General features: G+C 50.5%; 44 protein-coding genes (1 of these 44 only partly in view). 26 read left to right on the top strand and 18 right to left on the bottom strand.

Going from position 1 to position 57671, the window contains the following annotated elements; all coding sequences use genetic code 11:
- Both JJD41_RS21880 and JJD41_RS21875 read left to right on the top strand, forming a co-directional pair.
- Nucleotides 1-4269: the 3' portion of a PAS domain-containing protein gene (locus tag JJD41_RS21880; protein ID WP_200669600.1), read on the top strand. 912 nt of this gene lie to the left of the window's left edge; only the last 4269 of its 5181 coding nucleotides appear in the window; its start codon lies beyond the left edge, outside the window; its stop codon occupies nucleotides 4267-4269.
- Nucleotides 4270-4345: 76 nt separating this feature from the next.
- Nucleotides 4346-4813 (top strand): ribosomal maturation YjgA family protein, encoded by a 468-nt coding sequence (locus JJD41_RS21875; protein WP_200669599.1) that lies wholly within the window; start codon nucleotides 4346-4348, stop codon nucleotides 4811-4813.
- On the opposite strand, the gene purU is transcribed toward JJD41_RS21875, so the two are convergent.
- From purU to JJD41_RS21855, 4 genes are all read right to left on the bottom strand, one after another.
- Complete coding sequence (gene purU, locus JJD41_RS21870; RefSeq protein WP_200669598.1) at nucleotides 4810-5664, bottom strand: formyltetrahydrofolate deformylase; 855 nt, start codon at nucleotides 5662-5664, stop codon at nucleotides 4810-4812. The genes JJD41_RS21875 and purU overlap by 4 nt on opposite strands.
- A gap of 436 nt (nucleotides 5665-6100) precedes the next feature.
- On the bottom strand, nucleotides 6101-7891 hold the full coding sequence (aspS, locus tag JJD41_RS21865; RefSeq protein ID WP_200669597.1) for an aspartate--tRNA ligase: 1791 nt from the start codon (nucleotides 7889-7891) through the stop codon (nucleotides 6101-6103).
- Between the two features lie 261 nt (nucleotides 7892-8152).
- A complete protein-coding gene (locus JJD41_RS21860; RefSeq protein WP_200669596.1) occupies nucleotides 8153-8560 on the bottom strand; it encodes a hypothetical protein in 408 nt (135 codons plus the stop codon).
- Nucleotides 8561-8625: 65 nt separating this feature from the next.
- Nucleotides 8626-9501: a M48 family metalloprotease gene (locus JJD41_RS21855; RefSeq protein WP_200669595.1), complete on the bottom strand. Its 876-nt coding sequence runs from the start codon at nucleotides 9499-9501 to the stop codon at nucleotides 8626-8628.
- 814 nt (nucleotides 9502-10315) lie between these two features.
- Between JJD41_RS21855 and JJD41_RS21850 the strand changes: the two genes are divergently transcribed.
- The 8 genes from JJD41_RS21850 (at nucleotide 10316) to JJD41_RS21815 (ending at nucleotide 21700) form a co-directional block, all read left to right on the top strand.
- Nucleotides 10316-12157 (top strand): ABC transporter ATP-binding protein, encoded by a 1842-nt coding sequence (locus JJD41_RS21850; RefSeq protein WP_200669594.1) that lies wholly within the window; start codon nucleotides 10316-10318, stop codon nucleotides 12155-12157.
- A 184-nt stretch (nucleotides 12158-12341) separates the two neighbouring features.
- The gene (locus JJD41_RS21845) at nucleotides 12342-13625 is read left to right on the top strand and encodes a glycosyltransferase family 4 protein (protein WP_200669593.1); all 1284 of its coding nucleotides are present in this window, start codon (nucleotides 12342-12344) and stop codon (nucleotides 13623-13625) included.
- A 176-nt stretch (nucleotides 13626-13801) separates the two neighbouring features.
- Nucleotides 13802-14119 (top strand): hypothetical protein, encoded by a 318-nt coding sequence (locus JJD41_RS21840; protein WP_234489056.1) that lies wholly within the window; start codon nucleotides 13802-13804, stop codon nucleotides 14117-14119.
- 1077 nt (nucleotides 14120-15196) lie between these two features.
- Nucleotides 15197-16441 (top strand): glycosyltransferase family 4 protein, encoded by a 1245-nt coding sequence (locus JJD41_RS21835; RefSeq protein ID WP_200669592.1) that lies wholly within the window; start codon nucleotides 15197-15199, stop codon nucleotides 16439-16441.
- Nucleotides 16441-17352: a PIG-L deacetylase family protein gene (locus JJD41_RS21830; protein ID WP_200669591.1), complete on the top strand. Its 912-nt coding sequence runs from the start codon at nucleotides 16441-16443 to the stop codon at nucleotides 17350-17352. Before JJD41_RS21835 ends, JJD41_RS21830 begins: the two co-directional genes overlap by 1 nt.
- A complete protein-coding gene (locus JJD41_RS21825) occupies nucleotides 17295-19538 on the top strand; it encodes a nucleotide-binding protein (RefSeq protein WP_234489055.1) in 2244 nt (747 codons plus the stop codon). Before JJD41_RS21830 ends, JJD41_RS21825 begins: the two co-directional genes overlap by 58 nt.
- Complete coding sequence (locus tag JJD41_RS21820; protein WP_200669590.1) at nucleotides 19535-20380, top strand: FkbM family methyltransferase; 846 nt, start codon at nucleotides 19535-19537, stop codon at nucleotides 20378-20380. The genes JJD41_RS21825 and JJD41_RS21820 overlap by 4 nt, the downstream gene beginning before the upstream one ends.
- Nucleotides 20381-20656: 276 nt before the next feature.
- Nucleotides 20657-21700 carry a glycosyltransferase family 2 protein gene (locus JJD41_RS21815; protein ID WP_200669589.1) on the top strand — a complete coding sequence of 348 codons (1044 nt, stop codon included), beginning with the start codon at nucleotides 20657-20659 and terminating at the stop codon, nucleotides 21698-21700.
- A gap of 78 nt (nucleotides 21701-21778) precedes the next feature.
- Here the strand turns inward: JJD41_RS21815 and JJD41_RS21810 are convergent, their stop codons facing one another.
- Nucleotides 21779-22903 (bottom strand): glycosyltransferase, encoded by a 1125-nt coding sequence (locus tag JJD41_RS21810; protein WP_200669588.1) that lies wholly within the window; start codon nucleotides 22901-22903, stop codon nucleotides 21779-21781.
- Nucleotides 22904-23333: 430 nt separating this feature from the next.
- On the opposite strand from JJD41_RS21810, the gene JJD41_RS21805 reads away from it, so the two are divergent.
- The 8 genes from JJD41_RS21805 to JJD41_RS21770 all read left to right on the top strand — a co-directional run bounded on the left by JJD41_RS21805 (nucleotide 23334) and on the right by JJD41_RS21770 (nucleotide 32883).
- Nucleotides 23334-24194 carry a class I SAM-dependent methyltransferase gene (locus JJD41_RS21805; RefSeq protein ID WP_370583923.1) on the top strand — a complete coding sequence of 287 codons (861 nt, stop codon included), beginning with the start codon at nucleotides 23334-23336 and terminating at the stop codon, nucleotides 24192-24194.
- 65 nt (nucleotides 24195-24259) lie between these two features.
- Entirely contained in the window at nucleotides 24260-25477 is a 1218-nt protein-coding gene (locus JJD41_RS21800; RefSeq protein WP_234489054.1) for a glycosyltransferase, read from the top strand.
- Nucleotides 25478-25686: 209 nt separating this feature from the next.
- Nucleotides 25687-26295: a class I SAM-dependent methyltransferase gene (locus JJD41_RS21795; RefSeq protein WP_200669587.1), complete on the top strand. Its 609-nt coding sequence runs from the start codon at nucleotides 25687-25689 to the stop codon at nucleotides 26293-26295.
- Nucleotides 26296-26323: 28 nt separating this feature from the next.
- A complete protein-coding gene (locus JJD41_RS21790) occupies nucleotides 26324-27460 on the top strand; it encodes a glycosyltransferase family 4 protein (protein WP_200669586.1) in 1137 nt (378 codons plus the stop codon).
- Entirely contained in the window at nucleotides 27447-27602 is a 156-nt protein-coding gene (locus JJD41_RS21785; RefSeq protein ID WP_200669585.1) for a hypothetical protein, read from the top strand. Before JJD41_RS21790 ends, JJD41_RS21785 begins: the two co-directional genes overlap by 14 nt.
- Nucleotides 27599-28849, top strand: a complete 1251-nt coding sequence (locus JJD41_RS21780) for a glycosyltransferase family 4 protein (RefSeq protein ID WP_200669584.1) — start codon at nucleotides 27599-27601, stop codon at nucleotides 28847-28849. The genes JJD41_RS21785 and JJD41_RS21780 overlap by 4 nt, the downstream gene beginning before the upstream one ends.
- A gap of 867 nt (nucleotides 28850-29716) precedes the next feature.
- Nucleotides 29717-30901, top strand: coding sequence for a WecB/TagA/CpsF family glycosyltransferase (locus tag JJD41_RS21775; protein WP_370583921.1), 1185 nt, complete (start codon nucleotides 29717-29719; stop codon nucleotides 30899-30901).
- 8 nt (nucleotides 30902-30909) lie between these two features.
- Entirely contained in the window at nucleotides 30910-32883 is a 1974-nt protein-coding gene (locus JJD41_RS21770) for a glycosyl hydrolase family 28-related protein (protein ID WP_200669583.1), read from the top strand.
- A gap of 7 nt (nucleotides 32884-32890) precedes the next feature.
- Here the strand turns inward: JJD41_RS21770 and JJD41_RS21765 are convergent, their stop codons facing one another.
- The 9 genes from JJD41_RS21765 to JJD41_RS21725 form a co-directional block, all read right to left on the bottom strand.
- Nucleotides 32891-34303 carry a hypothetical protein gene (locus tag JJD41_RS21765; RefSeq protein WP_200669582.1) on the bottom strand — a complete coding sequence of 471 codons (1413 nt, stop codon included), beginning with the start codon at nucleotides 34301-34303 and terminating at the stop codon, nucleotides 32891-32893.
- An 89-nt stretch (nucleotides 34304-34392) separates the two neighbouring features.
- On the bottom strand, nucleotides 34393-35556 hold the full coding sequence (locus tag JJD41_RS21760) for a glycosyltransferase (protein ID WP_200669581.1): 1164 nt from the start codon (nucleotides 35554-35556) through the stop codon (nucleotides 34393-34395).
- Between the two features lie 224 nt (nucleotides 35557-35780).
- Nucleotides 35781-37112, bottom strand: coding sequence for a glucose-6-phosphate dehydrogenase assembly protein OpcA (gene opcA, locus JJD41_RS21755; protein WP_200669580.1), 1332 nt, complete (start codon nucleotides 37110-37112; stop codon nucleotides 35781-35783).
- 56 nt (nucleotides 37113-37168) lie between these two features.
- On the bottom strand, nucleotides 37169-38698 hold the full coding sequence (zwf, locus tag JJD41_RS21750; RefSeq protein WP_200669579.1) for a glucose-6-phosphate dehydrogenase: 1530 nt from the start codon (nucleotides 38696-38698) through the stop codon (nucleotides 37169-37171).
- Between the two features lie 130 nt (nucleotides 38699-38828).
- The gene (gene tal / locus JJD41_RS21745) at nucleotides 38829-39971 is read right to left on the bottom strand and encodes a transaldolase (RefSeq protein ID WP_168570545.1); all 1143 of its coding nucleotides are present in this window, start codon (nucleotides 39969-39971) and stop codon (nucleotides 38829-38831) included.
- Nucleotides 39972-40100: 129 nt separating this feature from the next.
- Nucleotides 40101-41165, bottom strand: a complete 1065-nt coding sequence (gene fbp, locus JJD41_RS21740) for a class 1 fructose-bisphosphatase (protein ID WP_200669578.1) — start codon at nucleotides 41163-41165, stop codon at nucleotides 40101-40103.
- Between the two features lie 425 nt (nucleotides 41166-41590).
- Nucleotides 41591-41806 (bottom strand): helix-turn-helix domain-containing protein, encoded by a 216-nt coding sequence (locus JJD41_RS21735; protein WP_200669577.1) that lies wholly within the window; start codon nucleotides 41804-41806, stop codon nucleotides 41591-41593.
- A gap of 525 nt (nucleotides 41807-42331) precedes the next feature.
- Entirely contained in the window at nucleotides 42332-42610 is a 279-nt protein-coding gene (locus tag JJD41_RS21730) for an RNA recognition motif domain-containing protein (protein ID WP_200669576.1), read from the bottom strand.
- 302 nt (nucleotides 42611-42912) lie between these two features.
- On the bottom strand, nucleotides 42913-43947 hold the full coding sequence (locus tag JJD41_RS21725) for a diguanylate cyclase (RefSeq protein WP_200669575.1): 1035 nt from the start codon (nucleotides 43945-43947) through the stop codon (nucleotides 42913-42915).
- Between the two features lie 204 nt (nucleotides 43948-44151).
- On the opposite strand from JJD41_RS21725, the gene JJD41_RS21720 reads away from it, so the two are divergent.
- Entirely contained in the window at nucleotides 44152-44301 is a 150-nt protein-coding gene (locus JJD41_RS21720; RefSeq protein ID WP_200669574.1) for a hypothetical protein, read from the top strand.
- 160 nt (nucleotides 44302-44461) lie between these two features.
- On the opposite strand, the gene JJD41_RS21715 is transcribed toward JJD41_RS21720, so the two are convergent.
- The 3 genes from JJD41_RS21715 to JJD41_RS21705 form a co-directional block, all read right to left on the bottom strand.
- The gene (locus tag JJD41_RS21715; RefSeq protein WP_168570540.1) at nucleotides 44462-44689 is read right to left on the bottom strand and encodes a hypothetical protein; all 228 of its coding nucleotides are present in this window, start codon (nucleotides 44687-44689) and stop codon (nucleotides 44462-44464) included.
- Nucleotides 44690-44715: 26 nt separating this feature from the next.
- A complete protein-coding gene (hrcA, locus tag JJD41_RS21710; protein WP_200669573.1) occupies nucleotides 44716-45795 on the bottom strand; it encodes a heat-inducible transcriptional repressor HrcA in 1080 nt (359 codons plus the stop codon).
- Between the two features lie 214 nt (nucleotides 45796-46009).
- Entirely contained in the window at nucleotides 46010-46369 is a 360-nt protein-coding gene (locus JJD41_RS21705; protein WP_200669572.1) for a rhodanese-like domain-containing protein, read from the bottom strand.
- Between the two features lie 375 nt (nucleotides 46370-46744).
- On the opposite strand from JJD41_RS21705, the gene JJD41_RS21700 reads away from it, so the two are divergent.
- The 5 genes from JJD41_RS21700 (at nucleotide 46745) to JJD41_RS21680 (ending at nucleotide 51358) form a co-directional block, all read left to right on the top strand.
- On the top strand, nucleotides 46745-48547 hold the full coding sequence (locus JJD41_RS21700; RefSeq protein WP_200669571.1) for a DUF3352 domain-containing protein: 1803 nt from the start codon (nucleotides 46745-46747) through the stop codon (nucleotides 48545-48547).
- Between the two features lie 104 nt (nucleotides 48548-48651).
- The gene (locus JJD41_RS21695; protein ID WP_168570537.1) at nucleotides 48652-49308 is read left to right on the top strand and encodes an ATP-dependent Clp protease proteolytic subunit; all 657 of its coding nucleotides are present in this window, start codon (nucleotides 48652-48654) and stop codon (nucleotides 49306-49308) included.
- 60 nt (nucleotides 49309-49368) lie between these two features.
- Nucleotides 49369-49965 carry an ATP-dependent Clp protease proteolytic subunit gene (locus JJD41_RS21690; RefSeq protein ID WP_168570536.1) on the top strand — a complete coding sequence of 199 codons (597 nt, stop codon included), beginning with the start codon at nucleotides 49369-49371 and terminating at the stop codon, nucleotides 49963-49965.
- A gap of 284 nt (nucleotides 49966-50249) precedes the next feature.
- Complete coding sequence (locus JJD41_RS21685; protein ID WP_200669570.1) at nucleotides 50250-50876, top strand: J domain-containing protein; 627 nt, start codon at nucleotides 50250-50252, stop codon at nucleotides 50874-50876.
- A 143-nt stretch (nucleotides 50877-51019) separates the two neighbouring features.
- The gene (locus JJD41_RS21680) at nucleotides 51020-51358 is read left to right on the top strand and encodes an antibiotic biosynthesis monooxygenase (RefSeq protein WP_200669569.1); all 339 of its coding nucleotides are present in this window, start codon (nucleotides 51020-51022) and stop codon (nucleotides 51356-51358) included.
- A 20-nt stretch (nucleotides 51359-51378) separates the two neighbouring features.
- On the opposite strand, the gene JJD41_RS21675 is transcribed toward JJD41_RS21680, so the two are convergent.
- Nucleotides 51379-51756, bottom strand: coding sequence for a hypothetical protein (locus JJD41_RS21675; protein ID WP_200669568.1), 378 nt, complete (start codon nucleotides 51754-51756; stop codon nucleotides 51379-51381).
- 387 nt (nucleotides 51757-52143) lie between these two features.
- Between JJD41_RS21675 and JJD41_RS21670 the strand changes: the two genes are divergently transcribed.
- Both JJD41_RS21670 and JJD41_RS21665 read left to right on the top strand, forming a co-directional pair.
- On the top strand, nucleotides 52144-53454 hold the full coding sequence (locus JJD41_RS21670) for an AAA-like domain-containing protein (protein ID WP_200669567.1): 1311 nt from the start codon (nucleotides 52144-52146) through the stop codon (nucleotides 53452-53454).
- 417 nt (nucleotides 53455-53871) lie between these two features.
- Nucleotides 53872-57381, top strand: coding sequence for a WD40 domain-containing protein (locus JJD41_RS21665; protein WP_200669566.1), 3510 nt, complete (start codon nucleotides 53872-53874; stop codon nucleotides 57379-57381).
- Nucleotides 57382-57671 lie beyond the last annotated feature (290 nt).

The raw sequence follows: 57671 nt of genomic DNA, 5'->3' as shown, positions 1-57671 counted from the left end.
GCCGACCTCCAGTTTGCCGCTTCCCAAATTACCGAAACTGCCGCCCGGGTTCTCGGGGTCGCGCGAGCCAGTATCTGGCTTTACGATCGCGATGGAGAGGCGATCGTCTGCGAGGATCTCTACGAACTCGACAGCGATCGACATTCCCGGGGATCGGTGTTGTCGGCGCGGGACTATCCGGCGTATTTCCAATCCCTCGCAGCCAATCGAGCGATCCTCGCCCGCCGCGCGTGCACCGACCCGCGCACCCGGGAGTTGAGCGAAGATTATCTACTTCCCCTGGGGATTACGGCGATGCTGGACGTGCCGATTCGATGCGGCGATCGCCCGCACGGGGTTTTGTGCTTGGAACATATCGGCACGACGGAACGCAATTGGAGCATTAGCGAGGAAAACTTCGCCCAATATTTAGGCTACGCGATCGCCCTGACCCTGGAAACCAACGATCGCGCCCGGGTCGAAACCGCCCTCAATCGCAGCCAAACGCGCTTTGAAAAAGTCGCCGACAGCATCCCGGGGGCGATTTACCAATTGCGGCGATCGCCCGACGGCGAGCTGTCCTTTCTCTATATCTCCTCCGGATGTCGGGAACTGTGGGAAGTCGAACCCGAGGCGATCCTCGCCGATCCCGAGGTCTGGTTCGGCCAAATTCATCCCGAGGATCGCGATCTCGTCGAACGGGCGATCGCCGCCTCTGCCGCCCATTTAGAGCTGTGGCAGTCCGAATGGCGCACGATCGCCCCGTCGGGAGAACTCAAATGGCTCAAAACCGCATCGAAGCCCGATCTCGAAGCGGATGGCAGCGCGATTTGGTCGGGAGTGGCGATCGATATTACCGAACTCAAAGCGACCGAAATCGCCTTAAGCGACAGCGAAGCGCGCTATCGGGCGTTTGTGGAAACGATCCCCGACATGTTATTCCGCCAAAGTGCCGACGGGACTTTTCTGGACTTCAAAGCCCCCAATCTCGAAAATCTGGCGGTTCCCCCCAGTGCCTTTTTGGGCAAAAAAACCCGGGAAGTGCTGCCCCCCGCGATTGCCGAAACCGTCGAGGGATATATTGCTTTGGCCCTAGCAACGGGACGAATTTATAGTTTCGAGTACCAACTCCCCAACCCAGACGGGACCTTAGGAGATTTTGAAGCGCGGATCGCGCCGATTGACGAGACCGAAATTCTCGGGATCGTGCGCGATATCGGCGATCGCAAACGAGCCGAACGACAAGTGGCAGAAGCGTTGAAAGCCACCGAACGAACCAAACGGCTGCTACGACAGGCGATCGATACGACCCCAGATTGGATTTTTGCTAAAGATCGGGACTTTCGCTATCTGTTGGTCAACCAAAGTTACGCGACGGCGTTGGGAAAAACCCCGGAAGAAATGCTCGGTCACGACGATCTGGAACTGGGATTCCCTCCCGAGCAAGTCTTCGGCGATCGCGATCGCGGTATTCGCGGCTTCCGTCAGGACGATCGCGCCGTTCTCGCCGGAGAGAGGATCTACAATTCTTACGATCCGGCGACCGACGGTGACGGTAAAATGCGCTTGTTTGAAACTCAGAAATTGCCGTTAGTTGACGAAGACGGTCAGATCGTCGCCATTATCGGTTTTGCTCACGACTACACCGAGCGCCAACAGGCAGAAGTGGCGTTGCGTCACAGCCAAAAGCAACTCCAAGAAGCCCAACGGATCGCCCAAATCGGCAGTTGGGAGTTGGATGTCGCCACCGGGGAGATCGTCGCTTCGGAACAACTGTACCGGATCTTAGGACGAAGCCCCGACGAGGCGATCGCCTCCGTTGACGACTGGTTCCAGGCGATCGACCCCGACGACCGCGACGCTTACCGCGATGCCCTCGAAACGGCGATTTCCCGTCCGAGTGTTTGCGATCTCGACTTGCGGGTGATGCGTGCAGATGGCACTTGGCGCTACGCTAACGCTCGCATCGAATCGAGTGCGGATCCCGACGGTACGATCGCGCAAGTGTTCGGTACGCTTCTCGATATTACGGACCGCAAACGGGCCGAAGCCTTAAACCAGCGTCTGTTGGGGATTCTCGAAGCGACCCCCGATTTTATCGGAACCACGACCCTTTCCGGACAAATCACCTATATCAACCGAGGCGGTCGGCAGATGATCGGCTTGAGTCGCGATCGCGAACTCGGGGATTTCTCTGTCGGCGACGTACACCCGACCCATATCAGTCAACTGATGGTCGAAGTCGCCATTCCTACGGCGATCGAACGGGGGATCTGGCACGGTGAAACTCAACTCCTGCACGCCGACGGTCACTTAATCCCCGTGTCGCAAGTGGCGATCGCTCATTACAACGACAACGGGGAGGTCGAATATTTATCGACGATCTGCCGCGATATTTCCGAGGTCAAAGCGGTGGAAATGACCTTGCGAGAACAAGAGCAGTTTTTACGCAGTATTTATGAAGGGGTCGATATCGGTATTTCGATCGTCGATATCGAACGGGACGAATCGCCGACGGGCTACCGTTTCCGCTATGTCGGTCACAATCCGACCTGGCAGCGACTGGCACCGATCGCCCCCGAGGGAACCGTCGGCGAGGCGACCTCGGAGTTGCTACCCCCCAATGCGGCTGAAATTCTCGGCGATCGTTATCGCCAATGTGTAGAAACTGGGGAGGCGCTTCGTTTCGAGCAACCCTTTAATTTCGATCGCGTCGCCACCTGGTGGGAAATCGCCATTACCCCCCTTCGCGACGGCGAAGGTCGGATTTGGCGGGCGATCGTAACCACTACGAATATCACCGAACGCAAACAATCGGAATTAGCCTTACAAGAAAGCGAAGCCCAATATCGAGAACTGGCGTATCGGGAAGAACTGCTCAACCGTCTGGCGACCCAAATTCGCAATTCTTTAGATTTACAAACTATTGTCGCTACGGCGGTCAGCGAAATTCGCAATTTGTTAGAGAGCGATCGCTGCATGTTCTGGCGCTACTATCGCGACGGCGAACGACCGTTTTGGGAGTTAGTCAACGAAGCGAAAAGCCCCCAGTTAGCCAGTAGCAGCGCCTATTACAGCCAGGAAAAATTGGGATCGTTCGGGGAGATGTTACTACAATTCAAACCGATTCAAATTGACGACATCGATCGCGAACCCGACCCCACCTTGCGCGCCTTGATGATGGCAACTCGACATCAATCGAGTTTGCTGTTACCGATGCGAACGGAATTGGACGAAATCTTCGCGGTGATTTGCACTCAAGATCTCTCCAAACGTACTTGGGAAAAAGACGAGGTGGAATTGTTACAGGCAGTGTGTAATTCCCTGGCGATCGCCATCGATCAAGCGTCATTATATACGCAATCGCGCGAGTCGGCGCGATTGGCGACGGCGAAGAGTTTGGAATTAGAACAAACCTTAACCGAGTTGCGACAAACTCAAGCAAATTTAATTCAAGTGGAAAAAATGTCGTCTCTCGGTCAGTTAGTGGCGGGAGTTGCCCACGAAATTAACAATCCGGTAAATTTTATTTATGGGAATTTGATTCATACGGAAGAATACACGGCGGATTTATGTTCGGTTTTGGCATTGTACCGCGAGCATTATCCGGATCCGACTCCGGAGATCGAAGCGGAGATCGAAGCGGTGGAATTGGACTATTTAATCGAAGATCTTCCCAAAACGATCGCCTCGATGAAATCCGGGGCCGAACGAATTCGCAAAATTGTCCAGTCTCTGCGGACTTTTTCTCGCTTGGACGAAGCGGATATGAAGCGAGTTCGGATTCAGGACAATCTCGACAGCACTTTGATGTTATTGCAACATCGCTTGCAAGGCAATTCCCATCGCCAGGCGATCGAAGTGGTCAAAGAGTACGGTGATTTGCCGGAAATTGAATGTTATCCGGGACAACTGAATCAAGTTTTTATGAATATTTTGAATAATGCCCTCGAAGCGATCGAAGAGCGCGATCGCAGCTCTAATTCCGGACAAAATTCCCCAGAATCGGGACAAATTCTCATTGCCACGCGATCGCTGGCTAATTCAATTGAAATTCGGATTGCCGATAATGGAATCGGCATGAGTGAAACGACGATCGCCAAAATTTTCGATCCGTTTTATACCACCAAACCCGTCGGTTTTGGAACGGGCTTGGGATTGGCGATCGCCTATAAAATTGTAGTAGACAAACATGGGGGGAATTTACGCTGTACGTCTCAAATCGGTCGCGGAACTGAGTTTGTTTTAGAAATTCCTCTGACCCAAACGCGATCGGCGATCGCCTCTTGATGTTAAGGGGATTTTGAGGGTTTATTTTAGAGCTATTGATTCGATTTTCCGGTTATTTCAGAGTAAAATACAATTAATGAGTTCTCTATTTTCTCCCCGTCATCCCAATTTTAAATATCGCCTATTTCTCGCCCTTTCCCTCCTGGCGATCGTCCCGTTAGGACTGGCGTTAAAGTTTTATCCCGGTCCGGGACGCGAATGGGTTAACAATAGTTTTGGTGGCGTTCCTTATAACATTTTTTGGATGTTATTACTGGCCTTTTTAGTGCCGAAGTTGTCGCCTAAATGGAATGCTTGGATCGTGTTTGTCGTGATTTGTGCTGTAGAATTTCTACAGTTATGGCATCCGCCCTTTTTAGAGGCGATTCGAGCGACGTTAATGGGTCGGTTGGTATTGGGAACATTTTTTACTTGGTCGGACTTTCCCTATTACGCGATCGGCTGTTTGGCGGGCTGGTGGTGGTTGCGTTTTTTACAACATCAAGCCTTACGCAGCCACTTAAATCGGGCGATCGCGTCGGAAGAGTCCGAAGGCAATCATTAACCGAAAACGACGGTGCGATCGCCGTAAACTAAAACCCGATTTTGCAGGTGCGATCGCACGGCCCTCGCTAACACGATCCGTTCTAAATCTTTCCCTTTCCGAATCAAATCGGCGATTTCATCTCGGTGAGAAACCCTCACCACATCTTGTTCGATAATCGGTCCTGCGTCTAACTCGTCGGTGACGTAATGGGCCGTCGCCCCAATAATTTTCACCCCGCGTTTGTAGGCTTGATGGTAGGGTTTTGCGCCGACAAATGCAGGTAAAAAGGAGTGGTGAATATTGATAATATTCGGGAAGCGCGTGATAAAGTTATGGCGCAAAATCTGCATGTATTTTGCTAAAACAACGATATCGATCTGGTAGTCTCGCAATAATTGCAACTGTTTTTCTTCTTGTTCGGCTTTGTTGTCCGGGGTAATCGGTAAGTAGTGAAAATCGGCACCAAATTGAAGCGCAATCTCTTTTAAGTCTTCGTGATTGCTAATAATTAAGGGAATTTCTGCCGTAAATTCTTTGGCTTTTTGTCGCCAGAGTAAATCGAGCAAACAGTGATCTTGACGGCTGACCCAAATCGACAAGCGGCGCACGGTATCGGAAAAATGCAGTTGCCAATTCGCTTGTAAAGATCCGGCGAGTTGTTCGCAAGCGGGGGCGATTTCTTCTCGGGATAAATCAAAGCCTTCTAATTGCCATTCGAGGCGCGTGAGGAAGATTTTTCGGGTAAAATCGGTGTGGTGATCGGCGTGAACGATATTGCCACCGTGAGAATAAATAAAATTAGCAATTTCGGCGACTAATCCCCGGCGATCGGGGCAAGAAAGTAATAAGGTTGCGGTGGGTGAGGTCATTGGAATTTTAGATTTTAGATGTTGGATTTTAGATTATATCATTGGGGTATTTCACTTGATTTTTTGAAATATCTAGCAGTTTTTACAGCATTTTCCTCTGCTATGCAAGACATTTAGATCCCCCTCGCCAGGTAGGGGTTTGGTTACCAAACCCCTACTTTCCTCGTTCCCCCCGAAATCCCCCCAACCCCCCTTTGAAAGGGGGGCGAAGGGGGGATAGGGGGATAGGCACTGTACTTCATCAGACGCCCGAGTGCTGTAATACTGTTTTTCAAAAATTTTCAAAAATAATGAGAGAGATCGAGGGTTTAGAAAATGGTATAAAGCAAGGAAATTCTCGATTGATTGATGATTTTATATAAATCGACCCGAGGCGATCGCCTCGGGTCGAAAGTCGTCAACTCGAACGATAAAAAATCAAATCACGACAGTACCATTAGTCTTTTTTCGGCTTGTAGGTAGAGGCGACGTGGAGTTCTTTAAGTTGGGGTTGCTCCACCTTCGCCGGGGCGCCCGTGAGTAAACAACGGGCTTGTTGGGTTTTTGGAAAGGCCATGACATCGCGGATCGATTCTTCTGAGGCGAGGAGCATCACGAGACGGTCTAAACCGTAGGCGATACCGCCGTGAGGGGGGGTTCCGTAGTCAAAGGCATCGAGTAAGAAGCCGAATTTACTGCGGGCTTCTTCTTCGCTCAAACCGATTGCCTCGAACACTTTTTCCTGGATTTCGCGTTGGTAAATCCGCAAGCTGCCGCCGCCGATTTCCAAGCCGTTATACACCATGTCATAGGCCAAAGCCCGGGCATTTTTGAGGTCGTCGAGGTCTTCCGGGTTGGGGGCGGTGAAGGGGTGGTGCAGGGCTTCGAGCCGTTTTTCGTCGGCGTTCCACTCGAACATCGGGAAGTCGGTGACCCAGAGTAAGTTAATTTTACTCTCGTCGATGAGGCCGAGTTGACGGGCGACGACTTGGCGGAGGCGATCGAGGGTTTTATTGACGGTGGCGGTGTCTCCGGCGCCGAAGAGTAATAGATGTCCCGGTTGGGCGTCGGTGCGCGCGAGCAGTTCTTGTTTTTGTTCGGGGGTGAGGTTGTCGGCGATCGCCCCGATCGTGTCGATTTTACCGCCTTCGCGCACGCGAATGTAGGCGAGTCCCTTAGCTCCGGCTTCGGCAGCTTCTTTGAATAAGTCGCCGCCGGGTTTGATGCGGACGTTGGAGATCGCGTCGTTTCCGCCGGGGATCGGCAGGACTTTGACGATCCCACCTTGGGCGACGGCGCCGGAGAAGACTTTAAAACCGGAGTCTTTCACCAAGTCGGAGACATCGACCAATTCCAAGCCGTAGCGGGTGTCCGGGCGATCGGTTCCGTAGCGGTCGATCGCCTCGGCGTAGGTGAGGCGGGGGAACGGACGGGGCAAGTCGATCCCGCGAACGGCTTTGAAGATATGACACATCAGGGCTTCGTTAACGTCGAGCATCTGCTCGATTTCGACGAAACTCATTTCGATGTCGAGTTGGGTAAATTCCGGCTGGCGATCGGCCCGCAGGTCTTCGTCGCGGAAGCAGCGTGCGATCTGGTAGTAGCGATCGCACCCGGCGACCATCAGCAGTTGTTTGAACAGTTGCGGCGACTGGGGTAAGGCGAACCACTCGCCGGGGTTGACCCGAGAGGGAACCAGATAATCGCGGGCGCCTTCGGGAGTCGAACGGGTCAGCATCGGGGTTTCGACTTCGATAAAGTCCCATTCGTCTTCGAGGAAGCGACGCATCGCTTTGATCGTTTCGTGGCGAATCCGCAGGTTGCGGCTCATCCGTTCCCGGCGTAGGTCTAAATAACGGTATTTGAGGCGTAATTCTTCGCGAACGGCTTCGGTGTCGGCGTTAGCCACCGGAAACGGCAGTTTTTTGTAAATACCATTGAGTAGTTCGACGCGATCGGCGTAAATTTCCACTTCCCCCGTGGGCAGTTTGGGGTTGAGCGAATCCTCGGGACGCCGGGAGATCCGTCCGGTAATTTTGACGACGTATTCGTTACGCATTTTTTCGCAATCGGCGTAAGAATCCGGGGTGCGTTCGGGGTCGCTGACGACTTGGACGATGCCGGAGCGATCGCGCAAATCCAAGAAAATCACGCCACCATGATCGCGACGACGGTCTACCCATCCACAAAGGGTGACAGTTTCTCCAATATGCTCGGGTCGGAGGTGGCCGCAGTAGTAAGTTCGCATGGTGGTCGATAGAAAATTCAGACTGAGTGGATTGACAAGTCAACGAGGTTGAGGTGTTGCCCGTGGGGGTCGCGTTCGCACGACGAGCCGGACAAACTTCTCAATTATCCGGCATGAGGGGGCATCCTGAGTAGATCTCCGTAAGATTGTGCGAAATCACAGGGAAAGGAGATGGTAACACAAAACAAACCGGGGTCAGAGACGTAGATGCTCTGACCCCGGTTTTGGCAATTGAGGCGACCGGAGATCCCGGCGCGGGTTTTATTGCTTTTTGGAGGGATTGACGATCGAATTCCAGGCATCGGTGGCCATTTGACTGAGGCGATCGCCTAAATCCTTGATTTCTTTTTCGATCGCTTCCCAATTCTGGCGTGCGTCCATTTCCATCAGTTTGACGGTGTAGGCGATGCGATCGGGATCGAGGACTTTATCTTTTTCAATCGCTTCTCGCGCCTGTCCCACGGCTTTGAGATAGGCATCGGTGGTAAACTGGCTGGCTCCTTGGATTTCCGCTTGAGCGCGTTTTTTAATCGCTTCAAACAGCGCCATCGTCTCTTTTTTCACCTGTTCGGTGGCATCCGGCATCTGTTCGTTAACCAGTTTGGCCGTCTCGGGGCTGACTTCGACTAAGGCGCTTTCCTTGGGCACGTTATTGGCTTCGTCTGTCATGTTTGTTGCTCCTGAATGGGTTTTTAAAGTTTGAAAACTCGGGAATGATGGGGGCTACAGTGGCTTTAACTGCGAATGAAGTTACCCACGTCGGCCCCGGGTAAATCTCCTTCTAACTTTAGCAACCGTTCGACCCGGGCTTCGGTAGACGGGTGGGTTGAGAAGAGATTGGCTAAAAATTGGCGCGTGGAGAATCCATTGGCGATCAATAGGGGCTCGAAGGCGGGATTCCCTTGAATCGGAATGGTTTCAGCGCTGCTGCTCAACCGTTCCAAGGCGCGGGCTAAGGCCCTGGGGTTTCCGGTCAGTCGGGCCGACCCCGCATCGGCGGCAAATTCGCGAGTTCGCGAAATCCCCAATTGAATCACGGTGGCGGCGATCGGCGCCAGGAAGAGGGTTAGAATCAAGCCGAGAGGATTGGGGCCGTCGTCGTCGCCACCCATGGGGAAGAACCAAAAGGCCATTTGGGCGATAAAGGAAATAGCCCCGGCAATGGTGGCGGCGACGGCTTGAGTGAGGGTGTCGCGGTTGAGAATGTGGCTCAGTTCGTGGGCGATGACGGCTTCGAGTTCGTCCCTGGGGAGGAGGTTGAGAATGCCTTCGGTGACGGCGACGGCGGCATGTTCGGGGTCGCGTCCGGTGGCGAAGGCGTTGGCGGACGGACTCGGGACGATGTAGAGGGCGGGCATCGGGATTCCGGCGCGATCGCTCAGCCGCCGCACCATGTGGTAGAGTTCGGGGGCTTGGTTGAGGGTCGCGGGTTGGGCGCGGTACGCCGCCAGGGCGATGCGATCGGAATAGTACCACGAGCCGATATTGGTGACGGCGGCTAGGGTGACTCCGATTAAGGCTCCCGTAGAACCACCGATGAGCAGGTAGCTTACACTGATGAGTAAGCCACTGAGCAGACCTAGAAGGGCAACGGTTTTAAATTGATTCATAGTCTACCCACCTCGTTAAATTCGCTAGAATAGGAAGGTTTACGAGAAAATACGGAAGAAAATTAGGGGCGATCGCCTCCGATCGCGTTTTCCTCAAGTGTTTTCCTCAAGTGCTTTCCATTGTATCGAGTGCCTTGGAGGTCGGCAGGCAGAAAACGCCCCCACTCAGGTACGGTTTCACTCACTGCCGGAATGGGATCGGGGCGATCGGCTATTTTTTGTTAGCCCTTAACAGTATGGGTTGAGGAGTATGGGTTGAGGTTTTGCATCGATCGCCCCTGGAATCGACAACCCAGCTAGAATTCGGCGTTTAATCATGCAAGAATTCATTACAGCAATTCGCGCTGTCATGAGGTACAAGAGGCAAAGATCCCCCCAACCCCCCTAAATCCCCCTTAATAAGGGGGATTTAGGGGGATCGAAATGTACCGCCCAACAGCGAAAACTGCTGTATTTTTCACAAAATAACAGTCTTGCCACAATTAAATCTTAAATAGCACAATAACTGTCACATATATATATCTGTCGAGAAATTGTCAACAAAACACAATCCTCCGAAACCGTTATGAGTCAATCTCCTGGCAACCAACACCCATTGCCATTGACAAAAGATTAAAGCTTAAGATAAAACTCAATAAAATACTCACAGTCTCGACACCTTCGATCCGACGATCGCCTCGCGATCGACAAATGTATTTAATTTTGAATTCTTGTTCGCAAAAAACATTTGTATTTCATGATGTTTTTTAAAACAATTGAGTCACTCAACTGACAAGCTTTTTACCTTCTTCAAAAACTAGTTACCAGTAGAATAATGATATCTTACTTACGAAAATGCCTCTTCGTCCTAGGCGACAAAAAGAAATACTTAGTTCCCCTGACTTTTTCTTTTCTATTTGTTTCTTTGATGGAAGCTTTCGGGATTGGCTTAATCGGGCCATTTTTATCCCTTGCGACCCAACCGGAGATCGTTCAAACCAATTCATTTTTAAATAATTTATACGCTCGGTCTGGATTACCTTCCGAAAGTCAGTTTATCGCCTGTCTCGGAATATTTATTATCCTGATTTTTATCTTCAAGTCGATTATTAGTTGGAACGCACAAACCTATGTCTTTATTTTTAGCTTCCAACTCAAAGGCGAGTTAGCGAATAAGTTAATGAACGCCTATTTAAACGCACCATACACCTTTCACCTATCTAGGAATAGTGCAACTCTAATCCAGAGCATTACCAACTATACCTATACTTTCGGTCATGCTATTTTAATCCCCCTGCTCAATTCTATTGCCAACGTCATTGTCATTTTATCTTTAACCCTTTTGTTATGTGCCACTAACTTAATGGCCATTGTTGCGATTTTAGCGCTTCTTCTTCCTTGCTGGTTGCTGTTTGCTTATTCAAAAAACAAATTAAGCTACTGGGGACAAGAAGTTCATGAAGCGAACGAATCGATGATTAGAATCATCAATCATGGATTGGGAGGAATCAAAGAAACAAAAGTTATTGGATGCAGTTCTTACTTTGAAAACCAACTCAAAACCCAAACGGATAAATATGAAAAAGCGAGCGGCTCCTTTTTTGGCTTTAAACTATTACCCCGGATTATTGTTGAAACTTTTTTAGTTATTTTTCTGGTTGGGTTTATCTCTCTGTTTTTATTGCTAGATCAAGACGTCCAGCAATTGACTGCCATTTTAAGTATTTTTGCAGTGGCTTCCATTCGTTTAATTCCGGCTATCAGCAACTTGATGGGCGCAATTAGTACCCTAAGAAATTCGGATTATGTCCTTAAAAAACTTTATTTAGATTTAAAAGAATTGGAGGCTTCTGAAGAGAATTTAAAAGAGATTTACGGAAAACATTCAGATAAATTTGAAGCCGTCTCGAAGCAAAAAGGATTAGTTCTGGCCGATCTTCCAGAGTCGATCGAACCTCTGGAGATAAAAGATAGCATCGAAATCGAAGATATCTTTTATCATTATCCCAACATTTCAGAATCTGCGATCGCTGGAATTTCCTTTGAAATTAAAAAAGGCGAATCGATCGCATTAATCGGCAAATCCGGCGCGGGTAAAACAACGTTAGTCGATATTATTTTAGGGCTACTGATTCCTCAAGACGGAGATATAAAAGTCGATCGCCACTCGATCTATGAAAACTTGGCAAATTGGCGTCAATCGATTGGATATATCCCACAATCAATTTTTCTCATTGACGATACATTAGCCAGAAACATTGCTTTTGGAGTGAGTGACGATCGCATCGACGAACATCGATTGCAACAAGCTATAGATGCAGCTCAATTGCGCGAGTTAGTTGACGAACTCCCAGAAGGATTGCAAACGGAAGTGGGGGAAAGAGGAGTCCGCTTATCAGGCGGTCAGCGTCAGCGTGTGGGGATTGCTAGAGCGCTTTATCACGAACGAGAAGTTTTAGTTTTAGATGAGGCGACGGCAGCATTAGACAATGAAACGGAAAGTTTAATTTCTGAGGCAATTAACGCACTCAGTGGCACGAAAACCATGATTATTATCGCCCATCGTCTGACCACGGTTAAAGACTGCGATCGCATTTATACCTTAGAAAAAGGTAAAATTGTCAAATGTGGCACCTATGAAGAGGTGGTTCTCGGTGAAGAAAGCCACTCAGATTAGGTGACTCTCTTTCTTTTTTAAAATGCATAGGTGTCAATAGATGGGTAGGTGTTACTGGGTCTCGCCGAAGGTGTCATTTGAAAAATCAAAGAGCATTGGCATACATCAATCGAAACAGCTCATTAATATTCACTTAGTAATTCCTAACTGGTTTAAATAAAGATCGATAAGATGACACAATAATATGAACCACTTAAAATCTCCTCTCAATGTCGTTCACTTGAGTACCTTTGATATTTCCGGGGGGGCTGCTCGTGCCGCCTATCGAGTCCATCAAGGATTAAAAAAATTTGGGGTTAATTCCCAAATGTTGGTTCGGGTAAAGTCCAGCCAAGACCCCAAGGTTTTAGCTCCTAAAACAGGGTTTGGAAAAGTTTTTTCGCGTTTCAGGGCTAATTTAAACTCCTTTCCTTTAAAATTTTACTCTGGTCTTAATTACAATAGTTTTTCTCCTCAGTGGTGTCCGGATGGAATTGACGAGCGAGTGGCAACCATCGCTCCAGATATAGTTTGCTTGCATTGGGTCGGCAATGGATATTTACAGTTAGAAACATTAGCTAAGTTAAAGAAACCCCTCATTTGGACGCTGATGGATATGTGGCCATTTACTGGGGGATGTTATTACAGTGGGGATTGCGATCGCTATCGGGTCAATTGTGGTGCTTGTCCATTTTTAAACTCTCAAAAAGAGTCGGATTTATCCCGTTGGATTTGGAATCGAAAAGCCAAGGTCTGGAAAGAGTTAAATTTAACGGTTGTTGCTCCCAGTCAGTGGTTGGCTCAATGCGCGCGATCGAGTTCTTTATTGCGAGATTGCCGCGTTGAAGTCATTCCCTTCGCTCTCGATACTCAAACTTATAAACCGATCGATCGTCATACTGCCCGTCAAATTTTAAACCTTCCCCAAGATAAAGATTTAATCTTATTCGGAGCTATTCAGGCGACCAAAGATCCGCGCAAAGGATTTTCTCTACTTCAAGAAGCCTTACAACAATTATCTCATTCCCAGTGGCAAGATCGGAGTGAATTAGTCATTTTTGGATCGTCTCAACCGGAGCAACCTATCGATCTGGGCTTGAAAACGAATTATTTAGGTCATTTACATGACGATATTTCTTTAAGCATTGCTTATGCAGCAGCCGACGTGGCGATCGTTCCTTCCAAAGAGGAAGCATTCGGACAAACAGCTTCGGAATCTTTAGCCTGTGGAACCCCCGTAGTGACCTTTAATGCTACGGGCTTAAAAGATATTGTCGATCATCAACAAAATGGCTATCTCGTTAAACCCTTTGACAGCGAAGATCTCGCCCGAGGGATCGCTTGGGTTCTCGACGATCGCGATCGCCATCGCCAGTTAAAAATAGCCGCTAGAGCAAAGGCAGAACGAGAATTTTCTTTAGAATTACAAGCCTCTCGCTATGTCGATCTATTTACGGAAATTTTAGAACGAAACACGACCGAAAACTAATGGATCTCGCCCCTTAAAGAACGTCATTGATATCGATCGCGCCACACTCCCGGGATTCGCACGAGGGCAATAAGTGTATCTAAGCACTCTATACAAAAATTTGGTTCGAGAGACCCAACCTTGTCAGATCAAACCACCTCCGTCTCTCAACCTTCCCCCACCTCCGAAGCGAACCGATGTTGCAACCGATCTTCGCGACCTGCGAACCGCGTGCCAAAATCCTTTCGGGAGAATTGGCATTTGAATTATTCGCCGCCGACTTGCGCGCCGTCGTCGAAGGGAAAGCCCCTCACGTTTATCAAGACCCTCATACTTTCTTTGCCAATACCTTCGCTACTGAGGGGATCAAAACCCTGATTCGCGAAGTATTTGGCCGTTTGAGCCGCCAGGGGATCGGTTCCCGGGCAATTCGCTTAGAAACCAGCTTTGGCGGCGGTAAAACCCACGATTTGATTGCCTTGTGGCATATTTGCAAGCAAGGGCGCCGGATCTAAGGGACACGCCAGCTTCACCTGACCGAAGCGGGCAGAGCGGTTCATCGTCTTCCACCAGACGACGAATAACATACAAGGGACAGAGCATTGCCGTGTCCTTCCGACAATTTGGCAAGTTGACAAGGTCGAACTCAGATCCACCGAATTTAGGACGATCGCAGTGAATTCGTCTCAAATATTGCTCCAATGGGCAGAAATTCAGTGAAATCACGTAGCACGTTGACTGACACGCCCTCGGTCAAAGCTAGATCGCTGTCGAGGCTTCAATCTCCGTCAGGTCTGTATCTTTTGCCAGAAGAACTTTACAGCCTCTACAGACGGGCTGGCGACGGGGGCGATCGCCTCCCGATCGCTTTTGTAAAGATTGTGTAAATCCACCGCGAAAGCTCTTGCAATTTCCAACCGATTAATGGCATACTCTCAGTAGATTTTCGGAAATCTCATAATAAAACTCATTTAATTTATTCCACCCAGATCGATTGATGCCCTATCGGTCACCCAAGAGATTCGCGGCTTCGAGATTGATTCCTTGAGGCGAGTGCAGTCTTTCTGGGGAGGTCGAGGCGATCGGATCTTCAGGGAAAATGCATCTTTAATAATAAATCGTCGAAGGAAAAATGTTGGCTTTTTTGCCGCCATCGAGTCTGTAGCAATTTTCTATTGATTCAGCTCTCGATCGCTCTTTGGAATTCCCTTGAAAAAGGGATTCATACTTGCCTTTCTAGGGCGCCAGTGTCAGCCTATCTATGGCGATGGCGATGGCGATCGAGATTCTGGATCTAGGTTTTCTCAACCCAATCAATTACGAAAAAATCTCTCTAAATTCCCTTGTTACAGGGGAGTTCGGGAGATGTAAGCTCTATTTCGCTCAATTGAACTCAATTGAGGCGAAATAGCTTAAGCGATCGGCACAATTAAAACAATTTTAAAGCGTTGTCGATCGTGGAGTGCGATCGTGGCTCGGGCTTTTTATGGTCTTGTTTGACGGATTAATTGTTTCGCGCAATTAGTTCCGCTCCACCTGTGACTTTTGATTGGCTTTTGATTCCTTTTTTTAACAATTGGAGGATAACTCCATTGAAAATAGCTTTTATTAACCAACCGTGGAGTGTGGTCACTCCTCCGGTTCAAAATGCAGATTCAGTGGCGACCTGGACTTATGAAGTATCCAGTCGTCTGAGCAAAGATGGCGCGATCGTCAGCTATTGTAAACGTCACAAATCGCAAGTAAAATGTGAAACGTATCGAGGGATTGAATATCGCCGAATCTCTCTAATTCCCGATCGCATCTTCCTGAAGATCTTGCGGGAACTTTCAAAAATTGTGCTGATTTCTCCCTCTCCTTTATTTAATTCTACGCTTTACCATTTTTGGTATATTTTGGCGATCGCCTTAGATCTGCGACGACAACACTGCGATCTCGTTCATATTCACAATTTGTCTCATTTCGTTCCCATCGTTCGGACGTTCAATCCGAAGATTAAAATTATTTTACACATGCATTGCGAGTGGCTCACTCAGTTACAAGCGACGACGATCGCTCGCCGCCTCCGAAAAACCGATGCCATCCTCGGATGTAGCGAACACGTCACCGACAAAGTACGCCAAAAATTCCCCGCTTTTGCGTCTCGATGTCATACGGTTTTTAATGGAGTCGATCTCGACCACTTTCGCCCCCCAGAAAAACCGCGCGATCGCCTCCCTAAAACCTTAATATTTGTCGGGCGAATTTCACCGGAGAAAGGCGTACACGTCCTTTTAGAAGCTTTCCGTAAAGTGGTCGAACACGATCGACAAGTTACCCTTCAAATCGTCGGTCCTAAAGGATCTACTCCCCGGGAGTTTATTGTCGATTTGAGTGACGATCCCGAAGTCCAAAAGTTAAACATATTTTATGAGAAAAATTATGCAACTTATTTAGATAGTCTCATTACTGAAAAAATAGCCGATCGCGTTTCTTTTCCCGGGTCGGTTCCCCACTCTCACTTAGCTGAATTTTACCGGGAAAGCGATATTCTCATCAATCCTTCACTCACGGAAGCTTTCGGGATGAGTTTAATCGAAGCAATGGCTACAGAACTTCCCGCGATCGTGACGTGGGTCGGAGGAATGCCAGAAGTGATTGAAGAAGGGAAAACGGGTTTATTTTGTCACGCTGGCGATCCCGATTCTCTGGCGGCAGCGATTCTGAAGTTACTGGAAGACGATCGCCTCCGAACCTCCATGGGTAAGGCGGGACGAGAACGAGTTCTCAAGTTATTTTCTTGGGATCGCGTCAGCGAACGGGTTTGGAATGTTTATCAAAATCTCCAACAAAAATAATGACTAATTCATTCCAATTTAAATGGTCATTAAAAACTCTAGCACGCCAATTTAATCAGTCCTTGATGAATCGGAGTGTCAGCCCGTATTTAGCTGCCCGATTAAACCATTCGGCGATCGTTTTTGCGCCCCATCAAGACGATAAAACCCTCGGCTGTGGGGGAACGATCGCCCGTAAAAAACAAGCGCAAGCCGAGCTAGGAATCGTATTCATGACCGATGGGGCGCGATCGCACTCTAAATTTATCGCCGAAGCAGAACTGAAAGCCATTCGCAAACAAGAAGCCCTCGCTGCTACTGCAATTCTTGGCGTTCCCGAACGAGATGTTTTCTTTCTCGACATTCGAGATGGAACCTTACACAATTGTCGAGAACTGGCGGGCGATCGGGTTAAAGAAATTTTAGGCGATCGCCGACCGCACGAAATTTTTATTCCCTACTCCGGCGATACACCCCCCGACCATTACGCGACTCATCAAATCGTGCGAAAAGCACTCGAAGATCTGGATTTAAATGCGGCGATTTACGAATATCCCATTTGGTTCTGGCGTCATTGGCCGTGGACGAGTTTCGTGGGCAACCGACAAGAGAAATTAGAGGTTTTAAGCAGTACCTGGAAAGCCCAGTTTGGCTTGAAACTAGCGCGAGAATTCCGACATGCGATCGATATTAGTGATGTTTTAGAAACGAAAAAAAAGGCATTAAATTGCTATCGCTCTCAAATGGTGCGTTTGACCTGCGATCGTTGGCCGATTTTGGCCGATGTTTCTAACGGTGAATTTTTAGAATGTTTTTTGCAAAATCGAGAGTTTTTCTATCTACACCCCTCACCGCGATCGCCTCAAAATCGACAATGGCGATTCGGACACAAAGCTATTCGCTCCCCGGCCATGCAAGGGGTGAAATTTTAACTCAAAACCGAGTCAAAACCGTGTTAAATCTACTCAAGTCCCAACCCTCGCAGCCTACTCCAACGCCAACCCTCGGCCAGATCGGCGATCGCGCCGCGACCGATTCCTTTACCGATTGCCGTCCTTCCGGGAAAGTCATTGGCACTTTGAGTCCGGGTGGGGTGCGGCGTCTCGGCGCCGATGTTGAAAAACGGATCGGCATCGATAACGGTGCCTTGCGCCTACAACCGTTGATTACCCCCGGTTGGGGCAAACAGGGAATTGCTTACGGCCCGTACCCCCGCCGTAATGGCTTGACCTTTACCGCTTTCGTCCTCAACGGACACAACACCTCTGAAAGTAGTTTGCTCGAAACCCTGCGCCAACGACTATGGCGTTGGTGGCTCGGAAGTGAGGCCGAAGCACCTCACAAGCGGTTGTGGCGATGGCTGACGAGTCCTCACAAACGCGGGATGTTCAGACGGCTGTTGACTTGGATTCGCAGTACGCCGCGCTTCTCGAAATACGTTCCCTTACCTCGAATTGAGGAAAATTTCGCGATCGGGTGGTTTCCCAGCGCCGTTCCTGGCAATCCTTTGATGGAAGGGAATGCGGCGATCGTGCGGGCCACGGGAGCGGATAATGGGGAACTGTTGGTGCGCGTGGGCGATCGCTGCGCGCCCCTGTTTCAGGGTTTGCAAAACCTCCAAATTTACTATGCGATCGTCCTGCGCGAACGCGGCGCCGCCTACTATGCCGCTTCCCTTCCCCAGGCGCGAGGGCTGGGAAGCTATCCCGAGATGCGTCCGTTGGCGATCGACCCGTTCGATCTCACCCCCAATGTCTATGCGGCGATTTATCAAAGCGTTCTCGGTCAAATTGGTTTCCGCGTGGACACTCGCGTTTATGGGGTGCAGGTGCAATCCGTGCCGGAATTCGAGCAGTGGTACGGCAGCGCTCGCGGGGCCGATCGCCTCGTCGGCGAGGGGGAATTAGACGGCTCTCCCGCCGAAATCGGAGGCGATTGGAGCGTTTGCACGGGCGCTTGTCAACGGACGCCGACGGGGACGATCGCCGTCGCCGCCGACACGCTGGCGTTACTCGATCCCCAGGTGCCTTGCGGGCTAGTGCATACCGAGATCGCGACCGGGGCGCGACCGGGAACCTCGGCGCTGGTGTGGCGCGCGCGCGATCGCGAGAACTTTTGGGCCTTGTGGTTGTCCGGCGATCGCTGGGAACTCGGCATTCGAGAGGGCGGCGTCTGGCACCCGGTAGCACGGAACGATCGCCCGGTTCTCACGTCGAATACCGTTCATTCCGTGCAGATCCTCGACGACGGCGATCGCTTCCGGGCGCTCCTCGACGGTCAACCCCTCTTTGACGGGGACTTGGGCGATCGCCGGGGGTCCGACGCCACCGGAATTGGCATCGGTTTTCTCGACCCCCACGGGAACCAGTTTCGCGCCTTGGAAGCCCATCCGCGATCGGTTGCGATCCCCGCCAGTCAAGACTTGGGCGCCCCTTGGATGGCGACGGGTTCCGAGCTGATTTTAGCCGATGACTTTGAAGGCGAACCCCTAGAACTCTCCCAAACCCAAACGGAGATCGGGGGTCAGTCCTGGCGCTTGGAAATGGGACGCGGGGCGATCGAACGCACGGGGAACGGCAGCGCTCGCGTCCGCGCCACGGCCCAACAGCCGAATCGCGATCGCACTGCGTATACTCTCCCCTGGGCATTTCCCCAGTTGGCGGACGTCCAGGTTGAAATTACGCCCCCCGGCAGCGATCTCGGACAGAGGGAAAACGGGCGCGCGGGGCTGATTTTTTGGCAGGATGCCGACAATTACATCACCGTCAGCACTTGGCTCGACGACGGCTACGGTGGCGCCTCGATTTCCTCATTCTTTCATCTCGATGGATTTGAAGAATTGTATGACGCCGTATGGACCAACGTCGGCAAACGGGTGTATTGGGGGATTCCCTACACCTTGCGCGTCATTTTCGACGGCAACAATTACCTGACATTTGTGAACGAAGAACCCGTATTGTATCGCGCACTCAGCGATGTTTATCCCCATATTTCCCGCCTATCTATTCATCGAGTCGGGATAGTCGCCAATTGGGAATGGGGAAACGATACCGGGAGCTGTTTTAAGCACTTTAGCGCTAAAGCTGACACTCATGGAGTGAATGGAGGTCAACGATGAACATCCAAACTGCATTAAAAACATCGAGCGTCCCACTGTTGAAGTTGGTACCCCTTCAACTTCTTGAAAAGTTGTACGAGTTGCCATCGAACCGATGGGCCGATCGCCTCGTCCGGGCCAGTTTGCGCGATCGCAATGTCACCCTGACTCACGGCGTCGGCAAAGGATTGAAATTTAACGGGGGAAATTCCAATCCCGACTATGCATTTGGCACTTACGAATTACCCGTTCAAAATGTCTTAGCTCGCTATTTACAACCGGGAGATATTTTTTACGATATCGGTGCCAATTTCGGATTTTTTACCGCGATCGCCGCCCGCCTGGTCGGTCCTTCCGGGCGCGTCTACGCCTTCGAGCCGGAATGGCACAATACACGGCGAATTCGAGTCAATCTCGAACTGAATCATCTGAGCAATGTTTCTGTTTTAGAAAAAGCCGTATCTTGCAAAAGTGGCACCGGAAAACTCCTGTTGACCCACTATCCCGGCGGACATACTTTATCTACGGTCGTGGCTCCTCCAGATGTTACGGCAACAATGACGATCGAAACGATCGCCATCGACGACGCGATCGAAAATTTAGAACTCGATCCTCCCACCCTCATCAAAATTGATGTCGAAGGAGCCGAACTCGACGTGCTTTATGGAATGGCGGACACCCTCAAAATCTTTCGACCGATCGTGATTTACGAAATTGACGACGAACGACAAGAAGGGGTCTTAGAAAAACGGTGCATCCTCGATAATTTTGTCAGCCATTTTAACTATGAAATCTTGACCCTGGAAGCCGCTTACCCGGGATTAAAATGGCAGGTTGCTCACGCGATCGCTCTCCCCAAATAGAGCGGCAATCTAGCAAGTCTATCTCGCGAGAAGATGTTATAAAATCGAAAAGTTTTTAAAGCTTCCGCGAGGGTAAATCTCTCTTTTTCATCCTCGATTGTCACGATTCAAAACAATTTTAAAGCCGAAAATAAGGATTTTTCTTGCACTTTTTCGATCGATTGCAGAAAAAGCATTGTTTTTTGTAAATTGAGGCGATCGCTGGAAGGAGCGCGATCGTAACCATCCCGTTTCAAACAATTTAAATTCCCAACAATTAATAACCGGAAATAAAATATGCGAAGCGTGAATAATCAATTTCCGCAGGTCTCGATTGGCCTGCCCGTTTATAATGGCGAAAAATTCCTCAGACAAACATTAGACTGCTTAATCGAGCAAACCTTTGAAAATTTCGAGATTGTTATTTCAGATAATGCCTCTACCGATGCAACCGAGCAAATTTGTCGAGAATATGCCGCCAAAGATGTTCGGATTCGCTATTATCGAAATCCAGAAAATATCGGAGCAGCGCCAAACTACAACCGCGTTTTTCAATTAGCCCGAGGTCTATATTTTAAATGGGCGGCTCATGACGATCTTTGCACTCCTAACTATCTCGAACGTTGCGTCGAAATCCTCGATCGCTATCCTTCCGTCGTCCTCTGTTATACCGGAGTTATGTTTATCGACGAACAAGAGCGATCCCTCAGAAAATCCGCCCACCTTCTAGAGCTGAATTTTCCCACTGCAAATCAACGTTTCAAGCGCTATCAAGAACTAATTTTCCCTCAAAAACGTTCTCGCAAGAAAGGTAAAACATCTACATTGCAAACTGAAGTAATCTCTAATTCAAGCACCAAAAGCGACCATCCCGGAGGCGATCGCTGGACGCCCATTTTTGGGTTAATCCGAACGGATATTTTGAAAAAAACGGCTTTAATTGCCAGTTATGTCAATTCGGACATGATTCTGCTCGGAGAACTCGCCCTCTACGGTGAATTTTACGAAATTTCCGAACCTTTGTTTTTGTACCGAGACCACCGACAGGCATCCGGTCGAAACCATCAGGGATATTATGACTATAATGTCTGGTTCGACCCTCAAAATAAAGGAAAACTGATGTTATGTTTGTGGACCTGGTTCGTTCAATATTTAGCGGCGATCGCCCGGGTTAAAATGAGACCGCTTGACAAGCTCGCCTGTTACTTACAAATGGGACGCTGGTTCGGCTGGATGTGGAAACGACTGCTTAAAGAACTGGCGATCAATCTCGCTTATCTTTTGAAAATCCATAGTATTTCTCTTGGAGGATTCAAAAAAACTTTGCCGACCCAGTGGTAAAAAAAAGGCGATTGCCCAGTTTTATAAAGAACCAGAGCTGCGCAGTTCAAAACCAATCGCGGCGATCGCCCGCTTGAGTTATCTTACCTGCAAGATCTCCAGATATTTGTTAACCGCATAATCTAGAGAAAATTGCTCCAGCCAATCGGAAGCGATCGCCCGCGAAGACCCCGATAAAACTGTCAAAATTGCGTCCGCCATTGCCTGGGAATTTCCAACAGGAATGAGAACCCCATATTCCCCCTCTTTTAAAATTTCCGACGGGCCGCTCTTGCAATTGGTCGAAACCACCGGAATTCCAACCGCCATCGCTTCGATCAACACATTCGGTAACCCTTCCCACGCCGAAGAAAGAACGAAAACAGTCGATCGTTTCATGTATGCATAAGGATTGGCAACATGATCCGGGAGAGCGACATCTTCTTGCAATCCCAATTCTTCTACCAATGCTTCCAACTGCGATCGATCCGGTCCCCACCCGAGAATCATCAGGCGGGCCGCAGTGCGTTCTCGAACCCGTGCAAAGGCACGAATTAAAGTAGGAAAATCTTTTTGCGCTTGCAATTTTCCTACCGCTAAAATCACCGGAGGTTGTCCCGGTTCAAACCAAGGATGATTCAAACTTTCTTCCGCTTTAACCGCCAAATCAGGGGTAATCGTCGGATTGTAAATCACCTGAATTTTTTCTAATGGCAAACCGCACACCCGCGATAAATCCTCAGCAACCCCACGAGACACCGTTACCACCCCATCCGCCAATGGGTATAAATAGCGCACGAACCAGGGAATCGCTCGTTTTTTCCATGCGTTTGACTGACCGACATCGAGAGAAAGTTGATTCGCCTCGCGCACCACCACTCGGGTGTCAACCCGTGCGAAATACTTGGCGGCGATCGCGATCTCATTTGTATAATGCAGCGTAGATAGCAACGCTGGCGGTCTGACTCGTCGCAAATAACCCACGAGTGCGGGAAGACTCGACGACAATTTTCGAGCCTTCAAATCGACGATGTTCACCTCTGGCGGGACTTGCCATAAATGCGGACTCCCGGTATTTGCCAAAACCAGATCGACATTCAAACCGCGATTGACGAACCCTTTGGTCAGATTGAGGATGACCCGCTCCGCTCCCCCCCCACCGAGGAACCCCAAAAAACAAGCTACATCCGTTGAAACTCGCGTTGAAGAAAAATTTTTTTTCATCTTTTTAGAGAAAATATGCAATTTTAATCGAGGGTAAAAGGTTCTACAATTCAAGCATCGTTTCAAGTCATCCATTTACAAAACTAGACAAATGAGAGCAAAAAATTATTGTCATTTCCTCGAAACATCGCTTATGGTTGTAGCGGATTAACATTTGTTTGTGCTTAACTCAAGTTGGCGGTCTCACTTCATTATGCATGGGCAAACAGTCAAATTGCACGAGCTTCGACTTTTAGAAGTTGCCCGCGTTTTTTAAAGCAACCTACGTCAGCAATGGGTCACTCTTCAAAGCAAAAGTGATTTAGATCGTTACAAAATTTGTACAGTATCCATTTTTAACTTCCCGTAAAGTATTGTGGGGATTCAAACCGTACTCAGCTAAAGATTGAGATCTTAAAACATTTTATCAAACACCAGGAAGGATAATATTGTGAAAACTAAAATCAAAATTCCCTCCAAAGAATCAAGAAAATTAGAACAAATACAAGAACACTACGCATTAGAGAAACAACTCGCCTTGCGCTTGTTGAACTCTAGCAAAAAAGAACGGCAAAAGCTATACACTCAGGTTTACGACGAACTTTATAAAACTATTAGGCACCATCCCCGATGGACCCGCAAGTCAAATGCTGAAACTACGGCTTGGATTGTCGAACGTCGTCTGGAATTATTGCGATTTTTCCTAAAAGACGACATCACTTATTTAGAAATTGGTCCGGGAGATTGTAGCTTGGCGATCGCCGTTTCGCAAAAAGTCGCCAAAGTGTATGCTGTCGATGTTGCCACCGAAGTCGCCAAAGACATTAATTTCCCCAAAAACGTCGAATTTATCGTCTCCGATGGCTGTAGTATACCCGTTCCTCCCGAGAGCGTCGATCTGGCTTACAGTCATCAACTCATGGAGCATTTACATCCAGACGACGCTCTCGAACAACTGCAAAACATTTACAATGCTTTAACGCCGGGAGGTCAATATATTTGCATTACCCCCAACCGACTCTCTGGACCTCATGATATTTCCAAATATTTTGACGAACTTGCTACCGGATTCCATTTAAAGGAATATACGGTGAGCGAGCTTTATCAGCTTTTTGATAATGTCAGATTTAAAAAACTTTTTTGGATTAAAAACCAAAAAGACTCGATCGTCAAAGTCCCGCTTCAATGGTGGAGCTTACCCCTGATTCGTCTCGCAGAAATGGCTTTACAAATACTTCCTTTTTCATGGAGAAATAAAATTGCTAATACCCCTTTACTCTTTAGAGGAATGACTATCGTAGGGATCAAGTAATAAAACCTCCAAGAACAGGGAATCTCAGAGAGAAAAAGTACGCACTCGGCAGTAACGTCAAAATCATGAATTTGATGATGTTCGATCTTTCCGTTAGAGGTCATCACCCCAGCTACATTCAATATTTAATCCAATATTGGGATAAAAATACTTTACCCGGTCGTTTAGATATCGTAGTCTCCCAGAGATTTGTTGTAGAACATGCCGACGTTTTGGAATATGCCGATCGCTGCTCCAGCAAAAATATTCAGTTTGTACCAATTTCAGCCGCAGAAGAAGCTCTGTTGAGTTCGCGTAAGTCGCGCTTAAAAAGAGCATTTCGGTTCTTCCAAGAATGGCAAATTTTGTGTCGCTACGCCAAAGCATTAAAGGCAACCCATTGTCTAGTTTTGTATTTCGACACTTACCAAATCCCGTTACTCTTCGGCCTGACCGCTCCCTGTTCTTTTTCCGGAATTTATTTTAGACCAACTTTTCATTACGATCGCCTGACTCTGGCTCGCTCTTCTGAAGGCGATCGACTTCAAAAATGGCGGGAAATATTTTCGATCTCTCGGGTTTTGAAACATCCACAACTCAAAATGCTGTTTTGCCTCGATCCCTTTGCTGTCGATTTTGTAAAAAAACGGTATAAAACCGATCGCATCTGTCATTTACCCGATCCAATTTTACCGATCGCTGCTGAAAAAAATTGTAGTCAATCCCTGAAAAAACAATTACAAATAGAAGAAAAAAGAACGGTCTTTTTAATGTTCGGATCTCTGACCGAAAGAAAAGGAATTTATCAACTTCTTGAAGCAATTGCCAGCTTAAGTGATGAATGGTGCGATCGCCTTTGCTTGCTTTTAGTTGGAGAGTCAAGAATTTCCCAACAAATTGACGAAAAAATTGCTAAAATTTCTCAAATTAAGCCGATCCAAGCGATCGCGCGCTATCAATTTATTCCCGATTCAGAAATTCCAGATTATTTTCAAATCAGTGACGTAATTTTAGCGCCCTATCAACGTCACGTCGGCATGAGCGGGATTTTACTGTGGGCTGCAGCAGCGAACAAACCCATTTTAAGTTCGGATTACGGACTGATGGGAGAAATGGTCGATCGTTACGGTTTGGGATTGACTGTAGATTCCAGCATCCCCGAGGAAATCGCGAAAGGGTTGATGGAATGTTTAAGTCAGCCTGCATCCAGTTTAGGCGATCGCGCCAAGATGAAACACTTTGTCGAACAAAATTCAGTTCATCGTTTCACTCAAACCATTTTTAATTCATTGAAGGATATTTAAGAAAAATGATCGACTCCAGTTTCCAGAATTTTTTATGGTTTTTAAGACGACCTAAAATGTATCCGGAAATGATTCGGAGACTAGGCCGGAAAATTGGTTCAATTTTTGGATTAGAACGAGAGCATCGCACCTCAGAAGCTCGATGGAAAACAAAACAAAAAACTAGACACTGGTGTGCTTTAAAAGCTGTAGATGCAGAAACCGCAATCTTGAAAATAACCGGAAAAGCTTCCACGGTTAAATTTTCTGAAAAATTCAAGGATTTAATCGAAGAACAGCAGAAATTAATCGAGTCTATTCCGAACCGAATGGGAGGACAAGGAAATTTAGAAATTATTTATCAATTAGCAGAGTATGTCCGAGCAACACGGGCGATCGAAACGGGGGTTTCTTATGGTTGGTCATCCCTGACGCTTTTACTGTCTTTAAACGAAAGAGAAGGATCTCAACTGGTCAGTACCGATTTACCGTATTTTTCTGAAAAGAGCGAATCTTACGTCGGTTGTGTAGTTCCCGATCGCCTCAAATCCATTTGGACAATTCTCCCTTATGCCGATCGCGAAGCCTTAGTCGATGCCTTAAAAATCTTACCTCAAATCGATCTGTGTCACTACGACAGCGATAAGTTTTATCAGGGAAAAATGTGGGCTTACCCCCTACTATGGCAAGCTCTCAAACCCGGAGGTATTTTTATTGCCGACGATATCGACGATGATTTTGCCTTTCGCGATTTCTGTGAGGCGATCGATCGCCAACCTTGGATTGTTGAAACCCCCTTTACAAACGACATCAAATATGTTGGTATTTTGGTGAAATAATCAGGGAGGAAGGCCACAAACACGTCCAATGGAAAACCCTCGTATTGCTTGGCTGCTCACCTCTGCCTTCTACTACTGGCATCCGATGCTTGCCGCCCTAACCCGACGCTTTGGAGATCTTAAAGCGTATGCCGCCAATTGGCGGGGCTACGCGGCGGGATTTGAAAATAGTTTTGCTGTCGAAATTGTCGGTCGGCGAAAAGTGATCCCGATTTTGAAAGGATCGACAGGATACGGCATTAACTTTACTTACCTTCCCCTCAATATTGTCAGCCGTTTATTGGAATTTAAACCCGATGTTATTTTTTCCAATTCCTTCGGAATTTGGACAATTTTAGCCTTAGCGTTCAAACCGATCGCGCGCTGGCGAGTTGTCATTGCTTACGAGGGCAGTTCCCCGAGTGTAGACTGTCGCAATTCACCGCTAAGATTGGCCATGCGGCGATCGATGGTCAAGACTGCCGATGCCTGTATTACCAACTCTCAAGCGGGCAGAATCTATCTAACTGAGGTGTTAAAGGCTCCGGAAGATCGGGTTTTCGTCCATCCTTACGAAGTTCCGGCGATCGCCTCTTTCACTCAAACTAATTCCGAAGGCCAGACACCAGAAAAAATCAAACCGATTTTCCTTTTTGTCGGCAGTTTAATCCCGCGTAAAGGCATTGATTTATTATTAGATGCTTGCGCGATCTTGGCCGAACGGGGGATCGATCGCTACACCTTGCAAATTGTCGGCGATGGCAGCGATCGCCCGGGCTTAGAACAATTTTGTCAGGAAAAAGGATTGAGCGATCGCGTCGAGTGGATCGGTCGGGTAGACTATAGCGAATTAGGCGCCTATTTCCAACAAGCCGATGTCTTTGTTTTCCCGACTTTAGAGGATACTTGGGGGGTCGTCGTTACCGAAGCGATGTTATTAGGAAAACCTGTATTGTGTTCCCAATGGGCCGGAGCTTCGGAGTTGATCGAACACGGCGAAAATGGTTGGATTGGCGACCCGCGCGATCGCCAAACTCTGGCCGATTTACTCGGTCAGATTATTGAAAATCCCCAACAGGCTGCCAGGATGGGCGATCGCGCCCGCCAAACCATGCAGCGTTATACCCCGGAGGCTGCCGCCGATTTTCTCGCCGATGTCGTCGAGCGTGTCAATGCAGCATACTGAATTTTACGGATCGCGCGCGATCGCCGCTCCTAATTTCAGTAATTTCCGCAATTTCCGACCGTTTCACTCCGTACTGGCGATCGATGGCGTTTTTTGCCGCGATCGTCCCTCCCCCGATCGATCGCCCGAGGACTCTCCATGAGCTTGAAAATTTTAATTTCCGCCTACGCCTACCGACCGGACAAAGGTTCCGAACCCGCCATTAGCTGGAATCTCGTGCGTGAATTAGTCAAATTTCATCAAATTTGGGTCATCACCCGCGAAAATAACCGCGAAGCCGTCGAACGCTATTTAAAAGACTGTCCAATTGACGGTTTGACCGTCATTTACTGTCGCCTCCCCCGTTGGCTCGAACGGCTCAATCGCAACCAGCGCATCGTGCAAGTTCACTATTATTTATGGCAAATTGCCGCGTATTTTCAGGGAAAACACTTACACGACGCCATCCCATTCGATCTCGTCCATCACGTCACTTACGTCAAATACTGGGGTCCGAGTTTTTTAGCCTTATTGCCGATTCCGTTTATTTGGGGTCCAGTCGGTGGGGGCGAGTCGGCGCCCAAATCATTTTGGCGAGATTTCGGAAAACGGGGCAAATTTTACGAAATTCTGCGCGATTTAGCGCGATCGCTGGGCGAACGGGATCCCTTTGTCCGCATCACTGCTCGCCGTTCGGTATTAGCCCGAGCAACGACGGAAGACACCGCAGCACGTTTGCGTGTTTTGGGGGCGCCTCGGGTGGAAGTGCTTTCTCAGTTGGGCTTGTCCGATCTCGAACTCGATCGCCTCGGTCGCTGTCCGGTGTCGGATTCGGGAACCATCCGCTTTCTCAGTATCGGTCGCCTGTTGCATTGGAAAGGATTTCATTTGGGATTGCGCGCCTTTGCGGCGGCGGACTTACCGGAAAATACGGAATATTGGATCGTGGGGGACGGCCCGGAACGCGATCGCCTCGCCGCTTTGGCGACTGAATTGGGAATCGGCGATCGCGTTACCTTTTGGGGAGCTTTGGGACGAGATCGAACCTTAGACAAACTCGGCGACTGTGTGGCGTTGGTTCACCCGAGTTTGCACGAGTCCGGCGGCTTGGTCTGTTTGGAAGCCATGGCGGCGCGCCGTCCGGTCTTGTGCTTGCAACTCGGCGGTCCCGGGCTACAGGTGACCCCAGAAACGGGGATCGCCGTACCTGCAGAAACACCGGAACGAGCGGTCACAGATTTAGCGGCGGCGATGAGCCGCGTGGCGCGCGATCGCCCGTCGAGTTTGCAAATGGGAGAAGCCGCAAGGCAACGGGCGATCGCGGTGTTTAGCTGGTCGGCGAAAGCCCGAGCCTTAGCCCAATTATACGATCGCCTCGCTCTTGCTCAACCAGAATTCGCCAATCGCTAAGTAAATCCACTTAAAACCTTGTAACCCTTTTCAGGCGGTCTTTTTGGCCGTCTATTTTTGGGTTCTTCCCTCTCCGGCAATAGTTATCTACGAAAAAGATTCCCGATCGCCGCTTCGCGCAGTTGTATACATCATTGAGCGATCGCCGAGTACCTCCGCGTTTCCACTGAGGGGCGATCCCCCCTGTTCGCCAACCCGCGAGCGGATCGCGATTTTTGCTGGCTTCTAAATCATAAACAAATCTTTGGGATCGCTGTTTTCATCGATTCTCAGTCATTTTCAGCTCTTTGACGCTCGATTGCGCCATCACGAGCGGTTCGGTGTTTACCGCGATCGATCCCTAAAATCTTAATCAAAACTACAGAAATTAAAAATAAAAAAAACTTTTTATCTTAAACTTTTTACTCGTATTTTTATTTAATAACTGTTACAAACAACGAGGAATTTATCAAAAATTTAATTTTGAGGCAAAAAAATGAAATTTCAGTAAAGATGAGCGCTTAGCCCTTGCAATTGGGCAGGTGTATCGAGGACGCTGTTTTCAGTGAAAGCACGGATTTGACGAAGAGCAAAGACCGGGCGATCGGTACAAACCCCAAACCCTGCAAGAGCGGCGCCACCGCTTAAAGCTCGGGGAGAGTACGGGAATAACTGACGCAGCAATGCACCTCGGGTTCCCAAGACCGCAAATTTAACAGAGAAATCACGGAGAAAGCGCCCGAGCCTTGGTGTAGCGCTTTCGAGGTCGAACCCAAAACCGATTTTTCAAAACGAATTACTTTTATTAAGGATGTGGGGGACTTTTAAATGGTAGCGACGATACCTCCTAAAACCGAAGAAACTATTTTTTTACCCAAAACTAAAGTCGTGAACTCTTGGATCACGGCCTTGCGCTTTAACGAACAAATGGACACCCTGATTCGGTGGGCCAAAACTCGGCAAAGTCGCATGGTTTGCGTGGCCAACGTCCACATGCTCATGGAAGCCTATTGGAATCCGGAGTTTGCCCGAGTGCTAGAATCTGCCGATCTCGTCACACCGGACGGAATGCCTTTAGTCTGGATGATGCGGCAACAAGGACTTCGCCAACAAGACCGAGTGGCGGGGATGGAAATCTTGTTGCGTTTGTGCGATCTGGCGCCGAGAAAAAAGGTGAGCGTCTTTTTCCTGGGTTCGGACGAGCAGACCTTGGCGGCGATGCGCCAGCGATTGGAGCAAGAATTTCCCGATCTCGACATTGCGGCGATGGAACCGCTTCCATTCCGACCCCTGACCCCGAGTGAAGATCGCGCCTTGATTGAGAAAATCAATCGCAGTGGGGCGGGTTTGGTGTTTCTTTCGTTGGGATGTCCCAAGCAAGAGCTGTGGATGGCCCAACACCAAGGACAAATTAATGCGGTCACCATCGGTCTCGGGGGAGTTTTCCCGGTGTATGCGGGGCAGAAAAAGTGGGCGCCGCGTTGGGTACGGGAGAATGGTTTGGAATGGCTCTATCGTTTCGTGCAAGAACCGACCCGGCTTTGGGGACGTTATAGTAAGACGATTCCGCCGTTCGTGTGGTTGGCGTTGAAACAACTGCTGACGGACAACCCCGTGAAGAACGCCCGCTATGCGAGGGAATTGACCCGGGCGATTCAAAATCGCAAGGGGAATCAACCTATCGGTCAACTGTTGGTGGAAGCGGGGTTGTTGACCCCTCGCCAGGTCGAACGTATTTTGCAAGAACAGCGCGAAAGAAACCGCGATCGCCGATTTGGGGAGCTGTTGAGTGAATATGGATGGGTCAAACCGGAGACGATCGATTTCTTTGCCGAACAGTTGCCGCAGTTGAAGAATCAGCCGGAAAAATACCCGATCGGTTACTATCTCAAGTCGGCGGCGTTGTTGGACGACGACCAGATCGAGGCGATTGTCAAACATCAAAAGAAAACGGGTTTGCGCTTTGGCGAACTGGCGGTGGTCAAAGGGTGGATCAAACAAGAAACGGTGGATTTAGTGTTAGAACATATCGAGAACAGTCAAAACAGCAATCCAACTCTGTCGATGGCTTGAGTAGAACGATGTATAACTCGTGGCGACGGGCTGGGGCGGCGATCGCGATCGCCGTGTCCGCAGGGATCGGTTGGGGAGCGACCGTCGATCGCGCGATCGCCGCGCCTTTACCTGCCGATGCTGCCGTCACCAACGTCCGCGATTACGGCGCTAAAGGCGATGGCGTCAGCGACGATACGGCAGCGATCCAAACCGCTTTGGAAGAGGGCAATCGCTTTGTATATTTGCCCGATGGAACTTATTTAGTATGCGATACGTTGGCGATCGCCCAGACGGGGAAGCGTTACTTTTTTGAAGGCGAGAGCCGCGATCGCGCGATCGTCCGGCTCAAAGATAACTGTCCCGGCTTCGACAACCCGGAAGCTCCCAAACCCGTCATTCAAACGAAAGGTCCCGCCGGACAGGCGTTTCGCAATTCTCTATTCGATTTAACCGTCGATGTCGGTCGGGGAAATCCCGGAGCGATCGCCATCGAATATCTCAATAACAATCAAGGCACGATTCGTAACGTCACCGTGCGATCGAGCGATCCGCAAAAATACGGATTTGCCGGAATTGCGTTAACCTTGCCCTGGCCCGGACCGGGAATGATAAAAGATGTTGCGATCTTCGGGTTCGATCGCGCCGTCCTGGCGACCTTTCCCGAATTTGGCATGGTTTTTGAAAACCTGCACGTGGAAGATCAGCGCCTCGTCGGGATTGAGAATCGGGCAAATTTACTGAGTATTCGCGGTTTGACCAGTCGCAATCGGGTTCCTGCGATTCGCAATGTAGACGGACGCGGTTTAGTCGTAGTTCTCGACAGTCAGCTTGAAGGCGGTTCGCCGGAGGTTTCCGCGATCGCCAACAACGAAGGCGTGCTGTATGCCCGTAATATACGCACTTCCGGCTATCGATCGGCGATCGCCAATAGCGGCGAAGTCATTGCAGGCGATCGCATTGACGAATATAGCTCCCACGGAATTTATAGCTTGTTTCCCTCCACGGGAAGTTCGCTCGATTTAGCGATCGAAACCCCTCCCGAACCCGATTCACCCCCGGTAGAACAGTGGGTCAGCGTCGCCAACTTCGGCGCCGACGGAAACGACGATCGCGACGACACCGCCGCCATTCAAGAGGCGATCGATAGTGGCGCGGCGATCGTTTATTTTCCCAACGGTAAATACATCATCAGCAACACCATCGAACTGCGTGGAAATTTAGAGCGCCTCAACCTATTAGAATCCACCATTACCGTCAGCGAACCCCTCAACGGCACCGAAAATCCGGTATTTCGCCTGCAAGATGGCTCCTCGAAAAGCGTAACTTTAGAACGATTTTGGGGAAATTATGGCGGTCGTAACTTTCACTGGGTCGAACACGCCAGTTCCCGCACTTTAGTCTTAAAAAATATCGCCGTCGGTTCCGCTAAAGCCTATCGCAACAGTGGATCGGGCAAACTATTTATTGAAGATATGGTCGCCTCCGACTGGATTTTTAAAAATCAGAAAGTGTGGGCCCGACAATTGAATCCCGAAGGCGACGTCACCAAAATTATTAACGACGGTAGCGACCTGTGGATCTTGGGACTGAAAACCGAAGACGAAGGAAACGTTATCCAAACCCTCAACGGTGGCAAAACCGAAGTTCTCGGCGGACTGATTTATCCCGGTTCCGGGGATATTCCCCCAGACCAAGCCGCTTTTCTGAATCGAGAGTCCGATTTATCCGTCGTCATCGCCGAATCCCATCACGGAGGAACCCGCTACACCACCTTCGTCCGGGAAACCCGCAACGGCGTCACCAAAACCCTGACGGACCGACAACTTCCCCCTCGTGGAAGCGCGAGATTCATCCCGCTTTATGTCGGAACTCCCGGATCGGTCGAACCCGTTTTACATTCATTATTATATTCAGTTTCCGATCGCGAAGTGGCGATTTCAGTCGGGGCGATCGCCATCTCTACTGCCGGATTTTTTTATCTCAAATACAGAAAAGCTTGACTCTTTTTCAATCGAGCAATAAAAAGTATCTTATCCAGGCTTTAATTGATTTCGGGCGTTTCCGATGGGAGACTTGCCATTGCGGCGCATCGGGATACAGTCGTTTGACATTTTTTTCTTGCCAGCGTAGGGCAATCAAACTCGCCACATAATTCATATATCCCGGTTCTTCCATTTGCGTGAAAATCAAACCGAAGACTAAAACCGTGAGAACGAAAAACTTAGATACATCGTCAAAACAGAGGCGAAACCAGACCACCGCCCAAATTCCGAGAAAAGAAAATAAACCGAGTAAACCGAGATCGCCCCAAATTCCCGCCCAACCAAACAGGGGAGAAAACATACTCGACTGGTCCCCCAACCAACTTTCGCCGACCGCCGTCCACACCGCGATCGAGGCGGGATGAATGGTAGACCCCAAGGGACTTAAAATTGATTCGTACTCGCGCAACATCCAGCCACCCAACCGTCCCACCGTATGACCCGGACCGACGCCTAGAAAAGGATGTAAAGGGGTTGTATAGTAATTGGGAACCAAACGAAATGTCGCCGTTTTTAATAAAGTCGCTTCTCCTTCCGGACCGTAAATTTCCGGTCTTGCCCAGGTATTAAAGGCTTCAAAAGCAGGCACATTTTGGATCGCCCAATATAAAGCAAAACCCAGAAACACAGCGCCACCTAAATACTTAATTGCATCGACGATATTGTTGAGTTTGGTAATCAGTAAAAGAACGCCAGCAACTAAAAAAACGAGTAGAACTTGTTTGGCGTCCGCCATATTCATATGCCAAAAAGTCGCCAACACAATGACAACCCTAATCCAGATAGGGATCTGTTTGGCATTGGCAAAATAATAAATTCCAAAAGTTAGTGCTACGGAAGCACCGACTACGTGTCCGGCTCCACCTCCAATAAAAACGCCTTTGATATTATCTTCAAGTCCTTTTCTTAAATGCAGCCTTAAAACATAGTGTTGCGTATAAGCAAAAATCGTATTTGTGAATGAAGAACCGATAATAAATGCCCTAAAAAATTTAAATTTTTCTGGGGTTAAAGGCAAATAAATAATTAAAGCTAACGTCAGAAAATGTTCGCAAAAAAACAGGAAATTAACGGTAGCATTAATAATTCCCGCATCGTTCAGTAAAGCGCTAGCAAAGTTAATAATTAAAAAGATAAATAATGTAATTAAAAATTCTTCAAATATTTTAATTTGCTTCCGATCTTTTACCCTACTTTTTAAGATTGCCAGGCCAAACACCAAGGGAATAATCCCCAAGTGAGCTAAATTGATGATTGAAGGGATTTTAAAAAGGGTGAGAACCCGCGAAAAAAACGTACTGCTAAACGCAATTAAAGTTAACTCGGAAAGTTGGATATATCCTTTATGTCGCTTAGAAAATTCTGCATCTGAATCCATTGTGACGAATCCATTGTTATCGATCCGACGATCGCCCCTCCCCGACTCCCATTAACCGCGAAAGCAACAATGAGGACGAGCGAGAAGTGTTAACGACGGCGTACTCCCTCGTAAATCGCCATTAACTGCTCGTAATTGCGATCTGGGGTATATTTTGCCAGATATTCAGCTCTCGCTTGGCGACGCATTGCGGCCAATGGTTCGGGATGGTTCAAGATCCATTCCACTTTAGCGGCTAAATCCACCGGATCGCTCGGCTGAAAGCGAATACCCGTGCGTCCGTCCTCGACTAATTCGGCGATCGCCCCTAAATTTGCCGCGATCGCCGGAGTCCCCTTCGCAAACGCTTCCACCGCCACCCGTCCGAACGTCTCGTACCACTTCGACGGAAACACCAACACCATCGCCTCTCCCATCAAACGATGGACCTCCTCCATCGGTTGGCGCCCCAACCATTCCACCTCCGGCATCTTCGCCGCCGCCGCCGCCACGCGATCGCCCCACGGCCCATCCCCGACAATCTTTAACCGAACCTTCCCCCCCAACCGTTCCCACGCCGCCAACAACACATCCAACCCCTTCTCCACCGACAAACGACCCACATAAAGTGCGTAACCCCCACTCCCCGACCCCGAACCGGGATCCGGCGCCACGAAATTCGGCTTAACCACAATTTTCTCCGCCGAAAGCCCCCCCTCAATAAACTTTTGCCGCGCAAACTCCGTCAGCGCAATATAACGGTCTACTTTCTTCTCCCAAGTTTGCAATCCCCGATGCACCACCAACATCGCCGCCGTCGCCGCACTCGCCGAACGGCTTTGGCGATAGCAACGGTGAACCACCCCGGGCCAGGGAATTACTTTTCCCAAACAGTCCTCACATACCCGTCCGTCCCGGAAAAATAAAGCATTCGGACATAACAAGCGGTAATTCCGCAATGTCTGCACCACCGGAACCCCACACTCCTGGGCCGCATAATAGACCGACGGCGAGATTAACGGAAAAAAGTTCTGAACGTGGACGATATCGTAAGATCCCGCTTGCAGTTTTTGTTTCACCTGCTGGTAAGCTTCTCGCGACCACAGGGTGCGCGTCGCCACATCGATCGCCCCTAACTCACTCAGACGGGTATTATCATCTTCATAACTCTCGACCTGATGACCCCGTTCGCGCAATAGCCGTTCCTCGGCTTCCCGGGAGACTTCCTCGCCGCCGCGAATTTGATAGTTATTGTGAATGGTTAAAATATGCATCCGGGGAATTTTAGAATTTAGAATTTAGAGTTGAGAATTTAGAGTTTAGATTGAGTGCGATCGCCTTGTTGTTCGCGATCGAAGATCGAATTCCTGCACGATCCATACGAGCCCTAGATCTTGTAAGGGCGAACCGCCGTTCGCCCCTACTCATGTTTATTTGAAATCACTCGATCTTGCCATCCGGGCGATCGCCCCCAAACAGCGCCGAAACTCAACCGTAGTTAGTTCTGGCGCAATGACAACATCTCGACCACCACCGCCAAACTTTCCTCGTACAGCGCATCTCGGCCCCAGCGTTGCAACTGCTGACTGAGTAAATATTCCGCCTTTTGATCCGTCAGAGGCGTCACCTGTTCCGTCCGCGACGATTGCGCCGTTCCCCCGGCTTCCATCCGCATACAGCCCGTGGTTTCCGAACACAAAATCGTGCAGCAATTTTCCTCATTCGTGGTCGAACTCAAGCGCAATCCCACCAAATCGCCGGGAATTTCGCCCCAGTCCGCCGTCGGAATCGCCGCCAACTCCGCCTCCACCGTGCGGTGATTGGGCCCGTCGAACTTAATCCGGGTAATATCGTAATCCCCACCTTCTTCGATATACGCCTTCGGTTCCCAGCCGAGGCGGGACGCCATCCAGCCTAAAAACATGAACGCTTGGGCCGCATTACCTTTCTCGTAGTCGATCGTAACCCCATCGAGATCCACCAACGCCGTGCGTCGTTCCGGGGGGTCGAACGCCGCCGCCGTCAATTCCTGCCACGAGGACAGGCGATGCCAGTTGAGATCGGCGATGTAGGTTTCCTCGTCGATTAACTGGTGCATTTTGATAAATTCCGATTCCGGATCGCTGAAATAGGAAGAATCGACGATCATGCAATTGCAGCATCGCGAGAGTTTGTGAAATAACTCCTGTTCCGGATTGGGAGTTGCTTTCCACCAGACGAACTTGGGCAAATTCGGGATCGTCAGAGACACGACGAGATCGCTGACCCGTTCGAGGGCTTCTTTCGTCCCGCGTAGAGTAATGTACTCGCAACAGATCAGATTGCTGCCGTGTTGTTTCTGAATCGGGCAGTAGGCGGAGACTTGAGCGGTGACCCCGGTATCTTCCCCCAAAACCGGGCACAGCGTCACGATTCTACAGGGATTTTGGGCGGCGATCGCGTCGCTGATGCTGAATCCCCGGGCATCGGCGTTTTTGACCTCCGGGCGATCGCCCCCATGGTTGACATAAGCCTCGCGCAAGCGCTTCAACGTTTGGGGGTCTACCCGTCCCGACAGGCGCAATCCGTATTCTTGCTGAGCCGCTTCCACCGCTTCTTTCGTCTGGGACCCGTGAATCCCGTCAATCGGGCCGTCGTAAAAGCCGAGGGCGCCGAGCAACTGTTGGAACTCTTCCGGTTCGTAAACCACCATACTAAACGTGGTCGCCCTCGTCGCGACAGGCGCCGCCTTGCCGCCATTTTCCGACAGCCAAATATTACTGAGTTCGGACTCGATATCTTCTAGAGAAATATCTTTAGGTTTTTGCAGGGCAACAATTGGAGTATTCATCAATCCTCAATCCTTTTTGCTGAATTCGCGAGTCGTCTGTCGCCGGGGCGATCGCCTTAAAGCCTGCGCCAGCGCCGACCGTCGCGGTTGAGTAGCAATTCCGCTTCCACCGGTTCCCAGGTTCCCGCCTCGTAAAGCGGGATCGCATCCGCTTCCGCCGGGGCGTCCCAAGCTTGCAGCAGAGGCGTCAAAATGCGCCAAGATGCCTCCACCTCGTCCCCTCGGGTAAACAGGGTCTGATCCCCCAACATGCAATCGATCAACAGCCGACTGTACGCATCCGTATTCGGCTGACCGAACGCCGTATCGTAACTGAAGTCCATATTCACCGATCGCGTCCGCAAGGAATTCCCCGGGGTTTTTACCTCAAAACGCATCGAAATCCCTTCATTCGGCTGAATCCGCAGGGCCAACACGTTCGGATTCGCCTGTTTGGCGGCGGACTGGAACATCAAAAACGGCACGTCTCGGAACTGGATCGCAATTTCCGTCACCTTCTTGGGCATCCGTTTCCCCGTTCTCATGTAGAAGGGAACCCCTTTCCAGCGCCAGTTATCGATATACAACTTCAGCGCCGCATAGGTCGGCGTCGTGGACTCCGCAGAGGCGCCGTCTTCTTCCCGATAACTCGGCACTTCCTTCCCGCGCATCCAGCCGCGCGTATACTGACCGCGAACCGCGCTATTGTCCAAATTCTCCAAATCCGCCAAGCGGGTCGCCTGCACCACTTTAACTTTTTCATTGCGGATGCTGTCGGCGTCGAGGGAGTTCGGCGGTTCCATCGCCGTCAGCGAAAATAACTGCATCAGGTGATTCTGCACCATGTCGCGCAACGCCCCTGCCGTTTCGTAATACCCCGCCCGTCCTTCTAACCCCACCGTTTCGGCGACGGTAATCTGCACGTGATCCACAAATTGCCGATTCCACAGGGGTTCAAAAATGGCGTTGGCAAACCGAAACACCAGTAAGTTTTGAACGGTTTCTTTGCCTAAATAATGGTCGATCCGATAAATTTGCGTTTCGCTGCATACTTGACGCACCACCCGGTTGAGGACTTGGGCCGAGGCGAGGTCGTGACCGAACGGTTTTTCAATCACTAAACGGTGTTTGGTCGGATCGGCAAGCATTCCCGCGTTGCCCAATTGTTGCGCCGCTTCCGCAAAAAATCGCGGGGCGACGGACAGGTAAAAGACGCGGTTTCCCCGAGTCCCGCGTTGGTCGTCGAGTTCGCTTAAAAAAGCTTTGAGTTTTTGGTAACTCTCGGGATGGTCGATGTTACCCGCACAGTAAAACAGTCCTTTGGCGAAGTCGTTCCACAGTTGTTCGTTCCCCAAACCGCCGCCATATTCTTCGATCCCTTCGCGACAGTAATCGCGGAAATACTCGTGAGACCAATCCCGACGGGCGACGCCGACGATGGTGAGTTCCGGGGGCAGTTTGCGCTCTAATTTCATTTGATAGAGCGCGGGAACCAGTTTGCGTTGGGTCAGATCGCCGGACGCCCCGAAGATGGTTAAAATTTGGGGTTCGGGGATGCGATCTTGTTGCAATCCGACGCGCAGGGGATTTTCTAGTAGGGTGACCATCGATCGTTATGTGGATGTTACGGAAAGTCTCCCCAGTTTGTGGGTGACAAACTGGGGAACGTAGAACAGAGAGATCTCGGCGCGATCGCGTCGCCTCTGCACGAGGGAATCGCGCGATCGCCCCTCGGAATTATGCCGGAGTCAGTTGTTTGACTTTGTTCTCTAGAGAACTCATTAACGAATCGAAAGGCTGATTGAATTTCTCGATCCCTTCGTCGAGTAATTCCGCCATGACCGCATCGAGGTCGATCCCCAATTCCGGGAGATTGGCGATCGTGGCGTTAGCTTTATCCACGTCGGTTTCGATGCGACTGGCGACTTCGCAATGATCCGCACACGCTTCGATCGTCGCCGGGGGCAGGGTGTTGACCGTATTCGGTCCGACCAGTTCGTTGACGTAGAGAACGTCGCTATATTCCGGATTCTTGGTACTGGTGCTCGCCCACAGCAGGCGTTGGGTGTTGGCGCCTTTGGCGGAAAGGGCTTTCCAGCGATCGCTCTGGATGATTTCCTTGTACTTCTGATAGGCGATCTTGGCGTTGGCGATCGCCACTTTCCCTTTCGTTTCTTTTAGTTTAGCTTGCACGTCGGGATCGCTGGCCTCGGCGAGTTTGGCGTCGATCGCGTCGTCTATTTTGGCATCGATCCGACTGATAAAGAAACTCGCTACGGACGCGATCTTGCTGATGTCGTGACCCGCTTCGGCGCGCGCTTCCAAACCGCGAATGTAAGCCCAAGCCGTATCTATATAACTCTGCACCGAGAACAGCAAGGTGATATTGACGTTAATCCCGGCGGCGATCGTTTTTTCCACCGCCACCAACCCTTCCGGCGTTCCGGGGATCTTAATCATCACGTTATCCCGACCGATGGCGTCGTAATAGCGTTTCGCCTCAGAAATGGTTTTCTCCGTATCCCGGGCCAAATGGGGCGAGACTTCGATACTGACATAACCATCTAACCCGTCGGTTTCGTCGTAAATCGGGCGAAACAGATCGCAAGCATTGCGAATATCTTCAAACGCTAACGATTCGTAAATCTCTTCCACGGACTTATTCGCGCGGATTCCCGCCTCGATATCGCCATCGTAAATAGCGTTCCCGGCGATCGCCTTTTCAAAAATCGCCGGATTCGAGGTCAGCCCTTTCAATCCCCGGGTTTGAATCAGGGTTTTTAACTCCCCCGAGGCGATCGCGTCCCGACTGAGATTGTCCATCCAAATGCTCTGTCCGAACTGTTCTTCGATTTGTAAAATTGGGTTGGTCGCAGTCATAATGTCCTTTTCGATTGAATTGCTACAAACACACTTGCTCTGGATTGTGCCAGAGAAGTTCTAGAATTCCTGGTAAGCGGTTTACACTTTCATCCGCTTCCCTTTCACCCAGTCACCTTCACCCTCCCCTCACGAAGAGGTCATCAGGCGTTCGTTATCCTCCCGCGCCCGTTCCTGAATGAACGATTCGACCAGTTCCACATTGTCTTTAGACCCGATAATCACCGGAGTCCGTTGGTGCAAGTGGTCGGCAACCACGTCTAAAATCTCCTCGACCCCCGTACTGGCGCGCCCTCCGGCTTGTTCCGCCAAAAAGGCTAACGGCGCCGTTTCGTACAGAAGCCGCAATTTACCTTCCGGTTGCTTCACCGAACCGGGATACAAAAAGACCCCGCCTTCAAATAAAATTCGGTGAAAATCTCCCACCAAAGCGCCGCCATAGCGGGCCGTATAGCCTTCGTGGCGGTGAACGTAGCGGATGTAATCGCGCAGGGATTCGTCCCACTGCCAAAAGTTACCTTCGTTGACACTGTAAATCGAGCCGCAATCGGGCAGTTGGATATTTTCACTCGACAGAATGAACTCGCCCAAACTCGGATCGAGGGTAAACGAATGCACCCCTTTGCCAATGGAATAGACCAGCATCGTACTCGGGCCGTAGAGAACGTAGCCTGCGGCGAGTTGCTTGCGTCCGCTTTGCAGCAGATCTTGGGCGCTTCCGTCTTCGTCGATGCCTTCTTGCTGGCGGATCGAGAAAATCGAACCGACATTGAGGTTGCTATCGATGTTAGACGAGCCGTCAATCGGGTCGTAGAGCAGGGTATAACGCCCGATCGGGCAGTTTTCCGGGATGTAATACGGTTTTTCCATTTCTTCGGACGCCAAGCGGCAAACTAAGCCACTTTGCTTGAAGACGGAAATAAACACTTCGTTGGCGTAAGCGTCGATCCGTTTGACGCTTTCTCCCTGCACGTTGACCTCTCCAGTAAAGCCCAATACCCCTTCTACTAAGCCGGAACGACTTAAGCGACGGGAAATGAGTTTGGCGGCGAGGGCGATCCGGTTCATCAAAGCGCTGAGATCTTGCGCGTCGGGGCCGAAACTTTGTAGTTGTTGGAGGACGTGGCGAGAAAGGGTCGTGCAGTCTCGATCTAAACTGGGTTCTTGTCCGATACCGGGGGTTGAGTCTGCCATAATGGTTCTCCTGTTGGTGGAGCAGCGTTGCAATGGCGACGGGGGTCAATATTGGGTGGACGTTCCTGTGGGGTATCCCGTCGGCCTGTCAGTGACATCTTCCCGACGCCTACACTGGGTACGGCGCGGGTTTCCCAACCTCACGATTGGGTATTCCTGCCCCACGCCACTTGTCTAGGTCATAGACCCCCGACAGACCGACTTGACAGGCGGTTTCCTTTCGCCAGAGTCCCTGGCTACTGACTGGTTCGAGTCCGCGATGCAAAACTATCTCTGCTGCAGCACGATCGCGTAGCGACGCCGGAGGCGGATCGCGATCGATTCGATCCCCACACTCAGGGCAATGATGCTCTCTGACATCCAACCCTTTGCTCACAATAGCAAAGCCGTTAGGGCAGCTTGGGCGAGTGCCGTTGGGATCGTCCTTAGCAAAGGAGACTCCCCGTTGCGATCGCACCCATTCCGCCAGATTCCTTTTCCAACGAACATCGGTCTGCCGGACACTGACGCGCAGCTATCCAGTCTTTGAGTTCGCCCAAGGCGTAGTGATATATCCCTCGGCACCTCTCCATCCCCTCCAACAGTTCGGTCTGCTCGGTGGCGTTTGGATGGATTCGGTAGGTGTAGTTCATCGTCAGCATGGCGAGAGTTTACCACAGGCTATAGCTAAAGGACGGGTTGCTGGTCTCATCCCCATTGAGGGGAATCGACTTTTCAAGGGGGTCGATGTTGTTACCGAGCTGGTCGAAGCATCCCGACGCTGACCTTTCGGTTAGAGCGCGGGAGCGATCGCCCCCCGAACTCCCCATTAATTAATATCTTAAGGATGCATTTCCTCAAGCAGGCGCGAACTTTATGCGAACTATAGAAAATCTGGCGCTTTTTTGAGTATTATTACTGGTTTGAGTTGCTCGAACGCATCTCTTAGATAGATTTTGCCGCGCGATCGCCCGGTCTGAAAAACTTTACAAATCTAACGGTCGATAGACGACCGCCTCGCCGGATTCCCGCATAAACAAGAAACGGGCAAAGGTCCTCATCGGTACCCTTACCCGTCCCTATTGGAGATCGCCGTTCCTAGAAACGACTCCCAAAATGGCGATCTCGGCGATTCGACGCCCCCAATAATGGGGTGTTCTCGATCTTGTTATGTTAAAAGGCGGATGTTAAAAACTATTGCGCCTCCCACCACTGCGACTTTCCGTTCGGGGTTTAGCTTTGTTGACTCGTAACTGACGCCCCATCCACTCCAAACCGTTCATTTCGGTAATGGCAGTGTCTTCGTCGGCGTCATCACTCATGTCTACGAAGGCGAACCCACGCACGCGCCCTGTTTCGCGATCGGTCGGCAATACAACCCTGGAGACAGTGCCGTATTCACCAAACACTTCGCGTAAATCGTCTTCAGTCGCGCTGTAGGAGAGATTTCCAATGTAAATAGTCATGCGAACGTCTCGATCTCGAATATCGATCCCACCATTGGGGATCGGTCGGCCAATTGGAGAAATTCTTTCAACAAATTATTTCCCCGAGGTGTTTTTCCCTTCCTCGTCGGCGAGATTCGAGAATTGACAAAGCACGTAGCCGTGACAGACTCTTCGAGTGGCCATCGGAGATCGGGTCGAACACTTGATTTCCGATCATAACTCGTTTGTCCGCTATTGAACCGCGATCTAGACTACAAATCATACAATCTTGTAGATTTTCGCACGGTGGATAGGAAGGGTACGGCGATCGCCCCCAGCGCTCAAGCACTTTTCTCGTCATTTTTACTGTAACGACCGATACAATAACGATTGCGTCCGGTGCGTTTGGCTTCGTATAAAGCTGCATCGGCTTCGCTGACCAGGACGTGAGGATCCACCTCGGAACGGGGGATCCCAGTGGCGACGCCGAGACTGACGGTCACCCGCGTGCTGACCGAGCTTTGCTCGTGGGTCAGGTTCAATTGTTCGATTTCCCTCAAAATGGCGTCGGCCACTTGTAGGGCGCCACTCAAAGGAGTCTGGGGCAAGATCGCCGCAAATTCTTCGCCGCCATAACGGGCGACCAAATCCGCACGACGGTTCGAGGCGATCGCGATCGCCCCGGCAATTTTGCGCAGACACTCGTCCCCGGCTAAATGACCGTAAGTGTCGTTATACGCCTTAAAATCATCGACATCGGCCAGAATCACCGAGAGCGACCCTTGGCGAGCCGCGAGTTGCTCCCATTGCTCTTGCAAATACTCTTCAAATCGCTGTCGGTTGGCGACTTGGGTCAAGCCGTCGAGGATGGCGAGTCGTTGCAGTTCCTGGTTGGCTTTTTTTAAAGCGACTTCCGCGCGCACGCGATCGCAAATCTCTCGTTGCAGTTTCTCGTTCTGCTCGATTAATTGCTGTTGTAACTTCTTTAACGTTAATTGATTTTTAACCCGCGCCAACACTTCCAAAATCTGAAACGGTTTGGTAATGTAATCGGTTCCTCCTGCCTCGAAGGCTAAAATTTTATCTTCGGGACGGTCTAAAGCACTTAAAAAAATGATGGGAATATCTTCAGTCCTTGGATTACTCTTGAGTTGACGGCAAACTTGATAGCCGTCCATTTCGGGCATTCTAATATCGAGTAAAATTAAATCCGGTAATTGGGTTTGAGCCGCAATCAAAGCCATTTTACCCGTGCGGACTTTGCGAACTTCATAACCATCATTGGCGAGCATCAGCGCCAAGCAATGTAAGTTCTCTTGACGGTCATCGACAACTAAAATATTGCCTTTTGCGACCTTGTAGAACTGCCTATTCATCGACCCAATTGGTAAATTCAAAAAATAGCAACCCCGAACTTAACGTCATTCCCCTGCCTTGAAAATGTGAAAAAGAGTCTCAAGTCTCCAACACGAGCCGCTCGAAATCCGGGCGATCGCCGTCCCACGAAATCGCAAGCAGATTGAGTGGAGAACGGGACGATCCGGCACGATCTGACCGGAGTTGTTAGGCAGATATAGTGAATGGCTTTGCAATCTTCAAGCGGCGATCGCCTCGCCCTCGGAAAGTCGGTCTACAGGTTTCGAGGAAAGGGCGCGGCGTTCCAATCTTTGCTGGCTTCTGTTCTTATTATGAGCTCGGAGGCGATCGTCATTCATCAGCCAAATGGCTGAGTGAGCAAAAGTGCGAGTTTTTGGGGCGAAGCCGATCGCGATCGGTTAAAAAAAATATAAAAAAATATAAAAACCGACCGATCCCTATAACAAGGGGGCAACCCGATCTCAACTCCCCCCAAACCCGATGAAATTGATTCCCCCTAGGGATGCCGAACGGTCAGTCAATCGAAATCGATTGAGGGCCGCTACTGCTGCCGAAACTGCCGTTATTGTTCTCCGACGGGGGTGCCGTCGTCTCACTCGATGCCCCTTGTTGTTGGAGCCAGGATTTGACCGGGTCGTCCCAGAGGTTCAAACGCAAGGCGCCGGAACAAAATCCACCTAAAAAGGCGATCGGATGTGCGCTCAATTCTTTGATTACGGGGGTCAGTTCGTCTAAAAACATAGAAAATTCTCCTGAATTGAGTACGGTTAACTCAGGGCCGCAGAAAGATAATCCGCCGCCGCCTCCACGCTGGCGATCGCATTTTCATACATCATGCGCGTCGGTCCCAAAACCCCGACACTGCCGATTGGGGTCGAACCGCGATGGTACGTCGAAGAAACCAACGTACAGGTCCGGATCGGTTCGAGCAAATTCTCGGCGCCGATCCGAACGTTAACGCGCCTGCCACTGCTTTCGAGAGCAGGAGACTCGAAAATGAGCGGCCATAACTGCTCTTGCTCTTCTTCGAGCAACTGCACCAAGGTTTGCACTTGATTGAGTTCGGAAAACTCGGGCTGCCGCAACACTTCCGCCAACCCACTAATAAAAATTCCGGTGGTGGCGGGGGTGTGGGCTTTGCGCGCCAATTCCGCGAGCCATTGGCCGATCGATTCGGCGTAATGCTCGAATTCTCGTCCGAGGTCGCTCCAATTGAGTTCGGACAGGGCAGTGAGGGATTGACCGCGCAATTGGCTGTTGAGAAAATTAGAGAGGATTTGTAATTCGCTTTCGAGCAGGTCCGGGTCGGCGTCCTCGTTTTCGGGCGGCGGCGGTACGTCTACCATCACCGATTGGGTGTGGTAGCTGTCGGTGACGACGACCATGACAATTTTATTGGGTTCGATTTGAACCAGTTGCAGGTGCATCAAGCGCGCCGTACTGGTCTGGGGCCAGGTGATTAAGGCAATGTAACCGCTCAAGGTGGCCAGGATTTGAGCGGCGCCGCGCATGAGTGCTTCTAAGGTCCAGTTATTCCAATTGAGGCGATCGCGCAGGGCCAGTTCCATTTCTCGGGAGAGGGTTTCCGACGGGGTAATCATGCGATCGACGTAGATGCGATAACCGGAATCGGAAGGCACTCGTCCCGCCGAGGTATGGGGTTGATAGAGCAACCCGGCTTTTTCTAAATTGCCCATCGCGTTGCGAATGGTCGCGGGACTGACTTTGAGATTGTATTCATCGACCAATGTTTTGGAACCGACGGGTTCGGCAGTGGCGATGTAGTATCGCACCGTCGCCCACAAGACATATTGTTGCCGCTTGTTTAAGTTCAATTGCACAGACATCGGAAGACGAAAGGATTTAATCGAGATTCAAAAATGGCACGGATAGACTGGCGATCGAGGACAATGACGGGGTGACGATCGCGGCTGATTGGCACAAGGGCGATCGCGCGAGCGGATTGCCAAAATTATTTCATTGTTAAGGGGTTTATGGTTGCCGTAGAAATCACCGGGTGCAGCATTCCAGGGGTAAAAATCGGCGTTGCGACGATCGCCCTCAATACCGGGGCACCGAGGGATCGACGCGATTGGAATAGGCATCGATCCCGCCACTGATATTTTTAACTTGGCTAAAGCCTTGGGCGATCAACCATTGCGACATTTGCGCCGAGCGAATCCCGTGATGGCATAAAACGAGGGTTTCGGCATCGGGATCGAAGCGTTGACGAATGTCTGCGGACCATTGCTCGAACTGACTCAAGGGCAACACCTCGAAGCCGTCGATCGCGGCGATCGCCACTTCTTGCGGTTCGCGCACGTCGATCAACTGCAAGCCGTCGGGGGCTTCGGCGAGCCGTCGGGCCAACTCTTCGACGCTGATTTGAGGAAGGGGTTGATTCCAAGAAGCTGTAGACATCGGATTCGCAACAACGCTGTTAATAAAATTTTTATCTTAGAACTTAACGGCAATTGTGCCGTGTTTTGGTTCGAGTTGGCCACTCCCGGACTCTCTCCAGTCGGGAGATCGTCGGTCGGCAGGGATCCGCGATCGCGCCGAACTTAGGCCGTCGCGACCTCGGCGAGGGCGAGGGCGAACCCCCCGGCGGGAGGACAAAAAACTGCAAGAATCGAGACTCAAACCAGTATCCTGGAAAAGATAGTTTTCGCCTTCATTGTAGGCGAACCCGTTTCCGTGTTGCCGTTCGCGACGATCGCTTTGCGCGCGCGAACGTCCTCGCCGAAGCGGACGGGCTGCTCTCGCGCCCTTTCCAGACCCCAGTCCCGCGCCATTATGAAGCAACGCACATTTTTTTCCCTCCTCGTCACGGTCGTGCTGGTGCTGTTCGCCCTCGGCGCTGCCGGAGCTTACGCGATCGTCACCACCGGACCGCTCGCCTTATTAGGAGGAGATCGCGCCCTCAATCCCACCGCCGCGATGTTCGTCCCCAAACAAGCCCCGGTGATGACCTCGTTCTCGGTCAATCCCGATCGCCTGGCCGGACTCGGACAGCTTTGGGTGCGTCCGCAAGACCGTCGCGAAATTGCCGCCGAACTCGACGCGATTAAAGCGGGTTTGCTCGCGGATACGGATCTCGACTACGAACGGGATATCCAACCTTGGTTGGGAGATGAAATCGCCGTCGCCGTGACCAGTCTCGATCTCGATCGCGATCGCCAAAACGGACGGATCCCGGGCTATTTAGTCGCCGTCCGCACCCGCGACCCCGAACGAAGCCGCAGTTTTTTAGAACGCTTCTGGGCCAATCGCGCCGTGTCTGGGGTCGATGTGGCGTTCGAGCAGTATAAAGGGGTAAAACTGATTTACCCGCACGATTTAACCGCAAAAACCGATTCTCCTAGCCCCTTCGGGGCGGCTACGCCTACGGAGACGCTACGCGAACGCTCGGCCTGGTCCGGACCGTGGGCGAGTGCGGCGATCGGCGATCGCTTCGTCTTGTTTGCCAACCATCCCAAGGTCTTGCGCGATGCGGTCAATAACGTGCAGGCGCCCGATCTCAGCCTCAGCCGGACCCGCGCTTACCGCGATGCCCTCGCTCGGGTGACCTCCGGGGCGATCGGAGTCAGTTTCGTCAATTTAGAAGAATTTGCGGCCTGGATCGGCAATTTTCCAGAAGGCAGCCTCGCGCCGCGCGATCGCTCTCCCCTCGAAACCAGCATCCCGCCGAGTTTGACCGTCGTTCTCGACTTCAACCGGGCCGGATTGCGCGCCCAAACGTTCTGGAATCTCCGCAGTGCGGGCAATCCCCTCGCGAGCTTGCCCCCGCTCTCGACTCCGGTCGCCGCGTTGAACTACGTACCGTCGAATGCGGCGGTGGCCCTGTCCGGTCGCGACCTGTCCCGACTGTGGGCGGTGGTTGACGCCCAAATTGCGGCGAACGACTGGATCGCCCAACTGCTCGATCGCCCCCTGGCGGCAGCGCGATCGCAATTGGGGATCGATTTGTCCCAGACCATTTTTAACTGGGTCGATGGCGAGTACGCCTTGGCTTTGGTTCCTTCGTTACGGGAAAATGCCAAGGGCGGCGAGTTGGATTGGATTTTCGTCGCCGAACGTACCGACGAGGAAGCGGTACGGGGCGCCCTCGACCGTCTCGACCAGATCGCCCGCGATCGCGGTTTCGGCGTCGGACCGTTGGATGTGGGCGAACGCGCGATCGTCGCCTGGACTAAACTGGTCACCCGCGCCGGAGAAACGGTCCGCTTGGAAGCCCGGGTCGAAGGCGCCCGCGCCACTGTCGGCAATTACGAAATTTTCGCCCGTTCGATCGCCGCCGTCGATATGGCCCTGAAAGCTCCCCAGAATGGCTCTTTACTCGCCGACAGGCGCTTCTCGCGGGCGATCGCTCAATTGACCAGTCCGAATTACGGTTATTTCTATCTCGACTGGCTCGCCAGTCAAGCCTTCCTCGAACGCCAAACCCCCGCCCTCAAATTGGTAGAACTGGCTATCCGTCCCCTGTTCGACCACCTGCGATCGTTGGCGTCGAGCGCTCCCGCCCGCCCCGAAACCCCAGGCGCCACCGCGCCGGAAACTCCCCCCCGCGCCGATTTCTTCGTGCGTTTGGGCGCTTGAGGGGACACCCGCGATCGTCCCGGCGATCCCCTCCCCCCCTTTCGGCGGGGGAGTATGTCAAGATGAAAAGGATGGAAGCCCTAATTTCACGTAAAACCTAGGCTATGAAATCACCCTTTGAGGCCGTTCAATCTCCTTATTACGGAGAGGCATCTTACCGAACCCCTCCCCCAGATTTACCCTCCCTGCTACTCAAAGAACGTATTGTTTATCTGGGAATGCCCTTGGTTCCGGCAGTCACCGAGTTGATCGTCGCCGAACTCCTCTACTTGCAGTACGAAGACCCGGACAAACCGATCAATATCTACATCAACTCCACGGGCACCTCTAGCTATAGCGGCGAACCGATCGGCTTTGAAACGGAAGCGTTCGCCATTTGCGATACGATCCGCTATATCAAACCCCCCGTTCACACGATCTGCATCGGTGCGGCGATGGGGATGGCGGCGATGTTGCTGTCTGCGGGAACGAAAGGGTGCCGGGCCAGTTTGCCCCACGCGACGATCGTTTTACACCAACCGAAGAGCTACACGCGCGGTCAAGCTTCGGATATTCAAATTCGAGCGAAAGAAGTTCTCGCCAATAAAAACACGATGCTCGATATTTTGTCGGAAAATACCGGGCAAACTCGCGAGAAAATCGCTAAAGATATGGATCGGATGTTTTACATGTCCCCGGAAGCGGCGGTGGAATACGGTTTGATCGATCGCGTCTTGGAAACGAAAGATCTCGCCCATCCGATGCCCGCCTCCGTCGGCTAACTGCCCCGGAAATCGAACCATCTGCGAATTTACTCAAGCGACTAAGGGAGTTTTCTAATTATGCCCATTGGTGTGCCAAAAGTTCCCTACCGAATGCCGGGGGAAACTTATACTCAGTGGATTGATATCTACAACCGCCTCTACCGAGAGCGCATTATTTTTATCGGCAAAGACATTGACGACGAACTGGCTAACCAAGTCATCGCCGTGATGCTCTATTTGGACTCCGAGGATTCGGGCAAAGATATTATTCTCTATATCAACTCTCCCGGAGGCATGGTCACCGCAGGCATGGCGATTTACGATACCATGCAGCATATTAAGTCCGATGTGGTGACGATTTGTGTCGGTCTGGCGGCGTCGATGGGTTCGTTCCTGTTGGCGGCAGGCACTCCAGGCAAGCGTTTGGCCCTGCCTCACTCCCGGATCATGATTCACCAACCCTCTGGGGGAACCCGAGGACAGGCGAGCGATATCGAAATTGAGGCGCGCGAAATTATCCGCATTCGCCACCAACTCAATGAGATTTACGCGCGGCGGACGGGTCAATCTCTCGAAAAGATCGAGAAAGACATGGATCGGGACTTTTTCATGTCGGCTTACGAGGCGAAGGAATACGGTTTGGTCGATCGCGTGATCGAGGATCGGACGTCGTAGGCATTCTGCCGAACTGGGTTCGATCCGATGGAAATTGGAAGAAAGCCGATCTCAACCGCCGTGGCGGGGCGATCGTTTTCTTCCGATTTCTCTTTTCAGTCGTTTCAGTAGGGTGGGCAATGCCAGCCCTCCTACGGCTAAAATCTAAAATCTAAAAATCTAAAAATCTAAAATCTAAAAATCTAAAAATCTAAATTCCAAACTCCCTCCAGTGTTGAGGCTGGATCCGGAATGGACAAGAAATGGCAGAATTTTGGTAAGGACATGCGGCAGCGATCGAGCGAATGAACATTCGAGAATGCTATCAACTGTTGGGATTGAGCGCGGGAGCCACGTTGGCGGATCTGAAAAGCTCGTACCGAAAATTGGCCAGACGCTATCATCCAGATGTCAATCGCGGCGATCGCGGTTGCCATGAAAAGTTTATCGAGATCAACCAGGCGTATCAAATTCTGCTCCAAGCCCTCGAATCGACCCCGGTAAGCGCCAATCCCGCCGGGTCGCCGACGGCTTCCGCCACTCCCCGCCGTCCGCCGCCGCCCCCACCGCCACCGCCACCGCCTCGGGTCGTTCGCAAAGAACCGTCATTTCGCTACAGTCCTCACCTGACGGAACTGGAACAGTTACTCAAACGCAAAGGCTATTTGCAGTTGCAGCAGTTGCTCAAATACAAGCGCTTTCCTCGGGCGATCGCCTTGGTGGAAGCCCTGGCGCACCGGATTCCTAGAGATGCGGAGGTACGTCAGTGGCAGGCGATCGTCTACCAACGCTACGGACGCTATTCGATCGAGTGCGGACAGTTGGACAAAGCCCGGATTTATCTTAAAAAAGCTTTAAAAACCGACCCCCACAATCGTTCCTTGTGGGTCGAAGTCGAGCGCGATTTTCGCCGCCTCGAACGGGTATTGTGAATTTTCCCCGCCTTGCTGGGATCGAGGGCATCCGAAACCAGTCACCTGTGAGAAAATACGATCGGCAGCGATGAGCGTTGCCGGAAAATTCCACTGTTCGATCGACATTTGAGGGGACTGGAACCCCCAATGGAGGAGTTAAAATGAGCGAGTTTCTCGACTTCCTACAACATAAATGCGCTTACGTGGCGATCGGTGAATTCAAACCGGGAAAATTTGCCGAAGCCCGACATTTGTACGAGAAAGCCGTGTCTACCTATCGCGACGGCTTCCAAGGGGCGTATTTATTGCAAGAACCGGGAACTGACAAGGGGATCGCCGTCGTGTTTTGGGACAATATTGCCGATATGGAGGCCAATCGCAACCAAGTTCACGATGCGATTCTTCAGGAAATGTCCGATTTGTTTTTGTACCCGCCGACGACGAATTTTTACGAGGTGTGCAGCGAGATCGATTCCCCTACTAAATCTGTAGGGGTTTAATTGAAATTCAGGGCGATCGCCTAGCATTCCACCGGATCGGCGATCGCGGGCGATCCGTCCCTCACGGCGCTGAATACGTAGTCGCCATAACGCCAAACCACCGAGGCGACGCGATCTTCGGGAATGGTTACCCAACCTTTATCGAGCAGTTCGAAGCAACCGCGAATAAAACGGGGGTCGTTTAGTTCGCTGGTATAGGCGGCTAGCAGTTTCAATTCGCGATCGGCGCTCAAGCCTCCTAAATTGACCCGGAAGGCGGGCTGAATGTCTACCAACTCCAAGCCGGATTCGTCGTAAATTTCGACAAATTCATCGGGAGTCGCGCTAAAGGTCGGCACGCCTTCGGGAAAGAGGTCTTGGAGTTCGGGGTCGAGATCGTTAAGGATTAGGAAATACATAGCACCCTCCAGATGGTGTGTAGGAAATCATGGAAACAGTTGCATCGGGCGGCCAATTGCCCCAGTGGTTCGATGGCTTGAGTGACTTATGACCTTTTATTACTTTTTCCTGGGGAGGCCGTCCGGAAAAAAAGATTTTTTTCACGAGAAAGGCTCAAATTACCTTAAAAGAAGGGTTTGCGGCGTTATGACTTTTTATGACTCGACCCGGTGCTAGTACGCGACGCACCGCTTGCGCCTGGGGCGAGGATGGCAGGGGGGCGCCGCGCGATCGGTTGGGGCGATCGCCCGCACCCCTCATTGAGGCAAATTCAACCCGCTATAATACTCATGACTGTTTCACAAGACCCCGTATATCAATTTTTAAATTAATTCCCCAGCAGCTTCATGCAAGAGCAAGCAATCGATTTAGAACCAGCGCTTCAAGTGGCGGACGAAGCCGTTTTTGCCAAAACGGGCAAACATTTAACTGATGTAGAAATTGCCATTTTTCGAGGGGCTTGGCAAAATCAAACCTATCAAGAAATGGCCGAAAATACGGACTATTCTGCCAACTATTTGCATCGAGTTGTCGGTCAAAAACTGTGGGACAGACTCTCAGATGCTCTCGAAGAAAAAGTCAGTAAAAAAAACTTTAGAGCGGCTTTAGAACGACGGTGGCGATCGCAGCACAGCCCCAATTCTCACGCCGGATTCGCCGCCGATCGCCCCTTTTCTATCGATCTTCCCGACATCGAAAATCGCTGTTATCAGGCGATCGCCCAACCCGGCGCCCTCTTGCGCATTAAAGCCCCCAAACGCACGGGCAAAACCCTCTTAAGCGCCAAAATCCTCGATTTTGCCGCCCGTCAAGGCTACCGTACTGCCTATTTGAATCTCAACTTAGCCTCCCAAAGCGATTTCGCCAATCTCGACTGCTTTTTCCAGTGGTTTTGTGTCAGCGTCGCGCAAATGCTACAACTTCCCGCTCGCTTAAATGACTACTGGAATAGCCAAATTCTCACCAGTAAAATGAATTGCACCCAATATTTTGAAAATTACTTACTCGCGGGTGATTCTCCTCCTCTGGTGTTATGTTTAGATGAAGTCGATCTCCTCTTTCCTCATACCTTAGTCGCTCAAGAATTTCTAGGCTTATTACGCGGCTGGCACGAACAAGCAAAAGTTAGAAATATTTGGCAAAAACTCCACCTTATTTTTGTCTATTCTACCGAAGTTTATATTTCTCTTAAAATAGAAGATTCTCCCTTTAATGTGGGCGTTCCCATTGAATTACCGGAATTCAATAGCGAGCAAGTATTGCGCTTAGCCCGCGCTTACGGTTTACAATGGAGCGAGTCGGACGTGTCGGCGTTGATGGCGATGGTTGGCGGTCATCCCTTTCTCGTACAACAGGCGATTTCTAATCTCAAGAATCAGCCGGGAATGACCTTAGCTGAAATTTTAGCCACGGCCCCTACAGAAGCAGGCATCTACAACCATCACTTACGGCGTTTGTGGCTGCATTTACAAGCTCATCCTAATTTACTCGATGCCTTCAAAAAGGCGATCGCCAGCGACAATCCCGTTAACTTGGAACGAACGGAAGGTTATCAATTACATGGGGTAGGACTGTTGCAGTTACGTGGCAATAACTATATACCACGCTGCGATCTTTACCTTCAATATTTCCGCGATCGTTTTGAGTCGAGTGGGTAATTTTTCCGGGCGTCATCGATCTTAAAATACCATCGGTCTAAAGCTTCCGGTTTTGTTCTCAAGGGTGCCGAAAGTTATCTAGGCAAATTTAGCCGCACTCTCTCATTACTCGCTCTCTCAAACTCCGCGATCGCCCTCAAAACCGATCTGAAATTAGTTTGATTTTTCTTTAAACTCTAAAAATAATAACTTATCCGGAAAAATTCCTTAACTTACTCTTATTCCTCGCGATCGCCCCCAGTTTATCTCTCATTTCTACATTAGCCTACCTATCTCCAAAGGAGGATAAACGCATATCTACCCACTCATCCTATATTGAATCACATCAAAAATCACTTTATTGAGTTTAAAAATTTAGATAAAATCTAAATTTCTCTTTCCCAAATTCTCAAGCTACAATCTAAAATCTACAATCTCATGCCCGACTCTGACTATCAAGTAGGTGGAAGTCTGCCCTCAGATGCTCCAACTTATGTATTGCGTCAAGCGGACGAACGACTCTATCGCGCTTTGAAAAACGGCGAGTTTTGTTACGTCCTCAACTGCCGACAAATGGGAAAATCGAGCTTGAAAGTACGCACGATGCAACGCTTACAAGCGGAAGGATTTAGTTGTGGGGCGATCGATATTACCTTACTCGGAACTCAAGAAGTAACGATTCAACAATGGTATGGCAGCGCCATTGTTACCCTCAGTCAAAATTTCGATCGCTTGCGTTCGTTTAATCCGTTAAAATGGTTGGGCGATCGCGCGCAACTCTCTCCAGTTCAGTGGTTTAATGAATTTATCGATCGCGTCATTCTCGATGCGATCGATGGCAATATTGTTATTTTTATTGACGAAATAGATAGTTTAATTAGTTTAACTTTTAAAGATGATTTTCTAGCCTTCATTCGCGCCTGTTATAACCAGCGATCGCACGATTCTCGCTACAATCGTTTAAGCTTTTGTCTGCTCGGAGTTGCTACGCCTTCCGATCTGATTCGAGATAAAAATAAAACTCCGTTTAATATCGGTCATCCGATTGAATTGACGGGCATTCAATTCGAGGAAGCCGAACCCGTTCTCATTCCCGGTTTGCGCGATCGCTTCGACCGTCCCGAAACGGTTCTTAGGGAAATTTTAAACTGGACTGGGGGACAACCTTTTCTCACCCAAAAGTTGTGTCGTTTATCGGTCGAATACCTCGATCGCGACGACCCCGATCTCGATCGCCTCGTCCACAATAAAGTCCTCGACAATTGGGAAGCACAAGACCAACCCGAACATTTAAAAACCATCCGCGATCGTCTATTTTACGACGACCGTCAAACCGGACGTTTACTCGGACTTTATCAAAAAATTTTACTTTCCGGCGATCGCCCCCTTCCTGCCGAGGGTTCTCGCGAAGAAAATCTCTTAAGACTGTCAGGCTTAATTGTCAAAGGCGATCGGGGTTTACGGGTAGCCAATCGCATTTATCGAGAAGTTTTTAACCGGGATTGGGTCGAACGTTCTTTAGCTCATTTACGTCCCTATTCAGAAGCATTAAACGCCTGGTTAACTTCCGAGCGTAAAGACTCCTCCCGCCTGTTGCGCGGTCGAGCTTTACAAGAAGCATTAACCTGGGGCAACGATAAAAGTTTGAGCGATCTCGACTATCAATTTCTCGCCGCCAGTCAGGAACTTGAAAAACAAGCCGTTCAAAAAGATTTAGAAGCGCAACGTCACGCCTCAAAAATTTTAGAAGCCGCCAATAAAACCCTAAAACATGCTCAAATTAAAGCCAAGCGCACGATTCAAACAGGTGCGCTAATTTTATTAGCGATTTTACTCGGTTCGACCCTGATCGTTTGGGGCGCGGCTTCGCAAGCGAGAAAAGCCGAAATTGACGAACTTAAAGCGCTCAATTCTGCCTCCAAATTCAATCGAGAATCGAATCAACAGTTGCAATCTTTGGTCAACGCCGTGCGTGCGGCTCGCAAATTACAAGCATTGCGCGTTGATGCCGAAATTCGCGAGCAAACGATCGCCAATTTAGAAAAATTGCTCTCGGAAATTGACGAATACAACCGTTTGGACGAACAGGAAGGGTGGGTCTGGAATGTCGCTTTTTCTCCCGACGGCGATCGTCTCGCGACGGCGGCGGAGGCGAAAGTCCAAATTTGGAGCGATAACGGCGAGTTAGAGCGGATTCTCGACCATGACGATCGCGTCTACGGACTGGCGTTTTCCCCCGACGGACGAACCCTGGCGACGGCGAGCAAGGACGGAACCGTGCGCCTCTGGAGTGACGACGGCGAGCTGTTACGTCGCTTCGACGCTCACAAAGGAAGCGTTTTTGCAGTCGCGTTTTCCCCGGACGGACGCTATGTAGCCTCGGCAAGTGAGGATAAAACGATCGCCATTTGGGGCGTCGATGGCAGCTTAAAAGCGCGGTTGAGTGGACATACCCAGAGCGTTTACAGCCTCAGCTTTTCCCCGGATGGCAAGCTATTAGCCAGCGCCAGTGAAGACAATACCGTGCGCGTTTGGCCCTTCCCGATTCCCGAGGAACAAGAGAACATTACCTCTATCGCCACCCTCAAAGACCACAAATTCGACGTGACGGGGGTGAGTTTTGCGCCGAATGGCGATCGACTGGCCAGTGCGGACTCGAACGGTACGATCCACTTGTGGCAGTTCGACCCCAAAACGCAAAAATTTTTACTCAAAGAGAGTTTTAAGGATCATGAAAATGTCATCTGGATGCTCGCTTGGTCTCCAGACAGTCGCACTTTGGGGTCGGCGAGTGCGGATAAAACGGTCAAGTTTTGGAGTCTCGACGGCACTTTACTCAAAACCTTGGAGGGACATGACGATGCGGTGTTAGCGTTGAGTTTTTCGCCGAAAGACGGTCTCGTAGCGACGGGGAGCAGCGATCGCACGGTGAAGTTGTGGAAGCCCCAAATCCGCTTGGTAGAAATGTTTGACAATGGTGAGACCATGGTCAACGGCATCGATTTTGCGCCGGATGGCGGCGCGATCGCCTCCGCCAGTCGCGACAATCAAGTGAAGCTCTGGAATCTTGACGGTACCGTGCGTCAGACCTTTTCCGGTCATACAAATTGGGTATATGACGTGAGGTTTTCTCCAGACGGTCAATTTCTGGCTTCGGCGAGTAAAGATAAGACGGTCAAGCTATGGAATTTGCAAGGAACGGCGATTCGCACTCTCGAAGGACACCGGGATGAGGTCAACGCCGTGGCGATTTCTCCCGACAGCCAACAGATCGCCTCGGCGAGTTACGATCGAACGATCAAACTTTGGAATCGCGATGGCGAGGCGATCGGCGATTTGACCGGACATCAAAACTGGGTATATGATGTTACTTTTTCTCCGGACGGGCAAATGCTGGCCTCGGCGAGTAAGGATAAAACGGTCAAGTTGTGGAGTCGCGACGGAACCTTACTCGAAACTCTGGAAGGACACGCCAACGAAGTGAATGCAGTGGCGTTCAGTCCGGACGGCGAATTTTTGGCGTCCGCCAGCGATGACAATACGGTGAAAATCTGGCAACTCGATGGAACGTTAGTTCGCACGTTAAGGGGACATACGAATAAAATTCTCGATGTCACTTTCAGTCCCGATGGGGCGTTGGTTGCTTCGGGAAGTGATGACAATACGATTAAAATTTGGACTCGCGACGGCGATTTGCTGGCGACGCTAAGCGAACATACGAACCGAGTCTGGAGTGTCCGCTTCAGTCCGAATGGGTATTCCCTGGCGTCGGGAAGTTGGGATCGAACGGTGAAGCTGTGGGCGTTGGGAGACGTGCGCTTGCAGTTGGAAGAAGCGATGGATCGCAACCAAAGTGACCTCGATCGCCTCCTGGGAAATGCCTGCGATCGCTTGCAAGATTATTTAACGTTTCATGTAGAAGACCGGGTGTGCGATCGGGTTTTGTAAGACAGCAACGAGATGGTGCGTGACGCGGATATTCCATGAATCTGACAACCGGCCCCATTTTGTCACCGCGTCACACCCCCTACCGAAAATGTGTTGAAATCGGTGGTGGCGTTTCCCAAAAACCCCGGTAGGGTGTGTTGCGGCATCGATAAATCATGGGTTTTGACGAAAAATCTTGACCTGGCCGCAACGCACCGCCAACTGTGGATGGTGCGATGATGATATCAGAAACGATCGTGATGGTGGAAATGTGGGGGTGGTGCGTTACGGCGATTTTCATTTTCTGGTGG

Origin of the sequence: Oxynema mangrovii CENA135, assembly GCF_016632315.1 — a bacterium.
In the GTDB taxonomy this organism is placed as follows: Bacteria; Cyanobacteriota; Cyanobacteriia; order Cyanobacteriales; family Laspinemataceae; genus Oxynema; species Oxynema aestuarii.
Note: the sequence above shows the minus strand (reverse complement) of the source record. Positions and strands in the feature narration are given on the sequence as shown.

Excerpts from the sequence above, each read along its gene's own strand:
- JJD41_RS21875 (WP_200669599.1), top strand. The coding sequence starts at position 4,346 with ATGAGTTCTCTATTTTCTCCCCGTCATCCCAATTTTAAATATCGCCTA.
- purU (WP_200669598.1), bottom strand. The coding sequence starts at position 5,664 with ATGACCTCACCCACCGCAACCTTATTACTTTCTTGCCCCGATCGCCGG.
- aspS (WP_200669597.1), bottom strand. The coding sequence starts at position 7,891 with ATGCGAACTTACTACTGCGGCCACCTCCGACCCGAGCATATTGGAGAA.
- JJD41_RS21860 (WP_200669596.1), bottom strand. The coding sequence starts at position 8,560 with ATGACAGACGAAGCCAATAACGTGCCCAAGGAAAGCGCCTTAGTCGAA.
- JJD41_RS21855 (WP_200669595.1), bottom strand. The coding sequence starts at position 9,501 with ATGAATCAATTTAAAACCGTTGCCCTTCTAGGTCTGCTCAGTGGCTTA.
- JJD41_RS21850 (WP_200669594.1), top strand. The coding sequence starts at position 10,316 with ATGATATCTTACTTACGAAAATGCCTCTTCGTCCTAGGCGACAAAAAG.
- JJD41_RS21845 (WP_200669593.1), top strand. The coding sequence starts at position 12,342 with ATGAACCACTTAAAATCTCCTCTCAATGTCGTTCACTTGAGTACCTTT.
- JJD41_RS21840 (WP_234489056.1), top strand. The coding sequence starts at position 13,802 with ATGTTGCAACCGATCTTCGCGACCTGCGAACCGCGTGCCAAAATCCTT.
- JJD41_RS21830 (WP_200669591.1), top strand. The coding sequence starts at position 16,441 with ATGACTAATTCATTCCAATTTAAATGGTCATTAAAAACTCTAGCACGC.
- JJD41_RS21825 (WP_234489055.1), top strand. The coding sequence starts at position 17,295 with ATGGCGATTCGGACACAAAGCTATTCGCTCCCCGGCCATGCAAGGGGT.
- JJD41_RS21820 (WP_200669590.1), top strand. The coding sequence starts at position 19,535 with ATGAACATCCAAACTGCATTAAAAACATCGAGCGTCCCACTGTTGAAG.
- JJD41_RS21815 (WP_200669589.1), top strand. The coding sequence starts at position 20,657 with ATGCGAAGCGTGAATAATCAATTTCCGCAGGTCTCGATTGGCCTGCCC.
- JJD41_RS21810 (WP_200669588.1), bottom strand. The coding sequence starts at position 22,903 with ATGAAAAAAAATTTTTCTTCAACGCGAGTTTCAACGGATGTAGCTTGT.
- JJD41_RS21800 (WP_234489054.1), top strand. The coding sequence starts at position 24,260 with ATGAATTTGATGATGTTCGATCTTTCCGTTAGAGGTCATCACCCCAGC.
- JJD41_RS21790 (WP_200669586.1), top strand. The coding sequence starts at position 26,324 with ATGGAAAACCCTCGTATTGCTTGGCTGCTCACCTCTGCCTTCTACTAC.
- JJD41_RS21785 (WP_200669585.1), top strand. The coding sequence starts at position 27,447 with ATGCAGCATACTGAATTTTACGGATCGCGCGCGATCGCCGCTCCTAAT.
- JJD41_RS21780 (WP_200669584.1), top strand. The coding sequence starts at position 27,599 with ATGAGCTTGAAAATTTTAATTTCCGCCTACGCCTACCGACCGGACAAA.
- JJD41_RS21770 (WP_200669583.1), top strand. The coding sequence starts at position 30,910 with ATGTATAACTCGTGGCGACGGGCTGGGGCGGCGATCGCGATCGCCGTG.
- JJD41_RS21765 (WP_200669582.1), bottom strand. The coding sequence starts at position 34,303 with ATGGATTCAGATGCAGAATTTTCTAAGCGACATAAAGGATATATCCAA.
- JJD41_RS21760 (WP_200669581.1), bottom strand. The coding sequence starts at position 35,556 with ATGCATATTTTAACCATTCACAATAACTATCAAATTCGCGGCGGCGAG.
- opcA (WP_200669580.1), bottom strand. The coding sequence starts at position 37,112 with ATGAATACTCCAATTGTTGCCCTGCAAAAACCTAAAGATATTTCTCTA.
- zwf (WP_200669579.1), bottom strand. The coding sequence starts at position 38,698 with ATGGTCACCCTACTAGAAAATCCCCTGCGCGTCGGATTGCAACAAGAT.
- tal (WP_168570545.1), bottom strand. The coding sequence starts at position 39,971 with ATGACTGCGACCAACCCAATTTTACAAATCGAAGAACAGTTCGGACAG.
- fbp (WP_200669578.1), bottom strand. The coding sequence starts at position 41,165 with ATGGCAGACTCAACCCCCGGTATCGGACAAGAACCCAGTTTAGATCGA.
- JJD41_RS21735 (WP_200669577.1), bottom strand. The coding sequence starts at position 41,806 with ATGCTGACGATGAACTACACCTACCGAATCCATCCAAACGCCACCGAG.
- JJD41_RS21730 (WP_200669576.1), bottom strand. The coding sequence starts at position 42,610 with ATGACTATTTACATTGGAAATCTCTCCTACAGCGCGACTGAAGACGAT.
- JJD41_RS21725 (WP_200669575.1), bottom strand. The coding sequence starts at position 43,947 with ATGAATAGGCAGTTCTACAAGGTCGCAAAAGGCAATATTTTAGTTGTC.
- JJD41_RS21720 (WP_200669574.1), top strand. The coding sequence starts at position 44,152 with ATGGCTTTGCAATCTTCAAGCGGCGATCGCCTCGCCCTCGGAAAGTCG.
- JJD41_RS21715 (WP_168570540.1), bottom strand. The coding sequence starts at position 44,689 with ATGTTTTTAGACGAACTGACCCCCGTAATCAAAGAATTGAGCGCACAT.
- hrcA (WP_200669573.1), bottom strand. The coding sequence starts at position 45,795 with ATGTCTGTGCAATTGAACTTAAACAAGCGGCAACAATATGTCTTGTGG.
- JJD41_RS21705 (WP_200669572.1), bottom strand. The coding sequence starts at position 46,369 with ATGTCTACAGCTTCTTGGAATCAACCCCTTCCTCAAATCAGCGTCGAA.
- JJD41_RS21700 (WP_200669571.1), top strand. The coding sequence starts at position 46,745 with ATGAAGCAACGCACATTTTTTTCCCTCCTCGTCACGGTCGTGCTGGTG.
- JJD41_RS21695 (WP_168570537.1), top strand. The coding sequence starts at position 48,652 with ATGAAATCACCCTTTGAGGCCGTTCAATCTCCTTATTACGGAGAGGCA.
- JJD41_RS21690 (WP_168570536.1), top strand. The coding sequence starts at position 49,369 with ATGCCCATTGGTGTGCCAAAAGTTCCCTACCGAATGCCGGGGGAAACT.
- JJD41_RS21685 (WP_200669570.1), top strand. The coding sequence starts at position 50,250 with ATGAACATTCGAGAATGCTATCAACTGTTGGGATTGAGCGCGGGAGCC.
- JJD41_RS21680 (WP_200669569.1), top strand. The coding sequence starts at position 51,020 with ATGAGCGAGTTTCTCGACTTCCTACAACATAAATGCGCTTACGTGGCG.
- JJD41_RS21675 (WP_200669568.1), bottom strand. The coding sequence starts at position 51,756 with ATGTATTTCCTAATCCTTAACGATCTCGACCCCGAACTCCAAGACCTC.
- JJD41_RS21670 (WP_200669567.1), top strand. The coding sequence starts at position 52,144 with ATGCAAGAGCAAGCAATCGATTTAGAACCAGCGCTTCAAGTGGCGGAC.
- JJD41_RS21665 (WP_200669566.1), top strand. The coding sequence starts at position 53,872 with ATGCCCGACTCTGACTATCAAGTAGGTGGAAGTCTGCCCTCAGATGCT.